At 71.0% G+C, this 55,949-nt stretch carries 54 protein-coding genes and 1 riboswitch (1 of these 55 running past the window's edge); of the genes, 22 read left to right on the plus strand and 32 right to left on the minus strand.

Annotated features, from left to right (window positions below; all coding sequences use genetic code 11):
- Both C4U03_RS42885 and C4U03_RS26545 read left to right on the plus strand, forming a co-directional pair.
- A partial coding sequence (locus tag C4U03_RS42885) for a biotin/lipoyl-containing protein (RefSeq protein ID WP_146087540.1) occupies positions 1–503 on the plus strand: 503 nt, incomplete at its 5' end.
- A 76-nt stretch (positions 504–579) separates the two neighbouring features.
- Complete coding sequence (locus C4U03_RS26545) at positions 580–1,413, plus strand: alpha/beta fold hydrolase (protein WP_235018160.1); 834 nt, start codon at positions 580–582, stop codon at positions 1,411–1,413.
- A 106-nt stretch (positions 1,414–1,519) separates the two neighbouring features.
- Here C4U03_RS26545 and C4U03_RS26550 read toward each other — a convergent pair whose 3' ends face one another.
- Entirely contained in the window at positions 1,520–2,959 is a 1,440-nt protein-coding gene (locus C4U03_RS26550) for an MFS transporter (RefSeq protein ID WP_160147110.1), read from the minus strand.
- 413 nt (positions 2,960–3,372) lie between these two features.
- Here C4U03_RS26550 and C4U03_RS40635 point away from each other — a divergent pair, with 413 nt between their 5' ends.
- Complete coding sequence (locus tag C4U03_RS40635; protein WP_160147111.1) at positions 3,373–3,879, plus strand: nuclear transport factor 2 family protein; 507 nt, start codon at positions 3,373–3,375, stop codon at positions 3,877–3,879.
- A gap of 187 nt (positions 3,880–4,066) precedes the next feature.
- The gene (locus tag C4U03_RS26560) at positions 4,067–4,915 is read left to right on the plus strand and encodes an NAD-dependent epimerase/dehydratase family protein (RefSeq protein ID WP_103941268.1); all 849 of its coding nucleotides are present in this window, start codon (positions 4,067–4,069) and stop codon (positions 4,913–4,915) included.
- Positions 4,916–4,947: 32 nt separating this feature from the next.
- On the opposite strand, the gene C4U03_RS26565 is transcribed toward C4U03_RS26560, so the two are convergent.
- Entirely contained in the window at positions 4,948–5,760 is an 813-nt protein-coding gene (locus C4U03_RS26565) for a class I SAM-dependent methyltransferase (RefSeq protein WP_327373701.1), read from the minus strand.
- Between the two features lie 155 nt (positions 5,761–5,915).
- On the opposite strand from C4U03_RS26565, the gene C4U03_RS26570 reads away from it, so the two are divergent.
- Positions 5,916–6,497, plus strand: coding sequence for a TetR/AcrR family transcriptional regulator (locus C4U03_RS26570; RefSeq protein ID WP_103941272.1), 582 nt, complete (start codon positions 5,916–5,918; stop codon positions 6,495–6,497).
- 48 nt (positions 6,498–6,545) lie between these two features.
- Here the strand turns inward: C4U03_RS26570 and C4U03_RS26575 are convergent, their stop codons facing one another.
- The 5 genes from C4U03_RS26575 to C4U03_RS26590 all read right to left on the minus strand — a co-directional run bounded on the left by C4U03_RS26575 (position 6,546) and on the right by C4U03_RS26590 (position 8,813).
- Positions 6,546–6,977, minus strand: a complete 432-nt coding sequence (locus tag C4U03_RS26575) for an SMI1/KNR4 family protein (RefSeq protein ID WP_103941274.1) — start codon at positions 6,975–6,977, stop codon at positions 6,546–6,548.
- 51 nt (positions 6,978–7,028) lie between these two features.
- Positions 7,029–7,172 carry a hypothetical protein gene (locus C4U03_RS40640; protein WP_160147112.1) on the minus strand — a complete coding sequence of 48 codons (144 nt, stop codon included), beginning with the start codon at positions 7,170–7,172 and terminating at the stop codon, positions 7,029–7,031.
- The gene (locus C4U03_RS26580) at positions 7,169–7,729 is read right to left on the minus strand and encodes an LLM class flavin-dependent oxidoreductase (RefSeq protein WP_103941276.1); all 561 of its coding nucleotides are present in this window, start codon (positions 7,727–7,729) and stop codon (positions 7,169–7,171) included. Before C4U03_RS26580 ends, C4U03_RS40640 begins: the two co-directional genes overlap by 4 nt.
- Positions 7,730–7,776: 47 nt before the next feature.
- A complete protein-coding gene (locus C4U03_RS26585) occupies positions 7,777–8,226 on the minus strand; it encodes an ester cyclase (protein WP_160147113.1) in 450 nt (149 codons plus the stop codon).
- 317 nt (positions 8,227–8,543) lie between these two features.
- Positions 8,544–8,813: an Atu4866 domain-containing protein gene (locus C4U03_RS26590; RefSeq protein WP_103941280.1), complete on the minus strand. Its 270-nt coding sequence runs from the start codon at positions 8,811–8,813 to the stop codon at positions 8,544–8,546.
- A 136-nt stretch (positions 8,814–8,949) separates the two neighbouring features.
- On the opposite strand from C4U03_RS26590, the gene C4U03_RS26595 reads away from it, so the two are divergent.
- Positions 8,950–9,804, plus strand: coding sequence for a helix-turn-helix transcriptional regulator (locus C4U03_RS26595; protein ID WP_103941282.1), 855 nt, complete (start codon positions 8,950–8,952; stop codon positions 9,802–9,804).
- A gap of 263 nt (positions 9,805–10,067) precedes the next feature.
- Here C4U03_RS26595 and C4U03_RS26600 read toward each other — a convergent pair whose 3' ends face one another.
- From C4U03_RS26600 to C4U03_RS26620, 5 genes are all read right to left on the minus strand, one after another.
- Positions 10,068–10,865, minus strand: a complete 798-nt coding sequence (locus C4U03_RS26600; RefSeq protein ID WP_103941284.1) for a 2-keto-4-pentenoate hydratase — start codon at positions 10,863–10,865, stop codon at positions 10,068–10,070.
- Positions 10,862–11,869, minus strand: a complete 1,008-nt coding sequence (gene dmpG / locus C4U03_RS26605; RefSeq protein ID WP_103941286.1) for a 4-hydroxy-2-oxovalerate aldolase — start codon at positions 11,867–11,869, stop codon at positions 10,862–10,864. The genes C4U03_RS26600 and dmpG overlap by 4 nt, the downstream gene beginning before the upstream one ends.
- Positions 11,866–12,741 carry an acetaldehyde dehydrogenase (acetylating) gene (locus C4U03_RS26610; RefSeq protein ID WP_103941288.1) on the minus strand — a complete coding sequence of 292 codons (876 nt, stop codon included), beginning with the start codon at positions 12,739–12,741 and terminating at the stop codon, positions 11,866–11,868. The genes dmpG and C4U03_RS26610 overlap by 4 nt, the downstream gene beginning before the upstream one ends.
- Before the next feature lie 75 nt (positions 12,742–12,816).
- Positions 12,817–13,326 carry a RidA family protein gene (locus C4U03_RS26615; protein ID WP_103941290.1) on the minus strand — a complete coding sequence of 170 codons (510 nt, stop codon included), beginning with the start codon at positions 13,324–13,326 and terminating at the stop codon, positions 12,817–12,819.
- Positions 13,323–14,045: an aspartate/glutamate racemase family protein gene (locus C4U03_RS26620; RefSeq protein ID WP_103941292.1), complete on the minus strand. Its 723-nt coding sequence runs from the start codon at positions 14,043–14,045 to the stop codon at positions 13,323–13,325. The genes C4U03_RS26615 and C4U03_RS26620 overlap by 4 nt, the downstream gene beginning before the upstream one ends.
- 113 nt (positions 14,046–14,158) lie before the next feature.
- Here C4U03_RS26620 and C4U03_RS26625 point away from each other — a divergent pair, with 113 nt between their 5' ends.
- Entirely contained in the window at positions 14,159–15,055 is an 897-nt protein-coding gene (locus C4U03_RS26625; protein ID WP_103941294.1) for a LysR family transcriptional regulator, read from the plus strand.
- Between the two features lie 154 nt (positions 15,056–15,209).
- Positions 15,210–15,551, plus strand: coding sequence for a hypothetical protein (locus tag C4U03_RS26630; protein WP_103941296.1), 342 nt, complete (start codon positions 15,210–15,212; stop codon positions 15,549–15,551).
- 267 nt (positions 15,552–15,818) lie between these two features.
- On the opposite strand, the gene C4U03_RS26635 is transcribed toward C4U03_RS26630, so the two are convergent.
- Entirely contained in the window at positions 15,819–16,622 is an 804-nt protein-coding gene (locus C4U03_RS26635; RefSeq protein ID WP_103941298.1) for an aminotransferase class IV family protein, read from the minus strand.
- Between the two features lie 85 nt (positions 16,623–16,707).
- Between C4U03_RS26635 and C4U03_RS26640 the strand changes: the two genes are divergently transcribed.
- Positions 16,708–17,073: a MerR family transcriptional regulator gene (locus C4U03_RS26640; RefSeq protein ID WP_103941300.1), complete on the plus strand. Its 366-nt coding sequence runs from the start codon at positions 16,708–16,710 to the stop codon at positions 17,071–17,073.
- A gap of 205 nt (positions 17,074–17,278) precedes the next feature.
- A complete protein-coding gene (locus C4U03_RS26645; protein WP_103941302.1) occupies positions 17,279–18,064 on the plus strand; it encodes a VOC family protein in 786 nt (261 codons plus the stop codon).
- 7 nt (positions 18,065–18,071) lie between these two features.
- On the opposite strand, the gene C4U03_RS41275 is transcribed toward C4U03_RS26645, so the two are convergent.
- Positions 18,072–18,362 (minus strand): hypothetical protein, encoded by a 291-nt coding sequence (locus C4U03_RS41275; RefSeq protein ID WP_200827494.1) that lies wholly within the window; start codon positions 18,360–18,362, stop codon positions 18,072–18,074.
- 319 nt (positions 18,363–18,681) lie between these two features.
- A complete protein-coding gene (locus C4U03_RS26660; RefSeq protein ID WP_103941304.1) occupies positions 18,682–19,524 on the minus strand; it encodes a TetR/AcrR family transcriptional regulator in 843 nt (280 codons plus the stop codon).
- Between the two features lie 64 nt (positions 19,525–19,588).
- Between C4U03_RS26660 and C4U03_RS26665 the strand changes: the two genes are divergently transcribed.
- On the plus strand, positions 19,589–21,319 hold the full coding sequence (locus C4U03_RS26665; RefSeq protein ID WP_103941306.1) for a right-handed parallel beta-helix repeat-containing protein: 1,731 nt from the start codon (positions 19,589–19,591) through the stop codon (positions 21,317–21,319).
- Positions 21,320–21,561: 242 nt separating this feature from the next.
- Here C4U03_RS26665 and C4U03_RS26670 read toward each other — a convergent pair whose 3' ends face one another.
- Complete coding sequence (locus tag C4U03_RS26670) at positions 21,562–22,785, minus strand: RNA polymerase sigma factor (RefSeq protein ID WP_103941308.1); 1,224 nt, start codon at positions 22,783–22,785, stop codon at positions 21,562–21,564.
- On the minus strand, positions 22,782–23,153 hold the full coding sequence (locus C4U03_RS26675; protein WP_103941310.1) for a YciI family protein: 372 nt from the start codon (positions 23,151–23,153) through the stop codon (positions 22,782–22,784). The genes C4U03_RS26670 and C4U03_RS26675 overlap by 4 nt, the downstream gene beginning before the upstream one ends.
- A gap of 218 nt (positions 23,154–23,371) precedes the next feature.
- Between C4U03_RS26675 and C4U03_RS26680 the strand changes: the two genes are divergently transcribed.
- On the plus strand, positions 23,372–24,826 hold the full coding sequence (locus C4U03_RS26680; protein WP_268817538.1) for an MFS transporter: 1,455 nt from the start codon (positions 23,372–23,374) through the stop codon (positions 24,824–24,826).
- 265 nt (positions 24,827–25,091) lie between these two features.
- On the opposite strand, the gene C4U03_RS26685 is transcribed toward C4U03_RS26680, so the two are convergent.
- Positions 25,092–25,484 (minus strand): winged helix-turn-helix transcriptional regulator, encoded by a 393-nt coding sequence (locus C4U03_RS26685; protein WP_103941560.1) that lies wholly within the window; start codon positions 25,482–25,484, stop codon positions 25,092–25,094.
- Between the two features lie 118 nt (positions 25,485–25,602).
- On the opposite strand from C4U03_RS26685, the gene C4U03_RS26690 reads away from it, so the two are divergent.
- The gene (locus C4U03_RS26690) at positions 25,603–26,448 is read left to right on the plus strand and encodes an NAD(P)H-binding protein (RefSeq protein WP_103941314.1); all 846 of its coding nucleotides are present in this window, start codon (positions 25,603–25,605) and stop codon (positions 26,446–26,448) included.
- 276 nt (positions 26,449–26,724) lie between these two features.
- On the plus strand, positions 26,725–27,522 hold the full coding sequence (locus C4U03_RS26695; RefSeq protein ID WP_103941316.1) for an aminoglycoside phosphotransferase family protein: 798 nt from the start codon (positions 26,725–26,727) through the stop codon (positions 27,520–27,522).
- A gap of 73 nt (positions 27,523–27,595) precedes the next feature.
- On the opposite strand, the gene C4U03_RS26700 is transcribed toward C4U03_RS26695, so the two are convergent.
- The gene (locus C4U03_RS26700; RefSeq protein ID WP_235018163.1) at positions 27,596–28,810 is read right to left on the minus strand and encodes an aminotransferase class V-fold PLP-dependent enzyme; all 1,215 of its coding nucleotides are present in this window, start codon (positions 28,808–28,810) and stop codon (positions 27,596–27,598) included.
- A 38-nt stretch (positions 28,811–28,848) separates the two neighbouring features.
- Positions 28,849–28,964: riboswitch (SAM riboswitch) on the minus strand.
- 88 nt (positions 28,965–29,052) lie between these two features.
- On the opposite strand from C4U03_RS26700, the gene C4U03_RS26705 reads away from it, so the two are divergent.
- On the plus strand, positions 29,053–29,247 hold the full coding sequence (locus C4U03_RS26705) for a hypothetical protein (protein WP_103941318.1): 195 nt from the start codon (positions 29,053–29,055) through the stop codon (positions 29,245–29,247).
- A complete protein-coding gene (locus tag C4U03_RS26710) occupies positions 29,229–30,509 on the plus strand; it encodes an MFS transporter (protein ID WP_103941320.1) in 1,281 nt (426 codons plus the stop codon). Before C4U03_RS26705 ends, C4U03_RS26710 begins: the two co-directional genes overlap by 19 nt.
- Here the strand turns inward: C4U03_RS26710 and C4U03_RS26715 are convergent.
- The gene (locus C4U03_RS26715; RefSeq protein ID WP_103941322.1) at positions 30,506–32,488 is read right to left on the minus strand and encodes a bifunctional phosphatase PAP2/O-acyltransferase family protein; all 1,983 of its coding nucleotides are present in this window, start codon (positions 32,486–32,488) and stop codon (positions 30,506–30,508) included. The two genes, C4U03_RS26710 and C4U03_RS26715, sit on opposite strands and share 4 nt — an antisense overlap.
- Positions 32,489–32,703: 215 nt before the next feature.
- Between C4U03_RS26715 and C4U03_RS26720 the strand changes: the two genes are divergently transcribed.
- Positions 32,704–34,224, plus strand: coding sequence for an MFS transporter (locus tag C4U03_RS26720; protein WP_103941324.1), 1,521 nt, complete (start codon positions 32,704–32,706; stop codon positions 34,222–34,224).
- A 230-nt stretch (positions 34,225–34,454) separates the two neighbouring features.
- Positions 34,455–35,846 carry a cytochrome P450 family protein gene (locus tag C4U03_RS26725; RefSeq protein WP_103941326.1) on the plus strand — a complete coding sequence of 464 codons (1,392 nt, stop codon included), beginning with the start codon at positions 34,455–34,457 and terminating at the stop codon, positions 35,844–35,846.
- A gap of 157 nt (positions 35,847–36,003) precedes the next feature.
- On the opposite strand, the gene C4U03_RS26730 is transcribed toward C4U03_RS26725, so the two are convergent.
- The 4 genes from C4U03_RS26730 to C4U03_RS26745 all read right to left on the minus strand — a co-directional run bounded on the left by C4U03_RS26730 (position 36,004) and on the right by C4U03_RS26745 (position 40,835).
- On the minus strand, positions 36,004–36,561 hold the full coding sequence (locus C4U03_RS26730) for a DsbA family oxidoreductase (protein ID WP_160147114.1): 558 nt from the start codon (positions 36,559–36,561) through the stop codon (positions 36,004–36,006).
- 206 nt (positions 36,562–36,767) lie between these two features.
- Positions 36,768–37,151: a winged helix-turn-helix transcriptional regulator gene (locus C4U03_RS26735; RefSeq protein WP_103941330.1), complete on the minus strand. Its 384-nt coding sequence runs from the start codon at positions 37,149–37,151 to the stop codon at positions 36,768–36,770.
- Between the two features lie 167 nt (positions 37,152–37,318).
- Positions 37,319–38,782, minus strand: a complete 1,464-nt coding sequence (locus tag C4U03_RS26740) for a hypothetical protein (RefSeq protein ID WP_200827495.1) — start codon at positions 38,780–38,782, stop codon at positions 37,319–37,321.
- A 199-nt stretch (positions 38,783–38,981) separates the two neighbouring features.
- Positions 38,982–40,835 (minus strand): substrate-binding domain-containing protein, encoded by a 1,854-nt coding sequence (locus C4U03_RS26745; protein WP_103941332.1) that lies wholly within the window; start codon positions 40,833–40,835, stop codon positions 38,982–38,984.
- A 259-nt stretch (positions 40,836–41,094) separates the two neighbouring features.
- Between C4U03_RS26745 and C4U03_RS26750 the strand changes: the two genes are divergently transcribed.
- The 3 genes from C4U03_RS26750 (at position 41,095) to C4U03_RS26760 (ending at position 46,731) form a co-directional block, all read left to right on the plus strand.
- Positions 41,095–41,565 (plus strand): luciferase domain-containing protein, encoded by a 471-nt coding sequence (locus C4U03_RS26750; RefSeq protein ID WP_103941334.1) that lies wholly within the window; start codon positions 41,095–41,097, stop codon positions 41,563–41,565.
- A 688-nt stretch (positions 41,566–42,253) separates the two neighbouring features.
- A complete protein-coding gene (locus C4U03_RS26755; RefSeq protein WP_103941336.1) occupies positions 42,254–46,441 on the plus strand; it encodes a SpoIIE family protein phosphatase in 4,188 nt (1,395 codons plus the stop codon).
- On the plus strand, positions 46,441–46,731 hold the full coding sequence (locus C4U03_RS26760; RefSeq protein WP_103941338.1) for an STAS domain-containing protein: 291 nt from the start codon (positions 46,441–46,443) through the stop codon (positions 46,729–46,731). Before C4U03_RS26755 ends, C4U03_RS26760 begins: the two co-directional genes overlap by 1 nt.
- A gap of 119 nt (positions 46,732–46,850) precedes the next feature.
- Here the strand turns inward: C4U03_RS26760 and C4U03_RS26765 are convergent, their stop codons facing one another.
- From C4U03_RS26765 to C4U03_RS26790, 6 genes are all read right to left on the minus strand, one after another.
- A complete protein-coding gene (locus tag C4U03_RS26765; protein WP_103941340.1) occupies positions 46,851–47,459 on the minus strand; it encodes a TetR/AcrR family transcriptional regulator in 609 nt (202 codons plus the stop codon).
- A 71-nt stretch (positions 47,460–47,530) separates the two neighbouring features.
- Positions 47,531–48,367 (minus strand): mycofactocin-coupled SDR family oxidoreductase, encoded by an 837-nt coding sequence (locus C4U03_RS26770; RefSeq protein WP_103941342.1) that lies wholly within the window; start codon positions 48,365–48,367, stop codon positions 47,531–47,533.
- A 68-nt stretch (positions 48,368–48,435) separates the two neighbouring features.
- The gene (locus C4U03_RS26775) at positions 48,436–49,203 is read right to left on the minus strand and encodes an SRPBCC family protein (RefSeq protein ID WP_103941344.1); all 768 of its coding nucleotides are present in this window, start codon (positions 49,201–49,203) and stop codon (positions 48,436–48,438) included.
- On the minus strand, positions 49,200–49,691 hold the full coding sequence (locus C4U03_RS26780) for a (2Fe-2S)-binding protein (RefSeq protein ID WP_103941346.1): 492 nt from the start codon (positions 49,689–49,691) through the stop codon (positions 49,200–49,202). The genes C4U03_RS26775 and C4U03_RS26780 overlap by 4 nt, the downstream gene beginning before the upstream one ends.
- A complete protein-coding gene (locus C4U03_RS26785; RefSeq protein WP_103941348.1) occupies positions 49,684–50,559 on the minus strand; it encodes an FAD binding domain-containing protein in 876 nt (291 codons plus the stop codon). Before C4U03_RS26785 ends, C4U03_RS26780 begins: the two co-directional genes overlap by 8 nt.
- Positions 50,556–52,850, minus strand: coding sequence for a xanthine dehydrogenase family protein molybdopterin-binding subunit (locus C4U03_RS26790; RefSeq protein WP_200827496.1), 2,295 nt, complete (start codon positions 52,848–52,850; stop codon positions 50,556–50,558). The genes C4U03_RS26785 and C4U03_RS26790 overlap by 4 nt, the downstream gene beginning before the upstream one ends.
- A gap of 730 nt (positions 52,851–53,580) precedes the next feature.
- On the opposite strand from C4U03_RS26790, the gene C4U03_RS26795 reads away from it, so the two are divergent.
- A complete protein-coding gene (locus C4U03_RS26795; RefSeq protein WP_103941352.1) occupies positions 53,581–54,774 on the plus strand; it encodes a cytochrome P450 in 1,194 nt (397 codons plus the stop codon).
- A gap of 124 nt (positions 54,775–54,898) precedes the next feature.
- On the opposite strand, the gene C4U03_RS26800 is transcribed toward C4U03_RS26795, so the two are convergent.
- Both C4U03_RS26800 and C4U03_RS26805 read right to left on the minus strand, forming a co-directional pair.
- Positions 54,899–55,750, minus strand: coding sequence for a hypothetical protein (locus tag C4U03_RS26800; RefSeq protein WP_103941354.1), 852 nt, complete (start codon positions 55,748–55,750; stop codon positions 54,899–54,901).
- On the minus strand, positions 55,747–55,949 hold the 3' portion of the coding sequence (locus tag C4U03_RS26805; protein WP_103941356.1) for an MCE family protein. The gene runs 1,141 nt beyond the window's last position; the window shows 203 of its 1,344 coding nt (coding positions 1,142–1,344); its start codon lies off the right edge, out of view; its stop codon occupies positions 55,747–55,749. Before C4U03_RS26805 ends, C4U03_RS26800 begins: the two co-directional genes overlap by 4 nt.

The raw sequence follows: 55,949 nt of genomic DNA on the forward strand, positions 1-55,949 counted from the left end.
GGGTGGTGCTGGAGGACCCGGCGTACGCCTCCGAGCCGTTCTCCGTCCACACCCGCTGGATCGAAACCGAGTTCAACAACACCATTGCGCCGTACGAGGACCGGCCCACCTTCGACGGGGAGCAGCCGGCCGGGCGTCAGACCGTGGTCATCGAGGTGGAGGGCAGGCGGGTGGAGATCTCGCTGCCCACCCTGGCGGGCGAGTCCGCCGTGTTCGGCCGGTCCGGTGCCGGCGACGGCGCGAAGGCCAGGCCCAGGGCGGTGAAGAGGGCCCGGTCGGCGCCCTCCGGCGACGCCCTGCTCTCACCCATGCAGGGCACGATCGTCAAGGTCGCCGTGGCGGACGGCCAGCCGGTGGAGGCCGGTCAGCCCGTTGTCGTCCTGGAGGCGATGAAGATGGAGCAGCCCATCACCGCGCACCGGTCCGGCACCGTCAGCGGGCTGTCCGCCGAGGTCGGCGGGTCCGTCTCCGCCGGCGCCGTCATCTGCCAGATCAGCGGCTAGGGGCGCCATGACGCGGCGTTCATCACCCTTGCCGACTCAGGGCGCCCGTGGCGGCGTTCGGGTGCGTACCGTCGAGGTGAACGCGGCCGGTCTCCGGCTGTCCGGACTGCTCGCCGTCCCACCCGCATCCCCGCCGAAGGCCGTGATCGTCGCCCTGCACGGGGCCGGCATGAGCGCGGGATACTTCCACAGCCAGGCCGACCCGGCCGCGTCACTGCTGTCACTCGCGGCCGCACGCGGCTATGCGGCGCTCGCGCTGGACCGGCCGGGATACGGCGTTTCGGTGACCGAGCTGCCCGACGGGCTGGAACTGGACGAGCAGGCGGGACGCATCCGTCACGCTCTCACCGACTACCGCGGCCGTCACCCGGCCGGGGCGGGTTTCTTCATCGTTGGCCACTCGCTGGGCGGCAAGCTGGCGCTGACGGTCGCGGCGGGCTGGAGCGGCGACGCACTGCTGGGCGTGGACGTCTCCGGCATCAGCGATCGCTGGGCCGTCGATCCCGCTGTGCACCGCGACATGAACGACCGGCGTACCCGGCCCCTGAGCTGGGGACCGCTCCGTCTGTACCCGCCGGGGACCTTCCGGCACGCGATGGAACTCGCCGCACCGATCCCGCTGAGGGAGTTGGCCGAGATACCGCACTGGCCGCACCGGTATCCGGACGTGGCCCGCCGGGTGCGGGTTCCGGTGCGGTTCACCTTCGCCGAGTACGAACGCTGGTGGCGCTGCGATCCCCAGACCGTCGAGGCCATGACGGCGCGCCTGGCCGCTCCGCTGGTCCGTACCGAACGACTGGCCGAGGCGGGACACAACATCAGCCTCGGATACGCCGCCCGCGATTACCACCTCGGCGTTCTCACGTTCGTGGAGGAGTGCCTGGGCCGATCGGAAACCGGTAAGGGGTGAGCCGGGGACGTCAGTCCCTGCGCCGTCGCATTGTCCACACGCTCCCATGACGATCAGTGCCCCAAGGCCGTGGCCCCGGGGCACCGTTCAGCTTCAGCGGTGGCGACTACGCGTCCTGCTGCTGTCTGTTCGGCGCGAGGATGAAGCACAGCGCCGCGCTGATCAGCAAGGCCGCCAGCACCGCGATTGTGCTGGTGGTGAACGCCGTCTGGTATCCCTCGTGATCGTCCAGGACGGTGAAGAAGACCGTGCCGAACGCGGCGACGCCGACCGCGCTGCCGAACTGCTGCCCGGTGGTCCAGACACCGGAGGCCGAGCCGGCGTACTCGGGCGGCACGGCGGACAGGAACAGGGTGGTCAGCGGCGGCATGACGAAGGTCATCCCAACGCCGAGCGCGAACAGGCCGGGCACCAGCGACCAACTGTTGACGGTCGGCGACGTCGCGTGCACGGCGGTGAGCAGGGCGATCCCGCCCGCCACCGACAGCAGGCAGCCGGCGAGCACGATGAACCGTCCGAACCGGATCGTGAGCCGGCCGGTGAGCATCGCCATGACGAGGCCGCCCGCGGCGAACGCGATCGAGACCAGGCCCGCCTCCAGCGCCGAGAAGCGCTGGCCGTCCTGCAACCACAGCGGGAAGATCATCATGAAGCCGCTGAAGCCGGAGAACGCCAGCAGCAGCACGAGCAGCCCGCCGGCGCCGGTGCGGTTGCGGAACAGGGCCACCGGGAGCAGGGCGCCCGCCCGCCGCCCCGGGTCGCGGTGCTCGAAGACCGCCAGGCCCAGCACCGCGAGGATCCCGGCGGCGAGGCAGAGCCAGCACCACACGGGCCAGCCGTAGGCGCGGCCCTCCAGCAGCGGGAACACGATCGCGACCAGCCCGACGACGAGCACGCCGGTGGCGGCCCACCGGGGGCGGGTCCCCCCGGGCACGCGGCTCTCCGGGACCAGCCAGATCGCGAGGGGGATCAGCGCGACCGCCACCGGCACGGTGATCAGGAAGATCGTGCGCCAGCCGAGCCCGCCGATGTCCGCGGTGATCAGCGCACCGCCGAGGATCAGCCCGCCGGCCTGGGTCACGCCGGAGACCAGCCCGAACGTGCCGAACACCGTGGCGCGTTCCCGGCCGGTGAAGATCGTGTAGAGGATGCTCATCACCTGGGGGGCGATGGCGGCGGCGGCCAGTCCCTGGAACACGCGCGCGGTGATCAGCTCGGCCGGGCTGCGCGCGATCCCGCACCACAGGCTGGTCACCGCGAAGCCGATGATGCCCAGCAGGAAGATGAGCTTGCGACCGCGCAGGTCACCCAGCCTGGCGGCGGTGATCAGCGCGACCGCGAAGGACAGCAGGTAGGCGGCGGATATCCATTCCAGGTCGGTCGGGCTGGCGCCCAGGTCGCGCTGGATCGAGGACAGTCCGACGTTGACGATGGTGACGCTCAGCAGGTCCAGCATGAACGCCACGAGGAGCACGACCAGCGCGGCCCATCGGCGTGGATACACCGCCTCGGAATCGGGTGGGGCGGATGTCGTTTCTGCAGTCACACGGCACTCCTGGTCGGCCGGGAACGAAGAAGGCATGGCAGGACGCGGGCCCTCGCGGCGGATCGTGCCGGCATGCGGACCGATCCGGACCGATCGGTCCGCAATCGCATTATTGGCGGGTCGGTGAAGGACTGTCAAGCGGAAAGCGCCGTCCGGGACCGATCGGTCCAACGTTGTGGGCCCGGTTACCGCAAAACCCCTCAAAGCATCCTGCATCACCCTCGCGAACGCCATCGCGGCCCGATCGGGCAAGCGGGCGGTCGTTCCTTCGGCCGAACCACAGAACTGGACGTGAACTCTTGTCATCGCGGTACCCGCTTGCGACGGTTGGAATATCGCCGACCCGGCTCCGACGGCGCGCCGCATTCGTGCTCGTGCATCGCCCCGGCGGCCCCGATCCGAAAGGTGGCAGGATGCCAGAAGAACTGGATACCGCCAGCACGCTGAAGCAGCTTGAAAAGCGCGTTGAGGAACTGGAGGCCGTGCGGGACATCACCCGCCTGCGCGCCGAGTTCCACCGCTCCCTCAACAACCGCGAATGGGACACCCTGGCCGGCCTGTTCACCGACGACGCGCACCTCGACTACGGCGAGTACGGCCAGGCCCACGGGAGCAGGGAGGTCCGGGACTACTACGGTCAGCTCCTCGAGCAGATCAGGGACATGCGCAACGCGACGGCGATCTTGCTCAAGAACTTCATCCACGGGCACCAGGTCCATCTGCAGGGCGAGAACACCGCCACCGGCGTGTGCTTCTTCGAAGAGCAGATCAGATTCAACCAGGACAGCCACGCGTTCAGCAGCATCGGTCAGTTCTCGGACAAGTACGTTCGAATAGGCGATCGCTGGTACTTCGCGAAGGTGGAACTCGACCACTATTGGGTCGTCCCCGACAACGACGGCTGGCGCTGGCCCTGGTAGTTCGGGTCGAATCCCGTGCCCGCCGCAGTGGGGACCCGCGAGCGGGTAAGATCGCGCCACCGCCGTGATCACGAGATCGGGGCGGAATTACTACGATCGGCGGCGACCCGCGACCGCCGGTGTTGTTACGAGCCGATTCGGCGGCGTGCGCGACCGCCCAGTTCATCGCCCATTTTCAGGAGTCCCCATGGCCATTTTGGTGACCGGTGCCACCGGTCGCGTCGGCAGCCGATTCGTTCCCCGCCTGCTTCGAGGGGGCGAGCCCGTCCGCGTCCTGGCCCGCGACCCGCGACGCGCCGAGCTGCTCGGCCGGCTCGGCGCCGAGGTCGTCATCGGAGACCTGCGCGCCGCCGGAACGCTCGCCGACGCTCTGGAGGGGGTGGACGCGGTCGTTCACCTCGGCGCGGCGTTCCGCGACGTCCCCGACAAGGAGGCGGTCGCGGTCAACCACACCGCGACCGTCGAACTGGCCGAGGCCTCGCTGCGGGCCGGTGTCTCCCGGTTCGTCCATGTCGGCACGACCCTCGTCTACGGCAACGGCCGCGGTCGGCCCGCCCGGGAGTCCGACGAGCCCGCACCGCCCGGCTGGGCCTACACCACGAGCAAGGTAGCCGCCGAAAAGACCCTCCTGCGACTCCATGAGGCGCAGGGGCTGCCGCTGTGCATCGTCCGCCTGGCGTTCGTCTACGGCGAAGGCGATCCGCACCTGGCCGAATCGCTGCACTGGGCGGGGGACTGGCCGCCGCACAAGCGGCTGCACCTGGTGCACCACGCCGACGTCGGGCAGGCCCTGCTGCGGGTCCTGCGAGCAGACGGGGTGGACGGAGAGATCTACAACGTGGCCGACGACGCGCCCGTCACCTACCTGGAGTTGCAGAACCTCAACGGCGAACCTGGCACGGCCGGCACGGCGGGGGACCGGAGCTTCGACGATCCGTGGGAGGGCATCGTCGACACGTCCAAGATCCGCCATGAGCTCGGCTTCCGACCGATCTATCCCACCGTCTACACCGCGGAGGCGGCCGGAGCCCTGTGAGCGCGACGGCGTGAGGACCGGGGAGCCACCGGTCACCTCCGCCGGGCGCGTACGTGGTGCATCGGCGTGAGCACCCGCCCGCGCTCGTCCACCCGCAGCGCGTCCAGGGGCGGTGCGCCGGCGGTCTCCGTGCCGCCCGCTGCGGTGCCCGTCTGCTGCATCTTGGCGAGCAGTTCGCGAGTGAACCCGGTGGCGAAGACGGTGTCCGCGATGTCCTCGATCCGCCAGTGCCGGTCCAGATTGGCGTGCAGGTCGTCCGTGCTGACCAGGGCCTCCTCGGCGATCGGCGTCCCGGACGGCACGGATTCGGCGAAGCAGAACAGGTGCAGCACGGCGCCCGGCCGGCACACCCGGTGTAGCGCGGCGGTGTACGCCGACCGCTGCTCGCCGTTCAGGCAGTGGTACAGGCCACTGTCGAGGACGGTGTCGAAACCGGTGCCGATGTCGCGCAGTTCGGTGGCGTCGGCCACCAGGAACCGCACCCGGACGCCCTGCTCCGAGGCGCGCCGCCCGGCCTGCTCGATCGCGCTGGGCGAGCCGTCCACCCCGGTCACCTCGTGGCCGTTGCCGGCGAGCAGGATCGCGTTCTCGCCCAGCCCGCACCCCACGTCGAGCACCTTGCCGCGAAAGCCCCCCGCCTGTTCCAGCTCCACGATCACAGGTTGCGGTTCCCCGATGTCCCACGGAATGAAATTCGCGTCCGGATCGGAGCCCTCGAACCTCGCACGGCCCGCATAAAGCGCGTCGAAGTCATAATCCTCCTGGGAGAAAGTTCGTTCTTCCGTGGCCATTCCGGGCACTCCCGTCCACTCGCCGGTTTGTCGATCATACGGGGCGACATGCATAATCGATGGTAGGCGAATGAATGGCAGTGGTGCCAGGTGGAAGCGACGAAACTACGGGTCACCACCGGTTTTCGGGACGCATGCGCCATCGTCGCGGTCGCCCGGCCGGAAGCCTCCGCCTGCTGCCGGACTGATTGGTCTGGTATTATCGCGACATGCCTCGGCAACCGTCCACCAGCGTGCGTGAACGCATTCTCGACGCCGCGACCGACCTGTTCGACCGCTATGGCGTCCACGCCGTCGGGATGCAACGCATCATCGACGAGGCCGGCTGCGGCAAGCAACTGCTCTATCGGGAGTTCGGCAGCAAGGACGAGCTCGTCACCGCCTACCTGCACCGCTGCGAGGGGAGCTGGGAGCGGAGCCTGGCGGTGGCGCTCGGGGCGAGCGAGCGCCCGGAGGAGCAGCTGGTCGAGCTGGTGCGGCTGGTGGGCGCCGGCGTGCCCGGCCCCCGCGGCTGCCCGATACGCAACACCTACGCGGAGTTCCCCGAAGAGGGGCATCCCGTCCACCAGGCGGCACTGGAGCACTTCGGGGCCGTGCGCGAGCAACTCTGCGAGCTGGCCCGGCGCACCACGGCGGTCGATCCGGAACGGCTCGCCGACCGCATACTGCTGATCATCAATGGGCTTTTCACCGCGGGTTCCGCACTGAGCACGGCGGAGAACGCCAGGGTCGCCGTGGAACTCGTCCGGGACGTGATCGCCTTTGAAACGGCGGCGGAACGCGTCGGTTGACGCCCGTCGAGAAATCACTTCACCGGCGAAGTCTGCGAGGCGTACGGGTCACAGCCGGATATCGTCGGTGAGCCATGCCTCGATGAAGTGCTCCAGGGACGGTGCGACGCGGCGGCGATTGTCGGTCCGGTGGTCCCAGACGAAGATGTCCGGCCTGCCTTCGGGGACGAGGGCGTAGGCGAACAGGTTGCCGTCCCGGGGAACGTCGGAGAAGAACAGCAACTGGTCGAACGACATGTAGAGCCGTTTCAGGGCGGGGTAGGTGCGCATCTCCACGTTGCCCTGGACCAGCTGCTCGGCGGAGAACACCAGGTTGTACCCGTTGCCGTCGACCACGCCATCGGTCTCACCGAGCAGTTCGGCCAGGTCGTCGGGAAGCAGGTGCCCCAGCGTCTCCTCGGCCCGGTACAGCGCCTGTTTCGTGGCCGGCGAGGCGAACCGGGCCTGGGAGGTGTGTCGTTCGATCAGCTCGCGCCACATTCGCGCATCATGACGAAAGCGGGCCCGCGCCGTCCAGTCCACCCCTGCCCGTCAAAGCTTCGCCTGCTCGTCGGAGCGGCCGCGCAGCCACTCGCCGACGACGCTGAAGGACAGGATCGTCAGGAACAGTACGGTGGCGGGGACGAAGGCCAGGTGCGGCCGGCTCTGCAGCTGGTTGCGCCCGTCGGCGATCATGTTGCCCAGCTGGGGATGGGGGCGACCACGCCGAGCCCGAGGAAGCTCAGGGCGGCCTCGGCCAGGACCAGCACGGCCGCGATGACGCCGGCGTAGGCGGACACCGGCGGTGCGACGACGGGCAGCAGTTCGCGCAGCAGGATCGTGGTCCGCCGCGCGCCGAGCCCGCGCGCGGCCAGCACGTACTCGGCATCGGCGTGCTGCAGCGTCCGGCTGCGCGCCAGCCGGGCGAATGACGGGAACACGGCGATCGACAGCCCGACGACGATCGTCGCGATCAGGCCGATGCGACTGGTCGCCGCCGCGTAGGCCGACAGCAGCGTGATGGGCTCGAGGAGCGGCACCCGGTACCTGGTGTTGGGCAGCAGTAGCGGCGCGTCGGCGATGAAGATCGAGTCGAGCCTGCCCCGCTCCGCGAGCCGGACGAGCTCGATGTCGTAGGCGATGTCGTCGTAGCGGGAGAGGTCGTGGCCGGTCCGGCGCCAGGCGGCGATGTGGTGGCCTGCGGGGTCGAGATGGAGGTTGAAGTGGAGCTGTCGATCGCCTGGCCGAGACACGGTTCCCTACCTCTGTCGAATGCGTGGTGTCGTGGCGCGCCGGGCGGTCAACCGATGCTGATGCTTCCCTGCCCGACCTGCTCGACGAGCGCGTACCGATCGGCGACGCGGTCGACCCGGCTGACCTTGCCGTTGCGGAACGTGAAGATCATGTGCTCTTCGATCTCGAACTCCTTGTCGCTCGGCCGCAGCCCCATCAGCTCGCCGATCACCCGACCGCGGAGCGTCAGCCGCACGGCGACCTTGTCGCCCTCGGCGATCATCGCCTCGACCGTCGGCGGACCGCCCGCCAGCACCGTCCGCATGTAGCGGTTGTGCTCCCGGAGGCCCTCCAGCCCCTGTCGTCCGTGCGGCAGTGTGTTCGCCGGCAGCTCGACGTCCTCATGGAAGAACTCGGCGAGCCGGTCGTCGGCGGCATCGTCGCGTCGGCCACTGGCCCGTGCGTAGTACCTGCGCAAGATCTCCTTGTTGGTCCTGGCGAGGTCCTTGTCGGTCATGGCGTTCCTCATGGGTCCGGCGACACGTGCATGAAGTCGCCGTCAGCCGACCTGCGCGGGCACACCGGTACGAGCGACGACGAGGTACTACACTAACCAGATCTGGATTTAGGTATATAGAACCTTGAAGTCATCACTATCGATTCGCCTAGGACCTATCTCACACTCCGGAAGCCCACACACCGACCGGGGCCCTCCAGCCAAGCCCTCGGCCTTGCGACCGGGGGCGGCCTGGGACCTGCCGACCTGCGCCAGTCGGGGTGTCCTGCACGGATGGAGCGCCCGTCCTGGTGTTGCTCTCACTTTCGAGACGCCCGTCAGGAGGCGGGCCGCTCGCGGTACAGCACGAGGTGCTCGTGGTAGAGCACGCCGCCGCGTACGTCTCCCGTGGCAGTGAAACCGGTGTCGTCGACGTATTCGATATGACTGCCCGTGACCGTGTAACGACCGGTGTAGGCACTGGCGCGCGAGCCGCGCGCCTCGTCGTAGCGACCGTCCGCACGCAACTCCTGACGGATGTAGCCGTCCGCAGTGACCCACATGCCGACGACGCCGATGTCCGGACCGTGCGCCGAATCCTTGGCCATGGCTGACCTCTCGCTGGTGGTAGGGAATGTCCTGCACCACCGATTCTGGTCAGCGCCCCACAGGCCGGCCAGGACGCCTTGAGCCTGGGTGTGACACGTCCAGGCACCCGGTCGCCACGCTGCATAGTCTGACGACATGGCTGACAACGACCTGGGAGAATTCCTGCGGAGCCGCAGATCCGGGCTCCGGCCCGAGGAGATCGGCATGCCGAGCCACGGCGCCCGCCGCGTTCCCGGGCTGCGTCGCGAGGAGGTCGCGGTGCTCGCCGGCATCAACGCCGACTACTACACCCGCTTGGAGCAAGGCCGCGAACGCCGCCCGTCTCCCCAGGTGCTCGACGCGCTCAGCCGCGCGCTACGCCTCGACGGCGACGCCCGGGCGCACCTGCACCGGCTCGCCGGCACGGTGCCCGAAGGCCCGGCCGTACTCGTACCCGACCAGGTCAGCCCCACGTTGCGGCAACTGATGGACGGCTACACCCACACGCCCGCCTTCGTCCTCAACCGGACCCTGGACCTCCTGGCCACCAACACGCTGGCCTACGCCCTCTATTCACCGTTCCACCCGGCGGACAACCTGGCCCGCATGGCATTCGCAGACCCCGCAGGACGTACCTTCTACCAGGACTGGAACCGGGCCGCCCAGGCCACGGTCGCGAATCTGCGCGAGGCGGTCGGCTACGAACCGGACAACCCGCGCCTGCGCGAACTCGTGGACACTCTCACCCGCCACAGCACGGACTTCGCCCGCCTGTGGGCCGGCCACAGCGTGCGCGGTAAGACCCACGAGACCAAGATGCTCCTGCACCCCGACGTCGGCCCTCTCATGCTCCATTACGAGGCATTGGACGTGCGACGGGCCCCCGGCCAGCAACTCGTGATCTACCATGCCGAGCCCGGCAGCGGCAGCGCGCAAGCTCTGCACCTGCTCGGCTCCATCCACGCCACACGCACCCGGCAGCCCGCCCCACGCGGCGCCGACCATGTCTGATGCAGGTCTGCTCTTACCGGCGCTGGAGGTGCTGCCCAGCTTCCACGCCTCCACCAGGCGTTACAGGCTCGCCTTCAACAAAATCCGCAGCCGCCGCGTCGAAAGGGGAAACCAAGGCGATAAAGCCGGATCGGTATCTATCCCGGTCTGTCAACCCCCTGGAAGCGTGGAGACTTCCCGATAGGTGATCTTGTTCCTGTGGTGCGCCGCGTATCGGCGGCCCGCAGCCCAACCCGGGTGCATCCGCTGACGGTTCCTCTCTGTCAGGACGGGTCATCCTCGGCCAGCATCGCCGTCACCCTCCCGATCCCGGGGAATTCCGCCATGATGCTGTCGCCCGGCGCGATCGCGATGGCCCTGGTGATGGAGCCGGACAGCACGACCTGGCCCGGTTCCAGCGACACCCCCAGCGCGCCGATGGCGTTCGCCAGCCAGGCCAAAGCGTTGAACGGCGTGCCGAGGACCGCCGCTCCCGTGCCGGTTTCGATGACCGTGCCGTTCCTGAGCAGAGCGCAGCTCACGGACGGCAGGTCGACCTCGGCCGGATCGATCGGCGTGCTTCCGAGGATCGCCGCCCCGGACGACGCGTTGTCGGCGATCGTGTCGACGATCGTGATCTTCCAGTCCCGGATCCGGGAGTCGACGATCTCGAGCGCCGGCAGCAGGTATCGCACCGCCCTGCCGGCGTCGTCGACCGTCACGCCGGGTCCGCGGAGCGGAGCGCCGAGGACGAAGGCGATCTCCGGCTCGATCCGGGGCTGGAGGAACGCGCCGGCCGGGATCGGCCGGTGCTCCGGGTGGAACATGCTCGCGGTCAGATGACCGTAGTCGGGCTCGTGGACGCCCATCTGCCGCTGGATCACGGCCGAGACCAGGCCGATCTTGTGGCCGCGGACCCGGTCTCCGGCTTCGGTCCAGAACCGCACCTGCTCCTGCTGGATCCGATAGGCGTCGGCGATCGTCGCGCTGGGGTAGGTCATGCTCAGGGGAGGAATCGGCGTGCCCGACCGGTGGGCGTCGAGCAGCGCGGCGGCCGCCTCACGGATCTCGGAAGTCCTCACTGACGCGCTCCATACCGGCTGGAGAGCTCCGCCGCGACGTCGATGATCATGTCCTCCTGGCCGCCGATGACCTCACGCCGACCCAACTCCAGGAGGAGTTCGCGCACGGGCACGCCGTACTTGCCCGCAGCGCGCTTGGCCGGATGGAAGAAGGTGGAGTACAGACCGGCGTAGCCGAGCAGGAGCGCGGTCTCGTCAACGATCTGGGGTTCGACCATCAACGGTGCCATGACGTGCTCGGCGACCTCGATCAGCGCGAAGACGTCGACTCCCGGGTCGTGACCGGCTCGCTCCAGCGCCGCCGCGAGAACCTCCGTCTGGGCGTTGCCCGCGCTGGCCCCCAGACCTCGCAGCGACCCGTCGATGTAGGTCGCGCCGTGCTCGACCGCGGCGAGCGCGTTGCCGATGCCCACTCCCAGGTTGTTGTGGGCGTGGAAGCCGATGTCGGCGTGGACCGCGTCGCGCAGCGCGGCGACGCGGGCCCCGGCGGAACCGGGCACGAGCGCCCCAGCGGAGTCGACCACGTAGATCACCTGCGCGCCGTAGGAGTCCAGCTTGGCGGCCTGCTCGGCGAGGGCCGCGGGTTCGAGCTTGTGGCTCATCATCAGGAAGCTCATGACGCGCATGCCGTGGTCGCGGGCGTGGCGGATCGGTTGCTCGGCGCAGTCGGCCTCGGTGCAGTGCGTGGCGACCCGTACCGTGGTCGCGCCCGCGTCGCGGACGGCGTCCAGGGCCGCGAGCGTCGAGATCCCCGGCACGTACAACACGGCGATGTCCGCCCTGTCCGCCGCGGTGACGGCGGCCTGGACGTACTCGACGTCCGTCGCGGCGGCGATCCCGTACTGGATCGAGGAGGCGCCGATGCCGATGCCGTGGGCGACCTCGATGACCCGGACACCCGCCCTGTCCAGGCCCCTCGCCACCGCCCCGACCTGGTCCGGCGTGAACTTGTGCGAGACGCTGCTCATGCCGTCGCGCAGGCTCGTGTCCACAAGAGTGATCATCGGGCGGCTCCCAGGGTCTGCTCCGCGATCCGTTCGGCGACGGCGACCGCGGCGGCGGTGATGATGTCGAGATTGCCGGCGTACGCGGGCAGGAAGTCGCCCGCGCCCTCCACCTGCACCATGACGGTGACCAGATCGCCGTCGACCTCCACGAGTCGCAGCCGGTAACCCGGCACGTAGCGGCGGACCTTCGCGACCATGTCCCGCACGGCGTGCTCGATCCGGTCGGCGTCACTCCGGCGTACCTTCGCGTACACGGTGTCGCGCATGACCATGGGAGGCTCGGCCGGATTGATCAGTGAGAACGCCTTGGCCTCGTCCACTCCGGCGACCGCGGTCAGGGCTTGCCCGGTCTTCTCGCTGAACTCGCTGAGGTTCCACCGGGTGCCCGGACCGGCGCTGGCGCTGGCGATGGTCGCGACGATCTCGCCGTAGGAGACGTCGGCGACCTGATCGATCGCATACAGGAGGGGGATGGTGGCCTGTCCCGCGCAGCTGACCATGTTGAGGTTCGGCGCCTGCAGGTGCTCGTCGAGGTTGACGGCGGGTACGACCCATGGCCCGACCGAAGCGGGTGTCAGGTCGATCGCGGTGATCCCCGCGGCCGCGTAACGCGGTGCGGCCGCGGCGTGCACCTTCGCCGAGGTCGCCTCGAAGAGCAGCGGGGGCCGGTCCGATCGGCCGAGCAGCCAGTCGGCGCCCTCCGCGGACACCTCGACGCCGAGGTCCTTCGCCCGCCGCAGACCCTCGCTGTCCGGGTCAATGCCGATCATGAAACGCGGGTCGATGAGCTCGGATCGGCGGAGCTTGTAGAGCAGATCCGTTCCGATGTTGCCCGAACCGACGATCGCCGCCGGGACTTTCGCGGGCATGCGCGCCCTCCTCATGACGAAAGGTGTTGCCTTCCCCGCAGGCCAGCGGCCGGGGGCTTCAGGGGATTCGCGGGCTCAGCCGCGTGCCGGTCGGTGAAGCTCGACCAGGAGTTCCAGTTCGACGGGTGCGCTCAGCGGCAGCGTCAACACGCCGACCGCCGAGCGGGCATGCCGTCCGGCGTCGCCGAAGAGTTCGCAGAGCAGGTCCGACGCACCGTCGCCGACCTGTGGGTGCCGGGTGAAATCGGCCGTTGACGCGACGTACACCACGGCCTTGACCACGCGGGCCACCGCCGCCAGGTCACCGATCTCCGCCTTCAGCGCCGCCAGTGCGTTCAGGGCGCACTGGCGCGCGCACTCGTACCCGAGTTCCACGCTGACCGTGTCACCGAGCCGGCCGGCCGCGATCAGCCGCCCCTCCCGCAGCGGCACCTGGCCCGATACGTGGACGTGGTCACCGCTGCGTACGGCGGGTACGTACGTCGCGACCGGGGGGACGGCCTCCGGCAACGTCAGCCCCAGTTCCCCGAGGCGCTGTTCGGGATGTGACCTCGTGCGCTCCGTTCCGCGGCGTTCCCGGCTCATCGGGGGCCGCCGCGCCAGTCGGGCATCGCCCGCTCGCCGACGGCGACGTCATAGGCCGCGCGTGCCAGCAGCCGGGTCGAATCCAGCGTCGGCAGGGAGGAGACCTCGGGCGTGATCAGCAACGGGATCTCGGTGCAGACAAGAGCGACCGCGTCACAGCCCCGGTCGGCCAGCCGGTCGATGACGCGGAGGTACTCCCGGCGCGACGCATCGCTGATCACGCCGTTCACCAGCTCCTTGAAGATGACCTCGTTGACGAGGTCGCGGTCGTCGGCGTCCGGCAGTTCCGCGGCGATCCCACGGGCGGCGAACGCACGCGGATACAGCGGGCCGTCCATCGTGTACCTGGTGCCCAGCACGCCGACACGGGTGCGCCCCTCGGCCGCGGCCTGGTCCGCGACGACCTCGGCGATGTGCAGGCCCGGCAGCGCCAGGTCCGGTCCCGGCACCTCCATGGCCATGTGGGCGGTGTTGTCCGGGCATACGAAGAAGTCGGCGCCGGCCCGGGCGAGCCGCTGCGCGCTGGTGGCCAGGGTGGCCCGGACGGTCGCGTGATCCCCCGCGTCCCAAGCGGGCATGCTGTACCCGAAGGCGATGTAGTCCAGGGTGACGTCGGGATGCTCGTTGCGGCCGGTCCGGCGGAATCCCTCCTCACAGAAAGTGAGGAAGCAGAGCGCGGCCCCTCCCGTGCTGTGAGCGAGAACCCCAAGGTGTTTCACGACGGCTCCGGCATTTTCCGGTGAATCGGGACGGCTTCATTCTTTACCGAGGGACCCCGACATGCCTACTCTGAGGCATCGATTGATATGGCAACCATGCCCCGGAGGTATGGATGGATCTACGGTTGCTGGGTTATGTGGTCGCGATCGCCGAAGAGGGATCCATCAGCGGAGCCGCCCGCCGTCTACGGCTGACCCAGCCGAACCTGAGCCGGCAGCTCCGTGAGCTGGAACGACGCCTGGGGGTCGAACTGTTCGCCCGCGGCGGCCGCCGGCTCGTTCCGACCGCCGCCGGGGAGGCGCTGCTCCGGCGGGCCGTGCGCATGCTGGCCGATGCCGAAGCCGTCCCGAACGACGTACGGCTGGCCGCCGAGGGCAAGACCGGTCGCTTGACGGTGGGGTTCGCCGGATCGGGCATCAACGGCGCGCTGGGAGACGCCCTCGGGCGGCTGCGGGCGGAACTCCCCGACGTCGACCTGTCCCTGGTGGAGTTGTTCGATGACGCCGAGATGTCGGCCGGCATCCTGGACGGAAACCTCGACGTGGCGGTGCAGCGGCTGCCGGTCCGTGACGCCCGTCTCGCCACACGGGTCTGGGCGCGCGAGCCGTTGACCCTCTTCCTGCCGTCCGTGCACCCCCTCGCCAGGACCCGTGAGCCGGCGCCGGTGTCCGTACTCGGTGAGATCCCCCTGGTGCTGTGGCCACGCGAATCCGCGCCCCATGCGCACGACGAGATCACCGCGTTGTGCCATCACGCCGGGATCGTGCCGCGCATCGGCGCACGAGCCCGGACCGTTCAGACCATCCTCGCGCTGGTCGCCGCCGGCTTCGGTGCGGCCGTGATGGCCGACTCCTATCGAGTCCTGCACCGGGAGGGCGTGACACCTCGACGACTCGCGGGTACCGCCACCACCTTGCACCTGGTCTGGCGAGCCGGGGACACCGACCCACTCCTCACGCGCTTCATGGCCGCCCTGAACACCGTGAAGGCCCGGCATCGCACGGAGTGACCCCACAGTGCAACAGTTCACATAAGCATGAACTCGGCTGCTTCCTGCTGCTGGCCGCCGCCATCCCGTCCTGTACGCGGCGCTGCTGTCCGCGCTGATCTTCCAGATCGGCGCCGTCGCCGCCCCGCTGATCCTGCTGGGCGGCGACGGCCCGATGGCGCTGGGCCCGGTGAAGGTCGCCACCCCGGCGGCCGCGCTGCCGTACGCGATCGCCGCGCTGGTGCTACTGCCCGCCGTCCCGTACCTGCTGGCACTGATCGCCGGCACGCAGGCCGCGCTCGCCCGGGCGCTGCTCCAGCGCGGCTCCGGCGAACGGCTCCAGGCCGAGCTCGTCGAAGTCGCGCACTCGCGGGCCCGGCTGGTCGACGCGTTCGAGGCGCCCTCGCTCGTCGGCCCGTTGCCGCCAGGTGACCGAGTATGCCGGTGGTGCCCGCGGTGGCGGTGGGAAACGGCAGGCCGGGCAAAGGCCCGGTCTGCCGCGCGACACGGAGGGTAGGGGTCAAGCTGCGGCTCGCCGGTGGATGATCGCCCGGATCGCGTCGATGGCCCGATCCTGTCGCTTGGGCCAGGTCCACCGAGCAGGTGGATCGCCTGGCGGCCGAGCTGTTCTGCCATCGGGCACGGCAGCGCCGGGCTGGCCTGGACATGCTGGGCGGCGTCGGCAACGGCCGCACTACCTCCCACAACCCGTGTGGCACGATCCAGCTCCACTGTCCACCTGGCACACCAAGATCAACGAGGGACCACCAGGTGGGACACGTTCTTAGCATTCGGTGAGCGGTTCGGCCTGGTAGGCCTGGTGAAGCAATTCCAGGAAGCGGGGTGCTTCGGGCACGGGCGCAGAGCCGATCCGATGGACCGCGACACCCGGCGTCCATGAGTTCATGACCACGGCACCGGCCAATGTCGGCAGGTCGGCGGGGGTGATCTCCTGCACGCGCTGGGGGACGCCGAGGCGGTCCAATTGTCGGCGGACGATGCCCATCGTGGTCCCGACCAGCATCTCGGCGTCGGGCCACACCACGGCGCTGCCGTCCCAGAAGGCCAGGTTCCAGATTGTTCCCTCGCTGAGCCGGCCCCGGCGGTCAACGAAGGCGGCGTCATCGAAGCCTTCCCGGACGGCCCGACGCATGAAGTAGGTCTTGGCCACCTCACCGACATGCTTCACGGCGGGCAGGACCCGTTCGTACTCGACCGTCGCCAGCGTCAGGGGTCCCGCCGGACCGGACGCGGGCGGTCCGGTACGGATCAGGACCTCGGGCTCTACATCATCCCCGCCCGCGGTGAACTCCCCCGGCGAGGAGTACACGGTGGCCGTCAGCGAGATGTCTGCGGGACCCGCCTCCAGCGCCGCCCGCAGATAGGACCGCACCCGGTCGTCGGGCAATGCCCGGCCGAACAGTTCCACCGAGGCGAACCGCAGCCGTTCCAGATGAAGGTCGAGGCCCCGGACCTTGCCTCCACGCACCTGCATGGCAGTGAAGTGGGCATAGCCGGCGAAGGCGAGCGGTGCCAGCTCTTCGGCGGTCGCCGCGCGGCCGTTGCGTTGAACGACAACAGGGGTCATGTGTATCTCCAACGGTGCGGAATGATCGCTTGCGGGACGACGTTAGGGCTTCACACTGGTGAGAAGGTCAATTCGGGACGGTGACATGCTGATCGGGGAGTTGTCCCGGCGTACCGGGGTCAGCCCGCGGTTGCTGCGGTACTACGAGGAGCAGGGCCTGCTCGCCGCCGGGCGTGGACCGAACGGGTATCGCCACTACGACGACGACTCTGTGATCACCGTGCGGAAGATCCGCGTCCTGCTGGACGCGGGCCTGTCCACCGAGGTGATCCGGTCGGTGCTCCCGTGCACCCGCGACGACCAGCCGGAATTCGACTGGTGCGCCGACATCCGCGACCTCTTGGACCGGGAACTGGCAGCCCTGGATGCACGCATCAAGAGCCTCCAGCGCGACCGCGGCACCCTCGCCGGATTCCTGGCTCAGCCTGGCGGCCACCCCCAGATCGAGTAGTTCCGATGTGCATGGCAATGTCTTGTGAGTGACACCGAGCAGCCGGATCGAAGACAGATCGCTTGACCAACGGTTCGCTGGTCTCGGCCCCAACTCGATCACCAGGGGCCGGGTGACCTGGGCGAGCGGCCTGTTGAGGGCGAGGTCGGGTAAAAGTCTGCCCTGGGCGAGTTCGCTCACGCGGGCGCGGGGCAACGATGAAGGTATGCCGCGGAATGACCCGCTACCGCCGGGTACGCCCTGCTGGGTGGAACTGGCCTGCGGGGATCCCGGAGAGGCGGCGCGCTTCTACGGCGCGCTCTTCGACTGGCGGCTGGAGCCCCAGGAGTACGAGGGCTACGGCCGTTTTTTGCGCGACGGAAAGATCGCGGCTGGGCTCTGGCCGGAAAAGACATCGGGCGCCGCGGCTAGCTGGACCGTCTACTTCACCGTCGAGGACGTCGAGGCCAGCGCGGACCTGGTGCGGGACGCGGGCGGGCAGGTGGTGGTGGAGCCCCGGGAGCTGGACGGGCAGGGCACACTCGCGGGCTGCCTCGATCCCGAGGGCGTCTTCTTCATGCTGTGGAAGTCGGCGAACTGGGGCTGCACCGAGCTGCTCGGGAGGCCGGGGTGCTGGGGGTGGACCGATCTGTTCACGCGTGATCCCGAACGTGCGGAGGACTTCTACCCGCGGGTCTTCGGCTGGGGCAGGTCCCGGGGGGGCGACCGGGTGCACTGGACGGTCGAGGGCCAGGTCGTCGCGGGCATGCTGCCGATCTCGCCGGAGGCCCCCGCCGAAGCCCTGTCGGCCTGGTTCGTGCACTTCGCGGTCACTGACGTGTGGGAGGCGGCGGAGCGCGCCGAGGCGCTGGGAGCAGTCCGCATCAAGCAGTTCCACGATCCGCTCCACGGCCCCGCGATCATCCTCACCGACCCGCAGCTCGCCCAGTTCGTCCTGATCTCTGTGCCTCCGCAGGAGACCAAAGGTCGTTTCCCCTTGCTCTTCCGCTAATGGCGCGTTACGCGACCTTGGCCGGGTAACTGCTCCATGATCGGATCGGGGAACCGGCCGCGAAGCTGACCTTCGGGCGGGCGTGCTGGTTGCGCCGACGGACGTAGGCGCCGATCGCCGCGTTCTGCTCAGCGTGGCTGCGGTGGTAGAGGCGGCCGGTGGCCAGATCGAGGGCGCCGAGCAGGTGGCGGACCCCGTCGTTGCGGTGGTAAGTCGCCCGCAGCCTGGCCGGGTGGCGGGTCGGCCGCCAGGCCTTGCCCCTGCGGGGCTGCAGGTTGAGCGGCCCGAACTCATCCACGCAGACCACCCGCCCGTCTTTCGGGGGGCGTAGAGGGCCGGGATCCGCTGCATCTTGGCGATGAAGTCCAGATCATTCGAACTCTTCCACGTCGTGGTCGTCTGCCACGACACTCCGCCGGCCTTGAGGATGCGGGCCAGGTGGGTGCGGCTGAGCGAGGTGACGAGGCCAATCCGCTGGATGGCTTCCTGCGCCACCACCGCGGCGATGCCGCTCATGCTGCTGTCCGGCCTGCTGCTGCCGATGACCCTGGCCCCCGGCTGGCTGGACGGCCTGTCCCGCAGCCATAACCTAGAGCCTGCGCACAACCAGGGGCGCTTCACGATCGCCTGGCCCGGTACGCGCGTTGCTGACAGGCGCGCGAACAGTATCGGCGAGGGCGTCCCGCGGACGGCTGCTCCACGGGCTCACCGCACACCCGGCAGTTTTCATCACGGATTTCGTCACGACGTTGGGTGACGAGCGCCTCGATGCCGTCGAGGAGGCGGGCGAGGCCGAACTCGAAGGGGTCCTCGGGCCGGTCGTAGCCTCCCGCCTCCCACAGGGCGGAGATGGTGGGATAGCGGTCGAGGTGGGCGTACAGCGAGTCGCGGGCGCCCCACCATTCTTGCTCGCTGACGCCGCTACCGCGCTCGGCCTGCGCGATCTCCACCAGGGTCAGCGCCTGGGCGTCGATGAAGCGTCCGACCACCTCTACGGCGGCGATGACTTCGGCAGGGGAGAGCCCTGTGCCCGCGAGGGTGCTGAGCATGCGCTCGTAGTGGGCCACGGTGTTGGGGCCCGGGATGTGCCGGGTGCCGCGTACCTCGGCCAGCCAGGGGTGCCGTTCGCGCAGGTGCCATGCGTGCCGCGCGCACGCCTCCAGTCGCGGCCGCCATCCGTCGCCGGCGGGCGGGGCGGGCGGCGGTCCGGTCACGGCGTCGGACATGAGGTCGATGAGGTGGTCGCGGCCGGGCACGTGCCGGTACAGCGACATGGTGGTGAAGCCGAGCCGTTCGGCGACCTTGCGCATCGACAGTCCGGCCAGGCCCTCGGCGTCGGCCACCTCGATGGCGGTGCGCACGATCTCCTCCAGGCTCAGCCCGCGCCGTGACTCGCGGCCGTCGCGCTCCCACAGCAACTCGACCCCGTGGTCGGGATCTCCTGCCTTGCCGCGCGTCATCGCACACCTCCATGTTTATGCTATAAACACCATACTTCGTACACGGAAAGAGAGTGACGCGGCCATGGCCATCGAGTTCTACGTCTGCCCGTCCGGGGCCGACTCCGCACCGGGCACGCTGGAGCGTCCGTTCGCCACGCTGGAACGGGCGCGGCGCGCGGCTCGGGAGGCGACCGGCGAGGTCGTCGTCCACCTGCGAGCCGGCACGTATGTGCTCGACCGGCCCTTTGAGCTCACCGGGGACGACTCCGGCCGCGACGGGGGACAGATCGTCTACCAGGCCCACGGCTACGGCACCGGCGAGCAGGAGCAGGCCGTGATCAGCGGTGGCCGGCAGATCACCGGCTGGCGGGTGCGCAGCGACGGCGTCTGGGCGGCCGAGGTCGGCGACCTGGACACCCGGCAGCTGTATGTGGACGGCCGCAGGGCAGAGCGCGCCGGGATCGACGGTCTCCCCGGCACCGCACGCAGGACCGCGACCGGATACCTCACCGACGGCCCGCTGGACTGGCAGGCGCCCGGCGGCGTCGAGTTCGTCTACCGGGGCGTCTACCCCTGGACCGAGGCCCGGTGCGGCGTCGCGGCCGTGACACGCGACGGCGACTCCAGTGTGATCACCATGGTGCAGCCCGCCTTCGGGTGGGCGAACGAGCTCTACACCTCCGTCTGGGAGGACCAGGTGACGAACGGTCCCGGCCTGCCGACCCGGATCGAGAACGACCCGTCGTTCCTGTCCGAGCCCGGGACGTTCGTCCTGGACCGGTCGCGGCCCGGCCGCCACGTGCTGCTCTACCTGCCCCGCCCCGACCAGGAACCGTCGCACACGCGCGTGGTGGCCCCCGTTCTGGAGACGTTGGTACAGGTCACAGGCGCTCGTGACGTCTGCTTCCGCGGGCTGGTCTTCGCCGATGCCGCCTGGCTGCGGCCCAGCACGGAACGGGGTTTCCTGCACTATCACGGAAGCGGCTACCACGACGGCGGCGCTGTGCAGAAGGTCGTCATGGTCGAGGACCAGGCATGGGTGACGGTGCCGGCAGACCCGCAGACGATCCCCGCCTGCGTGCGGCTCCACGAGACCACCGGCATACGTTTCGAGGGCTGCCGATTCACCCGGCTGGGCGCCACCGGGCTGGGCGCCGTCGGCGGCACGGACGTCACGGTGCGCAGCTGCGACTTCGACACCCTGGCCGCCTCCGCCGTCACCGTCACCGGCACCCGCACCACGCTGATCGAGGACAATCTCGTCGAGCGTATCGGCCTGGACTACTCCGGCTCTCCCGGCATCGCGATCACCGACACCGCCGGCTGCGTCGTTGCGCATAACCACGTCCGCGAGGTTCCGCACTGCGGCATCGTGGCCGGGCCCGGACGCGGCACCCGCATCCTGGGCAACCTGGTCACCGGCAGCATGACCGTGCTGGCCGACGGCGGCGGCCTCTACCTGTCCGGACCGCAGGGAGACTCGGCCGACAACGGCGCGGTGGTCAGCGGAAACGTCATCAAGGACACCCGCACGCCGTACAACTTCGCCCTCTACACCGACTACGGAGCGGCCTGGGTGACGGTCGAGCAGAACGTGGTCGCGGGCGCCGACAACACCGCCGCCCTGCAGGTCAGCCCGCCGCTGGAACACGTCGTCTACCGCGGCAACTTCTGGGACGCCGACCCGGTGGGCAGCGACGACGCACCTCCGGGCGTCACCTACACCGACAACACCACCATCGCCGACCAGGCCAAGCTGGACGCGGCCACCACCGACATCCAGGCCCGCGCGGGACTTAAGCGGACGTTGTGATCTGAAGCCGGCGGTCGCCGGCGCGCAGACCAGCGGGTACATGCACGCCAACCGACCCTCGCCTGCCGCCTTCTCCCAAGACCGGCGGCAGGCGAGGCACCAGTCCGATCCCACAGACCATCGGCAGCCCCAGGCCCGGCGATCGACCTAGGCCGGGCCTTGGAACGCTGCCGCCTCGACTTTGTTGGCATGTGATGGTTCCGGCTCTTCGGGGCTGGACGGGCCGGTAGCGGAGGGAGGGGCTATGTCCTCACCCGGCTGGCCCGGGACTCCAGGTAGCGTTGCTCGGCGATACTGGCGGTGGACTTCGCGGCGCGCCGGTAGTGCTCGTAGGCGCCGGCTGCGTCGCCGGTCCTCTCCAGCAGATGCGCCCGTACGGACAGCAGCCGGTGATGCCCGGCCATCCGCTCGTCACTGTCCAATGTGGACAGCAGGGCCAGCCCGGCCGGCGGGCCCTCGATCTCGGCAAGCGCGATCGCCCGGTTGAGGGTGACCATCGGGTTGGGCGCGATCCGTTCCAGGATCAGGTAAAGGGCGTGCACCTGCGGCCAGTTGGTCTCCGTGGCCGTGGCCGCGTCGGCGTGCGTGGCGGCGATGGCGGCCTGCAGCTGGTAAGGCCCCAACGTCGAGCCGGCCAGCGACGCCTTGATCAGCTCAAGGCCCTCGCCGATCAGCCCCCGGTCCCACTTCGTCCGGTCCTGCTCGTCCAGTGGCACCAGGTCGCCGGCCGCCGTCGTGCGTGCCGTGCGGCGGGCATGGGTCAGCAGCATCAGCGCGAGCAGCCCGGTCACCTCGCCGTCCTCGGGCAGCTGCGTGTGCACCATCCGGGTCAGCCGGATCGCCTCGTGTGCGAGGTCGGCGCGGTGCAGTTCGCTGCCCGAGGAGGCGGTGTAGCCCTCGTTGAAGATCAGGTAGAGCACGTGCAGGACGACCCGTAGCCGCTCCTCGCGCTCCGCGCCGTCCGGCAGGCGGAACGAGCTGCCGGCGGCCCTGATGCGCTGCTTGGCCCGGCTGATCCTGGCCGCCATCGTGGCGTCCGGCACCAGGAACGCGCGGGCGATCTCGGCCGTGGTCAGGCCGCCGACCGCCCGCAGCGTCAGCGCGGTCTGGGACGCCGGGGTCAGCGTCGGATGGCAGCACAGGAACAGCAGGACGAGCGTGTCGTCGATGTCCGGCACCTCGGGCGCCGCCTCGGCGGGCGCCGCCTCGGCGGCCGTCGCCCACTCCCGCTCACGGCGCGCGTGGTCACTGCGCATCTGGTCGATGAGCCGCCGGGACGCGACAGCCACCAGCCAGCCGCGCGGATTGTCCGGCACGCCCTCGGCCGGCCACTGCACGGCGGCGGCGAGGACGGCCTCCTGTACGGCGTCCTCACACTCCTCGAACCGGCCGTACCGACGTATCAATGCGCCGAGGACCTGCGGCGTGAGCTCACGCAGCAGGTCCTCGATGGCTGGGGCCGTCATGCCTCCAATTGTCCGTCAGCGAACATCACCTGCCGCACCTCGATCCCCAGACCCTCGATCGCGGCGTCCGGGATCTGCGCCGCCAGCTCGATCGCCCGCTCCTTGTTCTCGCAGTCGATCAGGTAGAAGCCGCCCAGGTACTCCTTGGACTCCAGGAAGGGTCCGTCGGTCACCACCGGCTGGCCGTTGCGCACCGACACCACGGCGGCCTGCGACGGGTCGACCAGCGCCTGCGTGGTGATCAGCTCGCCGGACTCCTTCAGCGCCTCGATGAACGTGCCGTGGCCCTCGCCGATCGCCGCCTTCTCCTCGTCGGTCAGCGCGTCCAGCACGGCCGGGTTGATGTGCATGCCGATCAGGAACTGCATCTAGTACCCCTCGTGGTCCACGGGCCCCGGACGGGCCCTTCAACCGGTTGGTCGGACTCACCGCCGCCGTCTTGACATCCCCGCCAGAACTTTCGCACGGATCTTTCCTGTACCGATGTCAAGAAGCCCTCGGCTGCTTCGACCAACCGGCGAAACGTCGAGAGAACAGAGGGCTTCGTATGCGAATCAACCGGGCGTGGCTGGGAGCGGCCCTTCTCATGCTGCCGACCTTGCTCGTCGCGATGGATACCACAGCGCTGCTCCTCGCGCTCCCACAGCTGAGCGCCGACCTGGGGGCCACCAATGTCCAGCAGTTGTGGATCAGTGACGGCTACGGATTCCTGGTGGCCGGCATGGTCATCACGATGGGCACGCTCGCCGACCGGATCGGCCGCCGGCGGCTGCTGATCGTCGGTGCGGCGGCGTTCACGGTGCTGTCGGTCGTGGCCGCCTTCGCCGTCAACCCGCTGATGCTGATCGTCACGCGTGCGCTGCTGGGCGTCGCCGGCGCGACCCTGGCGCCGTCCACCCTCGCCCTGCTCACCAACATGTTCCGCGACGAACGACAGCGCGGGAAGGCCATCGCGATCTGGGCGACCTGCCAGTTCACCGGTGGTGCGCTCGGACCTGTGCTCGCCGGATTCCTGCTCCAGCACTTTTGGTGGGGATCGGTGTTCCTGGCCGCCGTGCCGGCGATGGCGTTGCTGGTGCTCGCCGGGCCGGTCCTGCTGCCGGAGTTCCGCAGCGACCAGGCCGGCCGGCTGGACCCGGCCAGCGTCGGACTGTCGCTCGCGGCGGTGCTCCTGGTGGTGTACGGCATCAAGCAACTGACCGTCGAGAGCGCGCGGGCCGTGCCGGCGTTGGCCCTCATCGTCGGCGCGGCCATCGGGATCCTGTTCGTACGCCGGCAACTACGGTCGGAGACACCGCTGCTGGACCTGCGGCTGCTGCGCAACCGCCCGTTCACGGCCGTACTCGTCGCGCTGGTCTGCGCCGGCATCGCCATGGCCGGTACGGGCCTGCTGGTGACCCAGTACCTGCAGAACGTGCTGGGCTTCTCGCCGGTCGCCTCGGCGGTGCTGTTCGCACCCATGGGCCTGGGCGTAGCGGTCGGCACCATGGCCGCGCCGGCACTGGCCCGGCGGATGAAGGAGACGACCGCGATCGCCGGTGGGCTGATGGGGTCGGCGCTGGGCAGCCTGCTGCTGGTCGGCGTCGACGGCGCGCGCGCCCTGCCGCTGGTGATGATCGGCATCGCCGTCCTGGCGTTGGGCACCGGCCCGCTGTTCGCGCTGGGCACCGGGCTGGTCGTCGGGTCCGTACCGCCGGAGCGCGCCGGCTCGGCGGCGTCGATGTCGGAGACCGGCAACTACTTCGGTGGTTCGCTCGGCTTTGCGCTGCTCGGCGTGGTGGCCGCGGTGGTCTACCGCAGCAGGATGGACGGCACGTCCGACTCGCTGGCCGGCGCGGTCGCCGCCAGCCGGCATCTACCCGCCGACCAGGGCGCGGAACTGCTGCACACCGCGCGGGAGGCGTTCACCGCCAGCCTGCACGTCACCGGTGTCATCGCCGCGGTCATCTTCGCCGGACTGGCCGTACTGATCCTGGCCATGCGCCCGGTGACCCGCACCGCCCCGGCCGCACTCCCCGACTACGAGGCGACTCGCCGATAGAACCCTGCCGAGGCCGACGTTGTGGTTGTCATATCCGAACGCGCACACCATCGTCATCTCCACCCATGACGAGCATGGCCGGCTCCTGGCCGAGGGTCCTGTATGAGTGGGATCAATCAGTTCGGCGCGAAGAGGCTGTCTTCGGTCATCATGTGATCACTCGGAGGCGAAGACGTCTCTTACCGGCGGGTGCTCGCTGTTCCTCTGGGGTGGCGGTCTGCTCGGTCGCCGGTAGACGTTGGCATGTTCCCGTTTTCTGCCCGGTTCAGTGTGCCGAAGCGTTGTCGTAGGCGTGCCGGGCCCGGTCGACCTTGTCGAGGTTGACGGCGGCCCATTCGGCGAGGTGGGCGAACAGCGGGGCAAGGCTGCGGCCGAGGTCGCTGATCTCGTACTCGACCCGGGGCGGGACCTCGGGATGGTACGTGCGCACGATGAGGCCGTCGCGTTCGAGTTGCCGCAGGCGCTGGGTCAGCACCTTGGGAGTGATGGTGGTGATCCGCCGTTGCAGCTCGACGAAGCGCTGCCGGCCGTGCTGGTTGAGGGTCCACAGGATCGGGGTGGTCCACCGGCTGAACACGATGTCGACCACCGGGGCGATCGGGCAGGCCTGCTCCGGATCGGTCGACGCGGCCGCGGTCTTCCATGTTGTGTCACCCATGCGGATCACCTCTGGGATAGTCACTTTCCTCTAGGTACCTACTATATCCAGGATGTTAGCGTCGCCCGCGTCGAGAACGAACCGCTCCTGGAAGCGGATGAACGGCAGGAGACCGACCATGATCGTTGTGACCGGGGCCACCGGAAACGTCGGCCGCTCGCTCGTGCGGGTGCTCGCGGCGGCGGGCGAGAAGCCGACCGCCACATCCCGGAACATCACGGAGGCGGACGTGCCCGAGGGCGTCGAGTACCGGAAGGCGGATCTGGCCGACGCCGAGAGCCTGCGCCCGGTGTTCGACGGTGCCGACGCCCTGTTCCTGCAGAACGGCGGTCCCAGCGCTCACACGCTGAACGTGGGTGACATCCTCGATGCGGCCAGGGCCGGCGGTGTCGAGCGGGTGGTGCTGCTGTCCTCGCTGGGGGTGGCGACCCGGCCGGATTCGGCATCGCACGGGGTGCTGGGACTGTCCATCGAGGAGGCCGTGCGAGGGTCGGGCCTGGACTGGACGATCCTGCGGCCGGGCAACTTCGACTCCAACACCTACGCCTGGGCTCCGTCGGTGCGTGCCGAGCGGACCGTCACCGCACCGTTCGGCGGCGTCGGGCTGCCGGCCATCGACCCGGACGACATCGCCGAGGTCGCCGCCGTGGCGCTGCGGGAAGACGGACACGCTGGGAAGATCTACGAGCTGACCGGCCCGGTCTCGGTGACGCCTCGGGAGCAGGCCGAGGCGATCGGCGCGGCGCTGGACGAGCCGATCCGGTTCGTGGAGCAGACCCCAGATGAGGCACGGGCGCAGATGCTGAACTTCATGCCGGCGGACGTGGTGGAGACGACCCTGGCCATCCTGGGCGAGCCCAACACGGCCGAACGGCGGGTCAGCCCCGATGTCGAGAAGGTGCTGGGCCGGGCACCCCGTACGTATGCCGACTGGGCCCGCGCCAACGTCGCCGCCTTCCGGTGACCGGCACTCGACGACGTCGACGGCGAGGCCGCCCCGGGTCGTGTTCTCGGCCCTCCCTTGGGTCCATGTCACCAGAGGCAAAGTAGCTCTGCATGACCGTCGTCACGAGTCGTGTTCGCATGAATGGCCGGTTATGCAAGACCGTCGGCCCTCGACGGCGGGCCCGTGTCGGCCCCGGTCGCCCCCTGACCGGTCATCCCCCTTGCCCTAGGCAAAAAGGCCAAGCGTGGGGAAAAGCGTTCGGATGCCGCCGCGAGAGAGCTTTAGGTTCGCCTCATGGGACACGACTATGACCGCGTCACCGACCTTAATCACACCAATCCCACCCGGCGCCGCGGCGCGCTGGTCACCCATCCAGCGCAGCCGTGGACACCCACGGTGCACGCGTTCCTGCGGCACCTGGAGGCCGAGGGCTTCGAGGCCGCACCGCGAGTGGCCGGGGCGGGATTCGATGAGGCGGGTGATGAGACGCTGACCTGGCTGGAAGGGACGATCTTCGCCCGATCCGTGTGGCCCGACGCGGAGCGGAGCATGCACGAGGTCGGCGCGTTGCTGCGCCGACTCCATCAGGTCAGCCGCACTTTTACTCCGCCGCCGGACGCGCGGTGGATGCCCTGGACCCTGCACACCGACGCCGCGGAGGCGTTGATCAGCCACGGCAACATTGCGCCCTGGCACGTGGTCTTCCACCAGGATCGTCCGACCGGGCTGATCGGCTGGGAGTACACCGGGCCGGTCGACCCGATGGACGAGGTCGCCGTCACCGCCTTCTACTGCGCGCAGCTGTTCGACGATGACGTCGCCGAACAGATCGGACTTCCCGACGCCGCCGCCCGCGCACAATGGTTCGCCGCCTTCCTGGACGGCTATGGGCTGCCCCGCCACCGGCGCACCGACCTGATCGACCGGATCCTGTACTTCGTGATCAAAGACAACGGCTGGTACTCACGCGTTCAGGGCTTCACCCCGCACCACACTCACACCGAGGGGCTGTGGACCCTGGCCTGGCAGTCCCGCGCAGCACTGTGGACCCTGGAACACCGCGAACTCCTCACCCGCACAGCCACCCGCTGACCGGCCACGAGAGGACTGCTTGGGGCGGCGACGAAGTCGATGACGGGCGTCACGGCGCGGGGTTCAGCGGCTGTCACCCGTCGCAGATCGCCGCGAGCGCCTCGAGCAGCCGGTCGACGTGCTCGTCCACGGTGCCCAGGCCGATGCTGGCCCGGATCGCGGTGTCGCCCTCCGCACAGCCCTCCCCGGCCGCGCCGCCGACGAGGTGGCGGACCAGGGGGTGCGCGCAGAACCTTCCGTCGCGGACGCCGATGCCGTGCTCGGCCGACAGCCGTTCGGCGACGGCGCGCGGCGCGTGCCCGTCCACGGTGAACGCGACGATGCCGACCCGCGGGTGCTCCAGGCCCCACAGGGACAGCTCACGCACCCCGGGAAGGTCCGCCAAGCCGGCCTGCAGCCGTTCGAGAAGCCGCCGCTCGTGCTCGGCGACGGTGTCCCAGCCGGCAGCCAACGTCGCGCACGCCGCCGCCAGTGCGACGGCGCCCAGCACGTTCGGGGTGCCGGCCTCGTGCCGCTGCTCGGGGTCGGCCGCCCACCGCACGCCGTCGCCCACATGGCTGCTGGCCCCGCCGCCGCGCAGGTAGGGATCGGCGGCGCGCAGCCAGTCGGCGCGGCCCGCCAGCACCCCGGCCCCGAACGGCGCGTACAGCTTGTGCCCGGAGAAGGCCACGTAGTCCAGGCCGCGGGCGTCCAGCGGGCGGTGCGGGACCAGTTGCGCGGCGTCCACCGCGATGCGGGCGCCGTGCCGGTGCGCGATCTCGGCCAGCTCCGCGATCGGCCACAGCTCCCCGGTGACGTTCGACGCCGCCGTCACCACCAGCAGCCGCGGCCCGGCCGGGCACTGGCGCAGCGCTTGCTCGGCGTCGGCGAGCGCCGCGCCGGGGGAGGCCGGGACGGGCAGCCGGACGGCGTTCCGCCAGGGCAGCAGTGTCGCGTGGTGCTCGGACTCGAACACCACAACCGAGGTGCCCTCGGGCACGGCGCCGGCGAGGAGGTTCAGCGCGTCGGTGGTGTTGCGGGTGAACACCACCGCCTCCGGCCCGCCGAGGAAGTCGCGGACCGTCTCCCGCGCCGTCTCGTACGCCCGGGTGGTGACCTGGGAGGCGTACCCCGCCCCCCGGTGCACACTGCTGTAGGCCGGCAACGCCCGCACGACGGCCTCCTGCACCGCCTCCAGACACGGCGCGCTGGCGGCGTGGTCGAGGTTGGCGTACGGGACGGAGCCGCCCGGCACGGGAACCGGCAGCCCGGCGCCGACGACCTGGGGAACACGGGTGAGAACAGACACGATGCCGCTCCTGCGGGGTCCGGGACCCCCGTCACGGAGATCCGCACTTGCCCGGCACCTTGCTGTGCGCGGGCCCGGTCCTCACCTAGGGCACCCCACCGCGGAGGAGGGTTGCCGGCCAGCAAGCTAGGGCTTGGCGCTGGCACTCATGACCTGGCCGGAACTATAGGCGACCGGCCGCCGCCCCACAACCGCCCGCCGGCGGCCCTCGAAGAAATGATTTTCTCCCAACTTGGGAAGTCGTGGCCGGGGCGTTCCACATGTCGCGCGGCTGCCGGGGCAACCAGGTGGCTGTGGAGATCCCGCGGGCACTGGTGCTCACCGGCCATTTCCCGCCCGAGCCGGGCGGAGTGCAGACGTTCACCTGGGAGCTGGTGCGGCTGCCGCCGACCACCGGACGCGCCGACACGGGGACGGCATGGGGATCAAGGAGCTGAACCGTCCCGCCTTCCGCCGCCTGCTGGTGGGGCAGACGGTGTCCTCCTTCGGCGACTGGATGGGCACGTTCGCCCTGATGTACCTGGTGCTGGAGCTCAGCGGCTCCACGACCGCGGTGGGCGGCGTCCTGGTCGTGCGGCTGCTGCCCTCGGCGCTGGGCGCGCCGCTGGCCGCCCGCGTGGTGACCAGGTGGCGCCGCCGCGGCGTGATGATGACCGCCGACCTGGTCCGCGCGGGCATGGCCGTCGCCCTGCCCGTCCTGCCGTCGCTGTGGTGGGTGTACGCGTGGGCGTTCGCCATCGAGGTCGTCAGCCTGATGTTCCTGCCCGCCCGTGACGCGGCCGTCCCGCTCCTGGTCGGCGGCCGTGGCAAGGAACCCGACACCGGCACGCTGCAGCTCGCTAACGGCGTCACCATGGCCACGTCCTACGGCATGATCCCGTTCGGCGCCGGGACGTTCGGCGCGCTGCTGTACCTGTCGGACGCGCTCGGCTGGACCGGCCACGGCCGCTACGTCGCGGTGTTCTGGGTGGACGCGGCGACCTACCTGGTCTCGTTCGCCGCCATACGCGGTATGCCCGATCTCGGGCCGTGGCGCGGAGAACGGCGGCCCGCCGGAGACGGCGGCGTCCGGGCCGGGGCGGGGTTCCTGACCGCGCTCCGGATGCCCGTGGTCGCGGCGGTGCTGCCCGGGATGGCGGTCGTCTCGCTGGGGCTGGGCGCGCTGTTCTCGGTCGGCGTCCCGTTCGTCCGGGACGTGCTGCATGCCGGGCCCATCGGGTTCGGCGGGCTGGTGGCGCTGTTCGGCGTCGGCGCGATCATGGGCGTGCTCGGCACCCGGGTACGCCAGGGAGGCGACCTGCTCGGCCAGGTCAGGATATGCACGGCCCTACAGGGCCTGGTGATCGCCGCGATGGGCGCCCTGGCGTCGACGGCGTGGGCGTTCCTCGGCGCCATGCTGTTCGGCGCCGCCGCCATCGCCGCGCTGATCGGCGGAATCACCTACCTGCAGGAGAGCCTGGGCGGGGCGGGCCGCACGCTCGGGCTGACCGCCTTCCACGCCGTGCTGCGGTTCGGCCTGGCCACGGCAGCGCTGGTGTCCGGCGTCGCGGACGACCTGCTCGGCCAGATGCGTCATCTGCCGCTGGGCGTCGCCCCGGCCAGCCTGGTGCTGATCGTGTCGGGGCTCGTGGTGTGCTGCGGGACGTTCCTCGTCCGCCGCCCGGCCCGCGAGGACCGTGCGATGACGAACGTGCGCTAGCGTCCCTGCGCCGGTTCCGCCTGGGGCAGGTCGGGGGTGCCGAGTTCCACCAGCACCTCGGCCATGGCGTGGCACAGCGCGCGGGCGTCGGCGGCCAGCGCGGGGTCGGCGCTCACCCCGAAGTCCAGCACGCCGTTCCACCCGAGCGCGCCCACCGCCAGCGGCGCCCCGGCTGCGGTCGGCACGATGGGATGCGCCGCCAGCAGCGGCCACCCGGCGAACGCGACCGGCGCGTCGAGGGCGGGCAGGTTGGACACCACCGCCTGGAAGCTGCGTCCCCCGTACACCTGGCGGGCGAACGCGGCGTGCGCGGCGGGCGGCATCAGCCACGCCAGCCGCTGCATGACGAAGGCGGACGCCAGCGCCCGGGTGCCGGTGCGCAGCCGCCGCCGGGTGGCCGCCGCGATCAGCCCGAGCCGCTCGACCTCGGCCATCGGCCCGCACGGCAGGTCCACCATGACGGCGGCGGTGTGGTTGCCCTCCAGTGGTGTGCGAGCGGTACGCGTCATCAACGGCACCGCGACCCGCAGCGTCGGTCCCGCGGGCCGCGGTCCGGCACGCAGCAGTCCCGCGATCACCGTGCACAGGATCACGTCGGTCACCCGCACCCGGTGCTTGCGCGCGATGCCCCGGACCGTCCGCAGCGGGACCCGGAAGCTGCCGAAGGAGCGCCGCCCCGGACCCGACTCGGGCAGCCGCGCGCCCTGCGGCCGCCGGTCGGCGGCGAGCTGCACCAGCCCGACCGCCGTGCCCACCACGCGGCGCGCCGGCGCCGCCGTCGGGGGGCGCTCGCCGTCGGCCCCGGCGATGCGCAGCGCGTGCGCGATCACTCCCATCCCGTCGGCGACGACATGGTGCATCAGGAAGATCACCGCGGTCCGGTCGGGGGCGTGGCCGCGCACCAGGATCAGCCGCCACAGCGGCCGGTCCCGCGGCAGCGGCTCGGTCTGCAGGGCGGCGACCAGCCCGTCCAGGCGCTCGTCGCCGCCCGGCGACGGCAACGTCATCGCGGTCACATGCCAGTCCCAGTCCAGGTCCGGGTGGTCCACCCAGCGGGGCCGCCGGAACCGGACGGACGGCGACAGGCGCTGGCGGAGCCGGGGCAGCTCGTCAAGCCGCGCCCGGACCGAGGCGGCCAGGTCGGCGACGGTGAGCGCGCCCTCGGGCGCGTCCAGCATGATCAGCCCGCCGACGTGCTGGGGCGCCCACTCGGACTCCACGGCAAGGAAGAACGCGTCCGGGGGCCGTACCCGGTCCCGCGCCCTGCTCCCGCGGTCCACCACCCACATCGCCACCCAGACGACTACGACCGAGCCCACGGCGTCCAGTACGAAATGGTTGGCCGTCGCCACGATCACGAAAACGGTCACCAGGACGTGCAGCGCGCCGATCGCCTGCGGGATCCGGCCGACGCCCAGCCGGGCCAGCTCGGCGCTCACCCACAGCGCCCAGGCGACGTGCAGCGACGGCATCGCGGCGAGCTGGTTGGCGTGGTCCACCAGCGGCGTGCCCCACGAACCCCAGGTGCCCTCGGCCACGACGGTGTCCACGAACCCCAGGTCCGGGAGCAGGCGCGGCGGCATGACCGGCCACAGCGCGAACACCGCCGCGCCGAACAGGTTGATCAGCACGAACGAGTTACGGGCCGCCCGGTACCGCTCGGGCCGCCGCAGGTACAGCCATGCCAGCAGTAGCCCGGCGCTGACCACGTACGTGACGGCGTATTCGTAGTTGGCCAGGACGGTCAGCGTCTCGCGCTCGACCAGCCACTCGTTGAGCGGACGCTCCACCGCGATGTGCAGCGAGTGTTCCCACGCGTACAGGACGCGGCCGTTGGCCTCCGCCACCGTCACCCGTCCCCCCGCCGGGATCAGGTCGACCAGGCAGTACAGGGCGAACAATGCCAGGCCCAGCCCTAACTCCCGTCGCAGGGACGGGCGGGGTCCGCGCGCGGGCCGGGCTGACGTGTCATCGGTCACATGATCTTCTCTAACCCGTCTCCGCCCCGGATATACGCCCGGCCGTCACCGAGGGTGACGGCCGGCCTCTGCTGCGCCGGACGCGGGCACCGGCGCGCCGCCCATGCCGCCGGGGCGGGCGCGGCCCGCAGGCCCCGTCGCTCCTTGAGCGGGGCACGTGCGTAGCTTGACCCTTCAACCGGTGTGCCGACCGGTCAGACGGGGAGATGCCGCCCATGACCGCGCCGCTGAGGCACCGGTGGGCCGGCCTCGTGGCCCAGGCCGGCGGCCAGGCGCGGCAGCGGCTGCTGGCGGTCGTGGGAGGCCCCGCCCGGTTCCAAGTGATCACGATTCTGTCGTGCGTGCTCGCGCTGGACGCCGCCGATAAGGGCACGATCGGGGCGGTCGGGCCCGAGCTGAAGTCGAATCTGGGCATCGACAACACCCAGCTGGGGTCCCTGACGGCCGTGTCCTCGGGGGTGGGCGCCGTCGCCGCGGTGCCCGTCGGCGTCCTGACCGACCGGGTGAACCGGACCAGGCTACTTGCGGTCAGCATCATCGCCTGGGGCGCCGCCATGGCGGCCGGCGGCCTGGCCGGCTCGTTCACGTGGCTGCTGCTGTCGCGGCTGGCGCTCGGCGCGGTCACCGCCACCGCCGGGCCGACCCTGGCCTCCCTGATCGGCGACTACTTCCCACCCGGGGAACGAGGCCGCATCTATGGCTTCATCCTCAGCGGCGAGATGCTGGGCGCGGGATTCGGCCTGCTGGTCGGCGGCAACCTGTCCCAGCTGCTGTCGTGGCGGGCCGCGTTCGGATTCCTGGCACTGCTGGGGCTGTGCCTGGTGTACGTGATCAGGCGATGGCTGCCGGAACCTGCGCGTGGCGGGCAGAGCCACCTGAGACCGGGCCAGACCGACCTGAAACCGCGCCCGGACGAGTGGGCGCGCGGCAGGCCCGAGGGCGAGGGCGACGACGCGGGCGACGACGTGGCGGCGCAGCGGGAGGATCCGGCGCGTTCGGCGGTGGAGGAACACGGGGTCCGGCCCCGGCCGGACCTGGTGCTGCGGCGCGATCCGGCGCGGATGTCGATGTGGGCGGCCATGCGGTACGTACTGCGGATCCCCACGAACGTCATCCTGATCGTGGCCTCGGCGCTCGGTTACTTCTTCTTCGCCGGCCTGCGCACGTTCGGTGTCGTGTTCGTCAGCCGTCATTACGGCCTGGGGTACGGGGCGATCAGTGGCCTGGTCGTGCTGATCGGCGTCGGGGCGCTGGTGGGCGTGTTGACCGGCGGGCGGGTGGCCGACGGGCTCATCCGCCGCGGGCATCCCAGCGCCCGCGTGCTGGTACCCGCGGTGACCTACCTGCTGGCCGCGGGACTGTTCGTCCCCGGGCTGGCCACCACGTCGGTGGCCGTGGCGGTGCCGCTGTTCGCGCTCGCGGCGGCGTCCCTGACCGCGGCGAACCCTCCACTGGACGCCGCCCGGCTGGACATTGTCCATTCCCGCCTGTGGGGACGCGCCGAAAGCATCCGCACCTTCCTGCGCATGGGCGCCGAGGCCCTCGCCCCCGTGACGTTCGGTTTCGTCGCGGACCTGTTCGGCCCGGGCGGCAAAGGTGGCGCGCGCGGCCTGGAGTACGCCTTCCTGATCATGCTGGTCCCCCTGGTTGCCAACAGCGTCATCCTGCTACGGGGTCTGCGCACCTATCCCCGTGATGTCGCCACGGCCGCCGAATCCGAGCGCGTCGCCCGCTGAGCGGACCGGCCGGAGCCGAAAGACTTTCATGAACGCTTCGGCGGGGGACGACGGGCAATCGTTCGGCGATATCCGCGACGAGCATCCCCATCCCTTCTTCAAGGGCCGTCTCCGCCATTTTTCGGACATGCCCGGTCTGGGTTCTCTAGAGTTTTCGGTCACGGGTCGGTCGCTTCGCGTGCTTGCGAAACGGCCGCCCCGTGGAGCGACGGATACGAGCGGGAGTAGTCATGGACCACCAGCCCACCTCCGTATACAGCCCTCTCACACTGGCGGCGACCGAGCCGCTGCTGACCCGGGACTTCGATGCCCGGCCGGCGTTGGTGTACGAGCGGCTGCGCGCCAAGTACGGGGCGGTCGCCCCGGTCGACGTGCACGGCGTTCCCGCCTGGATGGTGCTCGGTTACGCCGAGGCCCTAGAGGTGCTGCGCAACGAGCGGGGGGTGTGGAGCAAGAGCATCGACAACTGGCGGGCCTACGCCGAGGGCAGGGTTCCGGCGGACTGGGCGCTGCTGCCCTTCCACGCGAGCGGAGGCGTCCCGTACACCTCGGGCAGGGTCCACGCCCACTTGCGCGGGGCGTGGACGACGGCGCTGCGGCCGTTCCAGGACCGCACGCAGCCGCAGGCCCGCCGGATGGAGAGCGAGGTGCGCCGGTACGCCGACGAGCTCATCTCGCTGATGGCCGCGGGCGGGCGGAGCGGCTGGGCGGACCTGTCGGCCCAGTACTCCCGGCCATTGATCGTGATGGTGTTCAACCTGCTGGTCGGCTTCGGCGCGGCCACCGACGACGTGCTCATGGACATGTGGCGGCTGATGGACGGCACCCCCGACTCGGCCGAGGCGATGGTCCGGCTGACCGAGATGATCGGCCAGGCCGTCACCGCCAAGGACCGGCAGCCCGGCGACGACCTGCCCTCCTACATGATGGCCGCCGGGCTCACCGTGGAGCAGGCCACCACCGAGACGATCATGCTCATGGGCGCCCTCGGCGACATGACCAGCTCACTGATCTGCAACGCCATCGTCGAGGTGATCCTCGACACCGCCGGGGCGCGCGCCAGCCTGGCCGCCGGGATGATCCGCGAGACGGTCAACCGCGCCGCCATGGCCAGCCCGCCCAACCCCAACCTGACCTTCCGCTACGCGACCGCCGACACCATGATCGGCGACACCGCCATCGCCGCCGGCGACCCGGTCATGCTGTCGCTGGCCGCCGCGCACGCCGACCACCGCTTCGCCGACCCGCTGGACCTGTCCTCGGTGCACAGCTCCCGCGCCCACCTGTCCTGGGGCGCGGGCGCGCACCAGTGCCCGGCCGACGACCTGGCCACCACCCTGGTCAGCATCGCGGTGGAGCGGCTCTTCGAGCGCATGGCCGCACTGGAACTGGCGCTGCCCCCCGACCAGCTGCCCTGGCGCTCCTCGCTGGTCATGCGGGGGCTGCGCTCGCTGCCGGTACGGTTCCAGGTCGTGGAGTCCTTCACTCCCTCGGCGCGGGCCGGGTCCCTCGGCGCGACCGGCGAGCCGGGGGGCGCCGAGGCGGGACAGTCTCTGCAGGGTGGTTCCCGTTCCGCCCTGACCCGCCTCATGCGATCCCTGCTCAGGCAGAGTTCCCGATAGGCCCGATAGGCCCGATAGGCCTGCCCGGCCGTGCTCGGCCGTTCGCGGATCCGCCCGTGGGCTCACCGGCCGATCGGTGAGGTCTCCGTGTACCGGCGATCCCGCCCTGGATGTGGGCGGGGTCGCCGGTGCGGGCGATGCGGATCCGTTCGCGGGGTCAGCTGTTCCGCAGGAACGCGGTCAGTTCTTCGAGGCTGGGGGACACCAGCATGTACGTTTCGTCGGCGACCAGAGTGGGGACTCCGTGGACGCCGTACCGCCGGGCGCGTTCCAGGTCCGCCTTGACCTCCGCCTCGTAGGCGCCCGGCTCCAGGGCCGGCAGCCCCTCGGCGGCGGCCATGCCGGTCAGCGTCCGCGGGCCGCCGATCCACAGCCCGTCGATCGCGTAAGCGCGCATCAGCCGTTCGGCCATCCGGGTGCCCTGGCCGAACGCGGCGGCGTGGTGCACCAGGCGGTGCGCGTCGAAGGTGTTGGCCATGAGCGCGCGGTCGAGGCGGTAGTCCAGCCCGACCTCGGCGGCCAGCGCGGTGACCGCCGCCAGGCGGCGGTCGTTCTCGGCGCGGTCGATGCCATAGCGGTTGAGGTGGGCCTCGGTGAGCGTCCACCGGACGTTCGGTGGATAGCCGGGGTCGAGCTGGAAGCTGCGCCAGACCAGCTCGACGGATCTGCCGGTTCGCTCCAGCGCCCTGTCCAGGCGGCGCTTTCGATGTAGCACCAGGGGCAGACCATGTCCGAGAACACTTCGAGCTTCATGGCGACGAGCGTAGGCATAGAGCTCACTTTTAGTAAGGACGTACCTTTTCGTAAGGCTCACACCCGGAGGTGACCGGCCAGGCGAGCGGCGAGCACTGTGACGCACACCACGGGGAGCCTTTGGCGCCGGACACGGAGGTCTGTGCGCGGCGCCCGGGACGGAAGGGGCTATCGGCTCTGCGCGCTGTCGTAACGTTCCCGGGCGGCGACGATCTCGTCGGTGCGGCAGGTGATCCAGCCGACCAGATTCCGCAGGTGATCCGCCAGTTCCAGGCCGAGCGGGGTCAGCGCGTAGGACACCTGCGGCGGGGTGGTGGGCTGGACGGTCCGCTCGATGAGGCCGTCGCGGGCCAGGAGCCGCAGGTTCTGCGCCAGCATCTTCTCGCTGATGCCGCCGATGTGGTCGCGAAGCAGGTGAAAGCGCATGGGCCCCTCGTGCAGCGAGGCGATGATCAGCGTTCCCCAGCGGTTGGCCACGTGGTTGAGAACGGTCCGGCTGGGACAGTCGTCCCGGAACGGCCCCTGCGGCGCCTGGAAGGTCTGCTCGGCCATGCCCCTCCCATCGAACCCCGTCTCCGCCCGGAGCTTACCGAGGGACAGGCCCTTCCACAGGAGACAGGTGCACCGATGACACCACCGCCGTCCTGGCCGCGGACGAGAGCGCGCACCAGGTGGCGGTGGCCGCGAGGGGGGACCGACCGGGCCGCCCCTTCGCGCTGTCAGCCGTTGGCGATGCGGACGACACCGGTCGTGGTGCCCTGGTAGACGACACCGGGGGTGATGGTGCCGACCATCTGGAGGGTGTCGTAGATGAAGCCGGTGCCGAGGGTCTTGGTGCGGACGATGGCGCCGGTGGCAGGGTCGATCTCGGTGTAGACGTAGGTGTCGAGGATCGTGGTCGAGGTGGTGCCGGGGATGACCGGCTTGCGGACGACCGTGCGGAGCAGGCCGTCCGCAGTGGACAGGCGCGGGACGGCGGCGGAGCGGACGACGGTGTCCCAGGCCAGGGTGCAGCCCGAGGCGGTGACGTTCACGCGCGACAGGCCGCCGGTGAAGTCGGCGGACGGCGGGACGCTGGGGCCGGCGTCGTCGGGCAGCACCGGGTAGGGGTAGCCGTAGGTGCTGGCGACGAAGACCGTGCTTCCGGCGGCGACCGGCGAGTTCTCGCTGCCGCTGCCGCCGGCCTTGAGAACGGGCACCTTGCAGATCTGCTGGCCCGTTCCGCTGGCGTACACCAGCAGGTTCACCGTCGGGGCGGCGTTGTCGACGATGGTGAGGTAGTCGGTGCCGTGCGGACCGAAGAAGGTCGGGGTGGAGCCCGACCCCCAGCTGAGCTGGCCCGGCTTGCGGCCCGGCCCGCGGTCGTAGACCTGCCGCCACACGACGGACGGCGTCCCGGTGGCGTCGGCGCGCAGCAGATAGGTGGCATGGGTGGTGGTGACGGCGGTGCCCTCGGGCACGGTAGAGATGCTGTTGGCGACCTTCTCCCCGGCCGGGAGGGCGAGGCTCTTCACGACGCCCGTGGTGTCGTCGGCGGTGCCCACGACACCGCCGCCGGTGGCGAACCACACGCGACCCTGCCAGTCCGGAGACAGGCCGACGACCGAGTCGTCCTCGGCGACGACGGCGTCCAGCGGCAGGCGGCTCGCCACGTAGAGCTCCCAGCCGCCCGAGGAGGTCCTCCGGTGGCCGATGCGCAGCAGGTCTCGGGTGCCGTCGACGACCACGAGGCGATCGGCGTGGTCGAGGTAGGCGTAGACGCCGCCGAGCAGCGATCCCTTGGTCAGGCCGAGCTCGGCGACGGAGTCTCCGGAGGCGGGGTCGAGCAGGTGGACCGTCGGCGCCTGGCCGAAGATCTCGGTGCACAGCGCGACGGGATACCCGTCCGCACCGGCCAGGACCGTCGGGCAGGCCGCGGCGAGGGCGACGCGGCGTGAGGTCAGCGAGCCGGCGCCGGGCCCGGCGAGCGGAGTGGCGTCGGAGGACGCGGTGTCGCCGTGCATGGTGGCGGTGCCGAGGGGGCCGGCGTAGGGGTTGCGGGGCGGCAGTGGCTCGAAGGGGCCGGCCGCGGAGGCGGCCGCGGCAGGCGAGGCAGGCAAGGCGGGCGAGGCGGTCGCGGCGAGCAGTGCGGCGACGACGGCGGCGCGGGTCAGGACGGCACGGGACGAGACGGTGGGACGCATCGGGACTCCCCGGCAGGGTGACGGGACCGCGGGGCGGTCGTCGGGCGATGGGCGCGACCGATGATCACAAAATACACTTTGCCGACTGATCAGGTAGAGATCATCGGGCGTCCGCTTTCTCGCCGCCGGTGCCGGGCCCGGCCGGCGGCGCCGGCCCGGGAGCTCCTGGTGATCCTCCTGGAACGCGCGCCGATGCGGCCTAGCCGGCCTGGCAGGGGGCGGAGAGCAGGGCGTCCGGGGTGAGGCAGGGGGGAGATCCCGCCTGCTGGAGGAGCCTCCTGGCGGAGTCGCCGGCGAGGAAGGTCAGGAACGCCGAGGCGGGACTGCCGTTCGGAGGCTGCCCATGGGTGTAGAAGACCTCGGGGGCGACGAACGGGTAGCGGTCGCCCTGCGGGGAGACGCCGGCCTTGGTGCCGTCGAGGGTGAGGATGCGCACGCCGGGGTAGCGGCGGGTGTTCGCGGCGACGTGCAGTTCGGCGTAGCCGATGGCGCCGGGGACCTGGTTGACCGTGTCGAGGACCTGTCCCTGGCTGCTGCGTTCGCAACGGATGATGCGGGCGGCGGCACGGATCTGGTCCTTGCGCCGGCAGTCCCTGGACGACAATTCCGGTTCGGGCTCGTTGAGCACCAATTCCTCGAAGATCGTCCGGGTTCCTGAGCCCTCGGTCCTGCTGACCAGCCGGATCGGCACGTCGGCGCCGCCCCTGAAGTGCTTCCAGTTGGTGGGCCCGCCGTCCCGGGAGTAGAGGGAACGCAGATCCCGCACCGACAGGCCGGTCACGTTCGTGTCCTTGTGGACGATGACGGCGAACGCCACCAGCGCGACCGGAAAACCCCGGAAACCCCGCAGCCGGATCTCGTCGGAGCCGGGACTGAGATACCCGTCGTGCATCGCGATCGTCGAGGCGGCGTTGCCGGCGGTGAGCGCGCGCACTCCCTCGTTGGAGCCGATGGGCGCTACCTGGATGTTCGCGTCCTCGCACAGCCTCTCGTAGCCCTGTCGGAGGGCGGCGGCCGTCCGTTCGAAGGCGGTGGAGCCGATCAGGTGGAGCGTGCCGCGGAAGCAAAAGGAAGGGCCCGCCGGCGAGCCGTCCGAGCCGGTCACCCTGCCCACCCCGACACCGCCGGCGAACACCAGCGCGGCGAGGGCCGCCGACAGTGACCGCCGCTCACGGGGATCCCACCATCTCCGTTCCCGCCGCGTGTCCCGGACCGGCGGAGGCTGCTCCGTGCGCCGCCGGCTCTCGGCCTCCGCCAGGCGTTCGCGCAGGTCCTCCGTCTCGGCCTGGGCGGCGGCGAGCCGCCGCCGAAGTTCTGCCCCCTCGGCGCGGGCGCGGGCCAGATCGTCGGGCGGGGGCACGTGCCGCAGCCGTTCGTACGCCTCGACCCAGCGCGCGACCTCGGCCTCGGGCAGCCCGCAGGCCATCGCGAAGTAGCCGATCCTGGCGCGTTCCCGGTCGCTGACCGTGCGCCAGCGGTCCTTCTGGAGCATCGCGCTGATGGTGGCGTCGGGCAGTGTGCCCCACGAGCGTTTCTCGATCTCGGACTGCCGGGGCGAGCCCGCCCAGCCCTTCAGCTCCGCCAGCAGCGCGTAGAAGTCCCGGATGTCGCCGGCCGCCGACGGGTCGGGCAGCCGCCGGCCGGCGGCGAACGTCGGTATGGCCCACGGTTCGAAGGTCACCGGATGCCGCCTGGTCAGCCGCCGCCAGGGGATCTTCGCCTGGTAGGCCTCGACGATCTTCGCGGGCTTGCCCTGCCTGTTGTGCTCGAATGCCGCGCGCAGGTCGTCCCCTCGCTCGTCCCACAGGGCCTGCTCGGCCGCGGCCCACCGGCCGCGCACCTGTCCCATCTCGCCGCCGTCGACACCCGCCGCGGCCAGGCAGGCGCTGACGACCTCCCACGACATCAGTTCGCCGTCCCCGGCCAGCAAAGCCCGGACCGTCGCCTCCAGCAGCCCCGTGCGGTGCGCCAGCGTGCCCGGATCGCTCTGGCCGCCCAGCCGGGCGACCAGGTCACGGGTGAAGTCCGCCTTCCGGTCGAGATAGGAGTCCACCACCCGCTCCGTCCAGCTCGCGCATCCCCGCCCCGGCGCCCACCCGAGACGATCAATCATCATCCGGTTCGGGCGGATGCGGCATCCGCGAGTTATCCGGAAGTTCGTGTTCTGGACGCCTGTCCGTACCGTCGGCGGTCCCGTCCAGGAGGCTTCCAGGAACCCACCAGGATTCCTGGACGGCACCAGGAACCGACGAATCCCACCAAGACACCCGCCGACCGATCACCGGGACCCGGGTTCGGCCACGCTGGAACCCATGAGCCGAGGACGCCGCCCCCGCTCCGTTTCGTACGCCGACCTGGCCGTCGACCGATTCCGGAACTGGCCGCTGAGGGCATGCCGCGCCGACTGCCCGCCCGGCCGTGCCCTGGCCCTGCCCGGCCTGCAGATCGTCCACTTCCATCAGGGAGACCTGGCCGAGGTCCTCCTCACCCGGGAGGTCATCGGCCGTCTCACCGCGGCCCTCACCGCCTCCGGGCGCGTCGACGTCCCCCGCAACACCGGCTGGGTTCAGGTGCATCTGGACACCGACGGCGACCTCTTCCTCTTGCAGTCCCTGGTCAGCCTTGCCATCCAGGCCAACGACCCCACCTGCCGCCCGCATCGCCACACCATGGCGGCCTGCCCCCACGCAAGTCCCGGGCTCCGGCACCGCCGGGCAACGGCGGAGCCGGACCTGCTCGTTCACGGCCCCGCCCGGCACGACCACGCGGCAGGCCGCCGGTAGGCCTGCCGGGAAGTCTCCGCGGCTCCAGGGATCGGTACGAGCAGGCGGTCCTGGGAACACCCCAGGCCGGCGAACACATCCCGGCACTGGACCCTGACCTGCGGCTCCGTGGCCGGGTGCGTCCCGTTCCGGTGGCCGCGGCCCTGTCGGGAGGCGGGGCGGCGCCGTCCCGCCTTCGCCGGCCAGGGGAACGTGGATGATGCCGGTAAGGACCAGGTATGGGCCCGGCCGCCACTTCTTCCGGCCGGCCAGGGCCGATGGAGCGGCGGCGTGGTGCTCCTGCGGGACGGGGCTGGCGCCGGGCTGCTGCGGGCACGATATGCCCTTCTCGGAGGGCCCAGGATGAGGGCCCAGCATGAGGGCGTCGCCGCGCCACCTGGAACGTCACCGTTCGTAGCGGCGTCGTGCGTTCCTCCTCGTCCTGTGACGGAGGGCGGAACAGTGCCCCGAGTGACTGGATTATCCTACGGATTGTCCAAGTTGCCTGTGCTGTCCCCGGCTCGGCGGCGTCAGCGCCGCGGTGTGGCGGAGTCGCGGTGGTGGACGGCGGGCGGGACGCGTCGGCACCGGTGCCTCCCGGCCATGGTGAGATGGTCGATCGGATGCGCACGTCGTGGGGCGACCAGGGGTGCGGCCGACACGAGCGGTGGTTGCGGGGAATTGGTCGACGTGAACGAAGGGGTGTCGAGTGGCGCGTTCTGAGGACGCCGGGCGCGGGCCGCTGACGGCCGGGGCCGGAGTGTTCGCCGCCGACGGCGAGGTCGGCCCGGATCTCGCCGTGGTGGACTGGGCCGCGACCCCGCTGGGGCCGCCGGACGACTGGCCGCAGAGCCTGCGGACGGCGGTGAGCATCCTGCTGTCGTCCCGGTTCCCGATGTGGATGGCGTGGGGACCGGAGCTGACGTTCTTCTGCAACGCCGCCTACCGGCGGGACACGCTGGGCCGCAAGTACCCGTGGGCGCTGGGCCGGCCGGCGAGCGAGGTGTGGGCGGAGATCTGGGACGACATCGGCCCGCGGATCGACACCGTGCTGTCCACGGGGGAGGCGACCTGGGACGAGGCGCTGCTGCTGTTCCTGGAGCGCTCCGGATACCCCGAGGAGAGCTACCACACGTTCTCCTACAGTCCCCTGCGGGACGACGGCGGCGCGGTGGTCGGCATGCTGTGCGTGGTCAGCGAGGACACCGAGCGGGTCGTCGGCCAGCGGCGGATGGCGTCACTGCGGGATCTGGGCTCCGATCCCAGCGTGGTCCGCACCGAGCAGGAGATGCTGGCCTTCGCCGGCCGGCAGCTCGACCGCAACCTGCGGGATCTGCCGTTCACCCTGACCTATCTGTTCGAGGACGACGCCGTCGCACGGCTGGCGGCGGCCACCGGGATGCCCGCCGGGCACCCGGCCGCCCCGCCGACGCTGCCGATCGACGACGCGGCCGGGGTGTGGCCGGCGGCGGCGCTGGCCCGGGGCGAGTCGGTGCTGGTGGCGCTCGACGGCGCCCCGTTCACCGGGCTGCCGGCCGGGGACTGGCCGGAGCCGCCCACGCACGCGCTGGTGGTGCCGCTGCTGCAGCAGGGCACCACGCCGTACGGGTTCCTGGTCGCCGCGCTGAACCGGTACCGGCCGCTGGACGACGGCTACCGCGGGTTCGTGGAACTGGTCGCCGGACATATCGCGGCGGGGATCGCCAGCGCCCGCAGTTACCAGGCGCAGCAGCGCAGGGCGGAGGAACTGGCCGAGCTGGACCGCGCCAAGACCACCTTTTTCTCCAACATCAGCCACGAGTTCCGCACCCCGCTGACGCTGATCATGGGGCCGCTGGCGGAGCTGCGGACCCAGCTGGGCGACGGCGACGAGCGGGTGCGGGAGGAACTGGAGGTCATCCACCGCAACGGGCTGCGGCTGGGCAAGCTGGTCAACACCCTGCTGGACTTCTCCCGCATCGAGGCCGGCCGCATGCAGGCCCACTACGAGCCGGTCGACCTGGCCGCCGTGACCGCCGAGCTGGCCAGCGTCTTCCGCTCCGCCATCGACCGGGCCGGCCTGTCCTTCGACGTGGACTGCCCCGCCCTGCCCGAGCCGGTGTACATCGACCGCGGCATGTGGGAGAAGGTGATCCTCAACCTGCTCAGCAACGCGCTGAAGTTCACCTTCGACGGCTCGATCCGCGTCGGGGTGCGCTGCGAGGACACGCAGGCGGTCGTCACCGTCGCCGACACCGGCATCGGCGTCAGTCCCGAGGAGATGCCGCGGCTGTTCGAGCGGTTCCGCCGCATCGAGAACGCCCGCTCACGCTCCAACGAGGGCAGCGGCATCGGACTGGCCCTGGTGCAGGAGCTGGTCGGGCTGCACGGCGGCACCATCACCGCCGACAGCGCCCTGGACGAGGGCACCACGTTCACCATCCGCCTGCCCTTCGGCACCGACCACCTGCCCGCTGACGCGCTCGCGCCCGCCGCGGACTCCGCCACGGGCCCGGCCGCGGTGTCGTCCGCCGCCGCCCCCTATGTGCAGGAGGCGCTGCGCTGGCTGCCCGCGGACCCGTCCCCCGAGGTCGCCCGGGACGCTCCGCCGCCGGCGGCCGACGCCTCCGTGACCGATCCCGCCCGCGGCCCGGCCGCCCCGGTACGGGTGCTGGTCGCCGACGACAACGCCGACATGCGCGGATATCTCGCCAGGCTGCTGCACGGCGCCGGATACCAGGTCGACACCGTCGACGACGGCCGGCAGGCGCTGGAGGCCGTCCGCGCGGACGCTCCCGACCTGGTGGTCAGCGACGTGATGATGCCGCATATGGACGGCCTGCAGCTGGTCGGCGCCCTGCGCAACGACCCGCGCACCGCGGCCGTGCCCGTGCTGCTGCTGTCGGCCCGGGCCGGGGAGGACGCCTCCATCGAGGGGCTGCAGGCGGGCGCCGACGACTACCTGGTCAAGCCGTTCGCCGCCGCCGAGCTGCTGGCCCGGGTCCGGGCCAGCGTGGAGTTGTCGCGGCTGCGCAACCACCACGCCCGCTGGCGCACCGCGCTGATCGACTCCCTGCAGGAGGCGTTCTTCGTCTGTGACGAGAGCGGCGCCGTCGTCGAGATCAACACCGCGTTCACCGACATCCTCGGCTACGGCCCCGAGGGCCTGCCCTACACCCCGCTGCATCCGTGGTGGCCGGACGCCGAGACCGACCCCGAGGCCCACCGGCAGGTCGCCGACGTTTTCGCCGACCTGCTCAACCGGAACCAGGGCAGCCGCATCATCCCGGTCACCCACCGCGACGGGCACCGGCTGTGGATCAGCGCCACCTTCAACCAGGCCCAGGACCCCGACACCGGACGCCGCGTGGTCGTCGGCACTTTCCGCGACGTTACCGCCGAGCACTACGCCGTCCAGCGCGAAACCGCCCTGGCGGCGCTCAGCCTGCGCCTGTCACAGGCCGTCAGCCTGCCCGAGGCGCTGGCCGGGGCGCTGGAGGAGCTCAAGACCCTGTGGCGTGCCCGGCGTGTACTGGCCGCCGTCTTCGACGGTGGTGACACCCCGTCCCTGACCGCCACCGACCCCGGCCTGCGCTGGGACGATCTGTCCGAGCGGCACCGTACGGCGCTGCTCGGACAGCGGCAGCGTCCGTCGCTGACCCCGACCGCCGACCACGGCATCGGCGTCGGCATCACGCTGGAGCACCCCCACGGCCCGCTGGTGCTCTGGCTCGAACTGGGCGACCACCGCCCCTTCGTCGACCAGGACCAGGTCCTGCTGTCCCTGCTGGTCGGTCACCTGGCGCAGGGACTCACCCGCGCCCACCAGATCGACCAGCAGCGCGAAACCGCCCTCGCGCTGCAGCGCGCCATCCTCGGCCCCTCTCACCTGCCCGACGGCTTCGCCGTCCGCTACGAGCCGGCCACCCGTCCTCTGGAGGTCGGTGGCGACTGGTACGACACCGTCCCCCTCCCGGACGGCCGCATCGGGATCGTGGTCGGCGACTGCGTCGGCCGCGGCCTGCAGGCCGCGGCCATCATGGGCCAGTTGCGCAGCGCCTGCCGTGCCCTGCTCCTGCAGGACCCCAGCCCCGCCGGCACGCTCATGGCCCTGGACCACTTCGCCGCCACCATCCCCGGCGCGATGTGCACCACCGTGTTCTGCGGCGTCCTGGACCCCGAGACCGGCCACCTGGCCTACTCCAGCGCCGGGCATCCGCCCGGCATCCTCACCCATCCCGACGGCACCACCCGGCTGCTGGACGCCGGCCACTCCATCCCCCTGGCGATCAAGCCCGGCACCGAGCGCCCCCAGGCGGAGTGCACCGTGCCCGCCCGGGCCACCCTGCTGCTGTACACCGACGGCCTCGTCGAACGCCGGCGCCGTCCGCTGACCGCCGGCATCGGCCAGGCCAGCCAGGCCGTCCAGGACGGCCGTCACGCCGCCGTCGACGACCTGGCCGCCCAGGTCATGACCCGCCTGGCCCCGGCCGGAGGCTACGACGACGACGTCGCCCTCCTGCTGTACCGCCATCCCGCCCCGCTGGAGATGACCTTCCCCGCCGAGTCCACCCAGCTCGCCCCCGTCCGCAAGGCCCTGCGCGGCTGGCTGAACCAGTGCGACCTGCCGCCCCAGACCATCCAGAACATCCTGGTCGCCGCCGGCGAGGCCTGCGCCAACGCCATCGAGCACGGCCACCGCCACACTCCCGGCGACACCGTTCGCCTGCGCGCCGAGGCCTTCGCCGACAACCTACGCCTGACCATCGCCGACACCGGCCGCTGGAAGCCCCCCCAGCCCCACGCCCACCCTCACCGGGGCCGCGGCACGGCGCTGATGCGCGCCATGATGCAGCAGGTCACCATCACTCCGGGCCCGGCCGGCACCACCGTCGACATGCACACGAGGATCGCCTGATGACCACCCCGCTCACCCTGACCCCCGGCCACCGACCGGACGGAACGGCGGTCCTCAAGGCCGTCGGTGAGATCGACATGAGCAACACCGACACCCTCGCCGCCGCCCTCGACACCACCGCGGATCCGCTCGTCGTCGACCTCACCGACGTCGAGTACCTCGACAGCGCCGGCCTGAGCGTCCTGCTCGCCCGCGCCGAACGCATCGAGCTCGTCGCGACCTCCCTGCTGGCCCCCGTGCTGACCATCTCGGGACTCACCGACCTGACCACCGTTCACGTCCTCGACTGAGCCGCTCCCGCTTCGGCGGAACGGTGGTGGCGCGCCGGGGCCGGCCAGGGGAGCCGGCCGGTGGCACGGTGGCGTCCTGTGGTGGCGTCCTGTGGTGGCGGCCCGTGGTGGCGATCCGCCTAGCTCGGCCGGGGCCGGGCGGGCCTGCGGGGGCCTTCGAGGCGTTCGAGGTGCCGTTCGATGAGCGCGATGGTCTCGGCGTGGCCGATGGACATGCCGAGCGCGCGTTCCATCATGACGACCCGCGAGACGCTCGTCATGAGCACGATCAGGGCGCCGGGCGGGAGCATGTCGGGGTCGAGGTTGTAGCGCTTCATGATGTCGGGCAGGGCCTTGAGCTGCTCGCGGCGGAACTGCTCCGCGTAGTGGGCGATCTTCGAACGGATCGCCTTGCGCTGGTTGGCCAGGCCGACGAACTCCATCGTCACCGCGCTGGCCTCCGCCTCGGTGCTGAACTCCCACAGGGCCCACAGCGGCTGGTCCGACGCCAGCGCCTCGGCCTGGTGCCTGAGCGCCTCCTCGACGCGGCGCTGGAGGACGGCCAGGAACAGGTCGTCCATGCTGCGGAAGTAGTAGTGCACGAGCTGGGGTTTGAGACCGGCCTTGGCGGCGACGCGCCGAGAACTCACCGCCGCGTAGCCCTCCTCCAGCATGAGCCGCTCCGCCGCGTCGAGCAGGACGGTGCGGTTCTTGGCGTCCGGCGCACCGATCCTGCGCGACGATGCCATGCCTTTGCCTCCATGACCTCGGAAGACTCCATCGGGATCCGCCGGACATGGTAACGGCTCGGCTCATGCGGTCATTTGAGCATGGAGCCCGCGTCGATCGGGAGCGTCACGCCGGTGATGTAGCGGCTCTCGTCGGAGACCAGGAAGAGCACCGCATTGCTGATGTCCTCGGCCTCCACCCACGGCACCGGCAGCAGGTGCATCATCTGCGAGATCGGCGCCAGGTCCTCCTGGGTCGGGTTCTCCAGGTCGGGCCGGAACATGCGGTACGTCATCTCGTTCATCAGCATCGGCGTGTTCACCTGGGTGGGGTGGACGGAGTTGACCCGGATGCGGTGCTGGGCGAGTTCCACCGCCAGGGTGCGCATGAGCCCGACGATGCCGTGCTTGGCGGAGACGTAGTTGCCGACGTGCGGATGGGCCTTGAGCCCGCCCACGGAGCTGGTCAGCACGATCGCGCCGCCGCGGCCGCCCTCGATGAGGTGCGGGACCGCGGCCTTGGCGGTGAGGTAGGCGCCGGTCAGGTTGACGTCGATGGAGTCCCGCCACAGCTTCTCGTCCAGCTGGTCGATGGCGTTGCCGCTGGCGGCGAGGCCGGCGTTGGCCAGGACGATGTCCAGCCGGCCCAGCCGGGCCACCCCGTCGTCGACGATCTTCTTCATCGTGTCGTAGTCGCGTACGTCGGCCTGGGCGGCGACGATGCGCCGGCCCGTCGCCTCCACCTGGGCGACCGTCTCGTCCAGGTCTTCCGGGGTGGACATGGGGATGGGCACGCCATCGAGCTGCCGGCAGACGTCGATGGCGATGATGTCCGCGCCCTCCTGTGCCAGCCGTACCGCGTGGCTGCGTCCCTGGCCGCGTGCCGCGCCGGTGATGAAGGCCACCTTGCCTTCGACTCGTCCAGACATCACTACCTCTTTCCCTGATAGGTGTGGCCGGCGTCGGCGGGAACGCGCGGTGCCGGTGATGCGGAGGTTCAGCCGGTTCCGCCGGGCTCGGCGCCTTGTGAGCCCGCCGCCGAGCGCAGGCGCCGGAGGGTGAGCCGGATGGTCAGCAGGAGTATCAACAGGGCGCTCGCGACGGCGAGAGGGCCGACGCGTCCGAGGACCCCGCCGCCGGCCGCCTGGAGGAGGTTGATCGGTTCGGCGGGTGTGCGGGGGGTGAAGGTCGTCTGTGGCGGGGTGGGCGGAGTGCCGCCATCGTCACCGTCGCCGGGCGCCGGTGCCGGCTCGTGCACAGCGGGGGCGGCCTCGTCCGGTGCCGTGGGCCGGGCCGGGGTGGGGGAGGGCTGGGGGGCGACCTCGTCGGCGATCTCGTCGGCAAGGTTGGCGGCGAACCGGCCGATGAGGGTGGTGGCGACGTCGGTGAGCGCGCCGCGGCCGAACTGGGCGGGTTTGCCGGTGATGGCCAGGTCGGTCTCGACGAGGACCTCGGTGGCGTCGCCGTGGTCGGTGAGCCGGCAGGTGACGGTCGCCTTGGCGGTTCCACCGCCGCGGGTCTCTCGGCCGGCGGCCTCTAGGACCGCGACCTTGGCCGCCTCGTCGAGGGAGACGAAGGTGACGGTGCCGCTGTAGGCCAGGCCGATCGGCCCGATTTTGACTTTGACCTTGCCGTGGAAACGGTCGCCGTCGCGGGAGGTGAGGGTGGCTCCCGGCACGCAGGGGGCGATCCGCTCGATGTCGAGCAGGACCTGCCAGGCCTCCCGCACGGGCACGGGGATGCTCAGGGTGTTGTGGAGTCTCATCCGGTCTCCTCCATGGCGGACGTGCCGTCGGCCGCCGCCCGGACGGCCTTGAGGATTCCCTGGTAGCCGGTGCAGCGGCACAGGTTCCCCGACAGGCCCTCGCGGATCTGCTCGTCGGTGGGGTCGGGATGGTCGCGCAGGAACGCGGTGACCGAGATGACGAAGCCCGGGGTGCAGAAGCCGCACTGCAGCCCGTGGTGGTCGCGGAAGGCGGCCTGGACCGGGGACAGCTCGCCGTCGGGCGAGGCGATGCCCTCGATGGTGGTGACCTGTGCGCCGTCGGCCTGCACGGCGAAGACCAGGCAGGCGCGGACGGCCTGCCCATCCAGCAGGACGGTGCACGCGCCGCAGACGCCGTGCTCGCAGCCCAGGTGGGTGCCGGTGAGCTGGCAGCGCTCGCGCAGGTAGTCGGCGAGGGTGAGCCGGGGCGGTACGGTGTCGCGTCGCAGTGTGCCGTTGACCCGCACCTGGATGTCGACGTCAGGCATCGCTGGCCTCCTGAACGGCTCGTTGCCAGGCGCGCGCCACGACGACGGCCCCGACATGTCTGCGGTAGTCGGCGGATCCGTGCAGGTCGGAGGGCACCGACTCCAGATCGGCCAGGGCGGTGCGCCCCACGTCCTCGGCCGTGACGTCGGCGAGGCCGGCGCGGGTCAGCGCCGCCTCCGCCGCCGAGGCGCGCAGCGGCGTCGGGCCCAGGCCGAACAGGCCGATGCCGCAGCGCCGGATCCGCGCGCCGTCGTCGAGTGCGACGGCGACGGCGGCGCCCGCGATGGCGAAGTCGCCACTGCGGCGGGCGAACTCCTCGATCGCGAACCCGCAGCGGCCGTCCCAGCGGGGGAAGGCGACCGCGGTCAGCAGCTCGTCGTCGGCCAGGTCGGTGCCCCACAAGCCGGTGAAGAAGCGGTCGGCGGGAATGGTCCGCCGGCCGCGCGGCGACTGCGCCTCCAGCTGCGCGCCGAGCGCCAGCGCCACCGCCGGGTACTCGGCGGCCGCGTCGGCGTGGGCCAGCGACCCGCCGATGGTGCCACGGTTGCGGATCTGGAAGTGCCCGATCAGCGGCGTGGCACGGGCCAGCAGCGGAACGCCCCGGGCCACCTCGGCGGACCGCCCGATCACCGCCTGGGTCGTCATGGCACCGATCCGCACGGCTCCGTCGCGCTGCTCGATGCCCCGCAGGCCGGACACCCGGCGCAGGTCGACCAGATGCTCCAAGGCCGTCAGCCGCAGGGCGAGCATGGGGACCAGGCTCTGCCCGCCGGCGATGGGCTTGGCGTCCTCGCCCAGGTCGGCGAGCAGGGAGACGGCCTCGGCGACGCTGGTGGGAGCGTGGTAGTCGAACGCCGACGGCTTCATCGCGGCACCGTCCCCGGCTCGGCCGCCCGGGACTCCCGGGCGCGGCGGACCAGCGTGACGATCGACTCCGGGGTCAGTGGCAGCCGGGTGATATGCACCCCGAACGGGGCGAGCGCGTCGGCGACCGCGTTGATCACCGCGGGCGGCGCCCCGATCGCGCCGCCTTCGCCGACGCCCTTGTAGCCGCCGGGTCCCGGTCCGGGCGTCTCGACATGGCCGTACTCGATGATCGGCACCTCGGCGGCGGTGGGGAGCAGATAGTCCATGAAGGTGCCGGTGACGGGGTTGCCGTCCGCGTCGTAGGCGAGGTGCTCGTACAGCGCGCCGCCGATGCCCTGCACGGTGCCGCCGGCGATCTGTCCCTCCACCACGCTGGGGTTGATCATCGGGCCGCAGTCCTCGCTGACGATGTACCGCAGCAGGGTCACCCGGCCCGTGGTGACGTCCACCTCGCAGGTGCACAGGTGCGTCGCGTTGGCCAGGATGATCATGCTCTCCGCCCGGTACCGGCCGCTGGCCTCCAGCCCCGCCGGCATCCCGGGCGGCAGGCTCTCGGGCTGGAGGTAGGCGATGGCGGCGATCTCGGCCAGCGACAGCCCGGCCCCGGGCACCCCGCGGACCCGGGCGTGCCCGTCGACCAGCTCGATGTCCTCGGCGGCCGCCTCCAACCGGTGCGCGGCGATCGCCGCGATCCGCTCCCGCAGCACGGCCGCGGTCTCGGCCACGGCCCCCGCGGTCATCGAGCCCGACCGGCTACCGCCGGTGCCGCCGCCGAACGGCGTGATGGCCGTGTCCCCCTGGATGGTGTGCACGTCGGCGATGTCCACGCCCAGCGCGTCGGCGGTGAGCTGGACGACGGTGGTCTCCAGGCTGTTGCCGGTCGACCCGCCGGACACGTAGACGTTGACCTTGCCGGACGGCTCGATCCGGATCGTCGCGCCCTCCGTGCCGTGCACCCCCATCCCGGCCGTGGTCGGCTCGACATAGGTGCAGGTGCCGACCCCCAGGAAGCGGCCCTCGCCGCGGGCCCGTTCCTGCTCCTTGCGGAAGGCCTCGTAGTCGAGCATTCCCAGCGCCTGCTCGAACGTCTCCAGCGGAGAGATGTCGCCGTAGGGCACGCCGACGGGGTTGGTGTACGGCAACTCGTCGCGCCGCAGCAGATTCCGGCGGCGCAGCTCGACCGGATCCATGCCCATCCGCCGCGCCGCGACGTCCAGCATCAGTTCGCGCGCCACCGACTCGAACTGCCACGGCCCGCGATAGGCCGTGCGACCGACGGTGTTGGAGAACACCGAGGTGATCGAGAAGGTGCCCTCGGGGACGCGGTAGGGGCCGGGGAAGAACATCCCGACGGCCATGGACGGTCCCACCGGCCACGGCACCGGATAGGCGCCCACGTCCTGCACGTAGTCGATCGAGGCGGCCAGGATCCTCCCGTCGGCGTCGAAGGCCATCCGCACGTCGCCGTGCTCGTGCCGCGACTGCCCGGCCGCCAGCAGGTTCTCCCGCCGGTCCTCGATCCACTTCAGCGCGGCGGGCACCTTCAGCGCGGCCAGCATGACGCACATGTCCTCGCGCTGCACCACGGCCTTCTGCCCGAAACCGCCGCCGGTGTCGCGCATCACGACCCGTATCCGGTGCTCGGGAAGCCCCAGCAGCCGGGAGCAGAACAGCCGCACCTCGTGCGGCGACTGGGTGGCCGCCCAAATTGTCAGCTCGCCGCCGGCCGCCGACCACTCCGCCACCAGCCCCCGCGTCTCGATGGGCACCGGCGCGTAGGCCTGCTGGTAGACGGTCTCCCGCACCGACCACGGCGCCTGGTCGAAGACCGGCGCGAGCTCGGTGGTCGGACGGCCGCCGAGCTCGCCCAGGACGTTGCGCGCGAACTGCGGGAATACCAGCTCGGCGGACTCCCGCGCGGTGACGTAGTCGACGACCGGCGGCAGCGGCTCGTAGTCGACGACGACGAGTTCGGCCGCGTCCTCGGCGAGGTAGCGGTCGGCGGCGACGACCAGCGCCACCGGATCCCCCACGAAACGCACCTCGTCCTCGGCCAGCGGTGGCCGCGGCGAGTCCGGGACGTCCCGCCCGGCCAGGGAGTACCACGGCTCGTGCACGCCCGGGTTGAGGTCCTCGGCCGTGAAGACCGCGTGGACGCCCTCGACGGCCAGCGCCTCGGACACGTCGATGCCGGTGATCCGGGCCCGGGCCAGCGGGCTGCGTACGAAGCACGCGTGCAGCATGCCGGGCCGCACCACGTCGTCCACGAAGGTCCCGTGACCGGTCAGCAACCGCGGATCTTCCACCCGTGCCACACGGGCGCCGGCGTACCGGGCCGCAGCCGCCCTCACGGGGTCCACCGGTCCCCGGGTTCGATCCATCCCATCGAGCGGCTCCTTACGTTCACCTCGGTGCCGATGCGGAGACCGGCCGCCCGTCCGCGGCCGCCCGCCGCACCGCCTCGCCCGTCGGCCGGGCGGCGCGGCACGGTGCCCGGCCCGGCCGGACGCCATGCCGCGGACGGCACGACCCCCGATGCCGCGCCGTTCGCGACCACGCCGTAACGGGACCGTTCTCCCGCGATGCTGAGCAGTCGTCCAGCATTGCTGGGCACCTGCTTAGCATCGGGATGCGCCCGTGGTCAAGGTCACCCCGTCCGGCCTCGGCGCCCGATGCCGCCCGGGTGGCGGGTTGGCCGGATTCGGTACGGGCGGAACGCCCTGGTATCGGGCCGCCGGAGGGGAACGATGCGATCCGCCCGACGTGGCGAAAACGTCTCCCGGCTGCCATGAGATCGGCCCGGACGCATCCCCGAATGCATTCGTGCCCGGACTCTTGACCGGCCGAAAACCAGGTGATAGAAACCTTTTCGTATCACTGCTGAGCTGCCGCTCAGCATCGTCTCGTGAACGCTCTTCCGGCCTGGTGCGCCCGGTCGATCGAGTCATGGAGGAGTGCGCGAGAAATCCGGTCATGACACTCCCGCAACGTGGTGCCGGTGCAAGATTCGGAGGAGTGCGGATGAGCACTGATGACGCGGTCTACTGGGACCCCTACGACCCGCGGTTCTGGAGCGACCCGTATCCGACGTATCGGCGGCTTCGGGAGGAAGCGCCGCTGTACTACAACGAGAAATACGATTTCTACGCGGTCAGCCGGCACGCCGACGTCGAGCGCGGGCTGCCGGACTGGCAGACGTTCTCCTCGGCTCGCGGCGGAATCCTCGAACTGATCAAATCGGGCATCGAGATCCCGCCGGGCACGCTCATCTTCGAGGACCCTCCCCTGCACGACATTCACCGCCGTCTGCTCTCCCGCGTCTTCACTCCGCGCCGGATCGCCGCTCTGGAGCCCCGGGTCCGGGATTTCTGCACGCGCACCCTCGATCCGCTGGTGGGCACGGACCGTTTCGACCTCATCGAGGCCGTCGGCGCCCAGATGCCGATGCGCGTGATCGGCATGCTGCTGGGCATTCCCGAGGCCGACCAGGAGGCCATCCGCGACTCGGCGGACGAGAGCCTGCGCACCGAGGCCGGCGGGCAGATGGACTTCCGGGGCGGCGCCGTCCTGAACAACGAGATGTTCGGCGACTACATCGACTGGCGCCGCGACAATCCCTCCAACGACCTGATGACCGACCTGCTGAACGCCGAGTTCGAGGACGAGGACGGCACGACGCGCACGCTCACCCGCGAGGAGATCATCACCTACGTCACGGTCGTCGCGGGCGCCGGCAACGAGACGACCGGACGGCTCATTGGGTGGATCGGCTCCCTGCTGGCCCAGCACCCCGGGCAGCGCCGGGAACTCGTGGCGGACCCGTCGCTGATCCCCAACGCGATCGAGGAGATCCTGCGGTACGAGCCGCCCGGCCCGTCCATCGCCCGCTACGCCACCAAGGACGTGGACTTCCACGGCGAGATCGTGCCGGCCGGCAGCGCCGTCCTGTTCATCGTGGCCGCGGCCAACCGTGACGAGAGCCGCCACCCCGACCCGGACCGGTTCGACGTCCACCGCCAGATCGGCCAGCAGTTGACCTTCGGACTCGGCCCGCACTACTGCCTGGGCGCGGCACTGGCCCGCCTGGAGGGCCGGGTGGCGATGGAGGAGATCCTCAAACGCTTCCCGCGATGGGACGTGGACTGGGACGACGCGAAGCTGGCCCAGACCTCCACCGTCCGCGGCTGGGAGACCCTGCCGCTCATCATCGAGTGATCTCCCGCCGGCCGCCGGCTCCCACCCGCTCCCACCGGTTCCCACCGGTTCCGCCGCCGGCGGAACCGGTGGCGCGGCCCCTGGCGCGCGGGCCTGCGAACGGGCCCGCGAGCACGCCGCGCGGTCAGGGGGCCGGCTGCCGGGTGGGTGCTGCGGCGTCGCCCTGTTGGGGCCTCTCGACCGTTCCGTCCGGCTTGGTGAGGGTCTCGTCGTCGGCGGGAAGCGTGGTCATGGCGTCGACTCGCCAGGACCCCTTTTCCAGGACCAGCTCCAGGAGCAGCCTGGTGCCCAGGACGCGACGCACGCCCATGGTGCTGCGGACCTCGCTGTCCAGGACGACGAGGGTCTTGGCCTGCTCTCCGTCGAAGTCGTTGAGATAGGTCTCGCGGACGGTCGCGGTGGCGTTCGCCCGGTATTTGGTGATGACCTCGGCGAGCCCGTCGAAGGCGGTCTCGTAGCTGCGCCCGAAGTCGGCGGATGCCAGGCCGCGGATGCGGGCCCGCGCCTTGGGCAGGTCGGTGTGCTCGTAGGCCAGCAGCGCCCGGCCGAACTCGGCGGACCGGTCGCGTACCTGCTGCTCGCTTCGGTCCCGCGCGGCCAGCCGTTCGGATTCACGCCACTGGATCACCGCCGTGGCCACGGCGGTGGCGAACACCAGAGCGAGAGCCGCCGCCACCAGCCGCCGAGACGTCCGGGCCGTCGGTCGTGGCCTTCTCATCCGACCCATCCGACTCATCCGCGCGGCCTCGACGGGGGAGGCCTTCTCCTCGGTTTCCCCGGTTTCCTTGCCCGCCTCGGCCTCGATGTCCTCGCCCGCCTCGGTTTCGGTGTCCTGCCGGGCCTTGGCTCGCGTGCCCTTCCCGGCGTCGTGCTCCGGCTCGTCGGCGATCGGACCGGAGTCATCGGGCCGCTCCATGTCCGCGGCCTCCTGCTCGGTGTCGTGCGGAGACGACTTGTCGGTGGTCTTGGCGGTCAAGTTCTCCTCCTGTGGCTGGGCAGGGAACGCACTCTGCGGATGGTGTGGGCGGCGGTGCCGAGCAGGACGAGGGCCGCGACGACCGGCGGCAGCTTCGGAAGCCAGAAGTCGGCCACGCTCTTGTCCGGGGATGCCGGGGCGGCTCTGGGGACGACGGTCTGGAAGACCTCCTCCGTCCTGCCGGCGGGGTGCACCGCTC

It is taken from the genome of Thermomonospora echinospora, assembly GCF_900108175.1.
Classification (GTDB): domain Bacteria; phylum Actinomycetota; class Actinomycetes; order Streptosporangiales; family Streptosporangiaceae; genus Thermomonospora; species Thermomonospora echinospora.

Bases quoted from the DNA above. Each gene is read 5' to 3' on its own strand.
- C4U03_RS26615 (WP_103941290.1), bottom strand. From the start codon at position 13,326: ATGAGCCGGGAACGCCGCGGAACGGAGCGCACGAGGTCACATCCCGAA.
- C4U03_RS26665 (WP_103941306.1), top strand. From the start codon at position 19,589: ATGGCCATCGAGTTCTACGTCTGCCCGTCCGGGGCCGACTCCGCACCG.
- C4U03_RS26585 (WP_160147113.1), bottom strand. From the start codon at position 8,226: ATGACCGACAAGGACCTCGCCAGGACCAACAAGGAGATCTTGCGCAGG.
- C4U03_RS26590 (WP_103941280.1), bottom strand. From the start codon at position 8,813: ATGGCCAAGGATTCGGCGCACGGTCCGGACATCGGCGTCGTCGGCATG.
- C4U03_RS40635 (WP_160147111.1), top strand. From the start codon at position 3,373: ATGCCAGAAGAACTGGATACCGCCAGCACGCTGAAGCAGCTTGAAAAG.
- C4U03_RS26645 (WP_103941302.1), top strand. From the start codon at position 17,279: ATGCCGCGGAATGACCCGCTACCGCCGGGTACGCCCTGCTGGGTGGAA.
- C4U03_RS26670 (WP_103941308.1), bottom strand. From the start codon at position 22,785: ATGACGGCCCCAGCCATCGAGGACCTGCTGCGTGAGCTCACGCCGCAG.
- C4U03_RS26635 (WP_103941298.1), bottom strand. From the start codon at position 16,622: ATGACCCCTGTTGTCGTTCAACGCAACGGCCGCGCGGCGACCGCCGAA.
- C4U03_RS40640 (WP_160147112.1), bottom strand. From the start codon at position 7,172: ATGATCGCCGACGGGCGCAACCAGCTGCAGAGCCGGCCGCACCTGGCC.
- C4U03_RS26675 (WP_103941310.1), bottom strand. From the start codon at position 23,153: ATGCAGTTCCTGATCGGCATGCACATCAACCCGGCCGTGCTGGACGCG.
- C4U03_RS26690 (WP_103941314.1), top strand. From the start codon at position 25,603: ATGATCGTTGTGACCGGGGCCACCGGAAACGTCGGCCGCTCGCTCGTG.
- C4U03_RS26595 (WP_103941282.1), top strand. From the start codon at position 8,950: ATGGCTGACAACGACCTGGGAGAATTCCTGCGGAGCCGCAGATCCGGG.
- C4U03_RS26565 (WP_327373701.1), bottom strand. From the start codon at position 5,760: ATGCATGTCGCCCCGTATGATCGACAAACCGGCGAGTGGACGGGAGTG.
- C4U03_RS26760 (WP_103941338.1), top strand. From the start codon at position 46,441: ATGACCACCCCGCTCACCCTGACCCCCGGCCACCGACCGGACGGAACG.
- C4U03_RS26560 (WP_103941268.1), top strand. From the start codon at position 4,067: ATGGCCATTTTGGTGACCGGTGCCACCGGTCGCGTCGGCAGCCGATTC.
- C4U03_RS26680 (WP_268817538.1), top strand. From the start codon at position 23,372: ATGCTGCCGACCTTGCTCGTCGCGATGGATACCACAGCGCTGCTCCTC.
- C4U03_RS26710 (WP_103941320.1), top strand. From the start codon at position 29,229: ATGGGGATCAAGGAGCTGAACCGTCCCGCCTTCCGCCGCCTGCTGGTG.
- C4U03_RS26570 (WP_103941272.1), top strand. From the start codon at position 5,916: ATGCCTCGGCAACCGTCCACCAGCGTGCGTGAACGCATTCTCGACGCC.
- dmpG (WP_103941286.1), bottom strand. From the start codon at position 11,869: ATGATCACTCTTGTGGACACGAGCCTGCGCGACGGCATGAGCAGCGTC.
- C4U03_RS26640 (WP_103941300.1), top strand. From the start codon at position 16,708: ATGCTGATCGGGGAGTTGTCCCGGCGTACCGGGGTCAGCCCGCGGTTG.
- C4U03_RS26720 (WP_103941324.1), top strand. From the start codon at position 32,704: ATGACCGCGCCGCTGAGGCACCGGTGGGCCGGCCTCGTGGCCCAGGCC.
- C4U03_RS26785 (WP_103941348.1), bottom strand. From the start codon at position 50,559: ATGAAGCCGTCGGCGTTCGACTACCACGCTCCCACCAGCGTCGCCGAG.
- C4U03_RS26765 (WP_103941340.1), bottom strand. From the start codon at position 47,459: ATGGCATCGTCGCGCAGGATCGGTGCGCCGGACGCCAAGAACCGCACC.
- C4U03_RS26725 (WP_103941326.1), top strand. From the start codon at position 34,455: ATGGACCACCAGCCCACCTCCGTATACAGCCCTCTCACACTGGCGGCG.
- C4U03_RS26770 (WP_103941342.1), bottom strand. From the start codon at position 48,367: ATGTCTGGACGAGTCGAAGGCAAGGTGGCCTTCATCACCGGCGCGGCA.
- C4U03_RS26630 (WP_103941296.1), top strand. From the start codon at position 15,210: ATGGCGCTGGGCCCGGTGAAGGTCGCCACCCCGGCGGCCGCGCTGCCG.
- C4U03_RS26685 (WP_103941560.1), bottom strand. From the start codon at position 25,484: ATGGGTGACACAACATGGAAGACCGCGGCCGCGTCGACCGATCCGGAG.
- C4U03_RS26775 (WP_103941344.1), bottom strand. From the start codon at position 49,203: ATGAGACTCCACAACACCCTGAGCATCCCCGTGCCCGTGCGGGAGGCC.
- C4U03_RS26750 (WP_103941334.1), top strand. From the start codon at position 41,095: ATGAGCCGAGGACGCCGCCCCCGCTCCGTTTCGTACGCCGACCTGGCC.
- C4U03_RS26610 (WP_103941288.1), bottom strand. From the start codon at position 12,741: ATGCCCGCGAAAGTCCCGGCGGCGATCGTCGGTTCGGGCAACATCGGA.
- C4U03_RS26695 (WP_103941316.1), top strand. From the start codon at position 26,725: ATGGGACACGACTATGACCGCGTCACCGACCTTAATCACACCAATCCC.
- C4U03_RS26795 (WP_103941352.1), top strand. From the start codon at position 53,581: ATGAGCACTGATGACGCGGTCTACTGGGACCCCTACGACCCGCGGTTC.
- C4U03_RS26740 (WP_200827495.1), bottom strand. From the start codon at position 38,782: ATGCGTCCCACCGTCTCGTCCCGTGCCGTCCTGACCCGCGCCGCCGTC.
- C4U03_RS26625 (WP_103941294.1), top strand. From the start codon at position 14,159: ATGGATCTACGGTTGCTGGGTTATGTGGTCGCGATCGCCGAAGAGGGA.
- C4U03_RS26780 (WP_103941346.1), bottom strand. From the start codon at position 49,691: ATGCCTGACGTCGACATCCAGGTGCGGGTCAACGGCACACTGCGACGC.
- C4U03_RS26575 (WP_103941274.1), bottom strand. From the start codon at position 6,977: ATGTGGCGCGAGCTGATCGAACGACACACCTCCCAGGCCCGGTTCGCC.
- C4U03_RS26735 (WP_103941330.1), bottom strand. From the start codon at position 37,151: ATGGCCGAGCAGACCTTCCAGGCGCCGCAGGGGCCGTTCCGGGACGAC.
- C4U03_RS26660 (WP_103941304.1), bottom strand. From the start codon at position 19,524: ATGACGCGCGGCAAGGCAGGAGATCCCGACCACGGGGTCGAGTTGCTG.